This is a genomic window from Micromonospora sp. H61, assembly GCF_018070325.1.
Taxonomy (GTDB): domain Bacteria; phylum Actinomycetota; class Actinomycetes; order Mycobacteriales; family Micromonosporaceae; genus Micromonospora; species Micromonospora salmantinae.
The window spans coordinates 344,816-386,294 of sequence record NZ_JAGPXY010000001.1 but is presented as its reverse complement, the minus strand read 5'-3'; the positions used below and the strand labels follow the sequence as shown (position 1 = coordinate 386,294).

Genomic DNA, 41,479 nt, shown 5'->3' with positions numbered 1-41,479 from the left:
GCGTCGGCGCCGGCGGGGTGGCCCGGGCCGGCGCCGACGACTAGTTCGGCCTTCCTGCTAGCCGATGTCGGGCGATGTCAGTACCAACGGCGGGACAGGTGGGTGTCACAGGTGTACTGGACAGCGGCGGCGTTGTTGGCCGTGCTACCGCCGGCGATGGTCAGGCACTTGCCGCTGTTCACGTTCCGAACCTGAAGCGTGCTGCCGTTGTTGTTGATGACCCGCCAGTAGCGCGCGGCGTGGGTGTCGCAGGTGTACTGGACGACCGGAGCGTTGTTCGCGGTGCTTCCGCCGTCGACGGTCAGGCACCGGCCGCTGTTCAGGTTGACGAGGCGGAAGTTGCCGCCGAGCGAGCCGCTGACGACCCAGGTACGCGATGCGTGGCCGTCGCAGTTGTACTGAACCGCGCGAGCGAGGTTTGCGGTGCTGCCGCCGGCGACAGTGAGGCACTTGCGGCTGTTCGCGTTCGTCAGGGTGATGGCCTCGCCGTCGGCGGCGATCCTGGCACTCACCTCGGCCTTCGCCGGTGCGCCGGTCAGCAGAAAGGCTGTCGCGAAGGCCAGAGCAAATGCTGATTTCACAGAGCGGTTCACGCTTCTCCCCTTGGTGGTGTCGAGTGGATTTCTTACTGTCGGATCGCTGAGCTGTGCGCAGGAAATTGCTGCTCACCAACGTTGATCCGACTCGTGTGGACTGGGCCCAGCCACGTTGTCTTGTATAGTCTGCCGTGGATTGTCCAGCAGCCTTTTCGCGGGCAGGACAAACAAACAAACAAATCTGGGGGCGGCAGGTGGGACGGCCTGAACGGCATCTTGATCCCGGCGGGGGGCACTGCAGCGCTTCGCTCTGGGTCTGCGGGCGATGCGGATGGCGGCGGGGCAGCCGAGCTATCGGGAGATGTCCAGACGCGCGCACCTCGCCGTGACCGCACTGTCCGAGGCGGCGGGCGGCCAGGCGCTTCCCAGTTTGCCGGTGGCTCTTTCCTCCGTGGCGGCCTGTGGCGGAGATGTTCGGGAGTGGAAAAAACGATGGCGATCGCTGCACGGCGAGGTCGGTTCGGGGTCGTGCGAACGACGCTCCACACGTGCCGTGCCTTGGCCTGTCAACCTTCCACTCGGATGATGCCGAATGGTTCTTCGGCCGCGCGAAGCTGGTCGAAGAACTGCGTGCCAGAATTGCTGACAACTACTTCTTCACGGTCTTCGCCGCATCTGGTGCGGGGAAGTCTTCGCTGCTCCGGATCTTGGCCTGTTCTTGGTGTCGACGTCGATAGATGGACCAGGCGATGACGTCGGCGATGCGCCGTGCGGGTTCGATGACCAGGGCGTGGAACAGGCGGCGTAGTTCGTTGACGGTGATGCCGATCAGGCCGTCCGGGCTGGTGGTGCAGCGGGACGAGGTCGGGTGACCAGCAGCGGTAGAACGCCAACTCCCCGGTGGTGCGGTTGCGGCGGATCAGCGGACCGGTGTCCTGCGGGATCGCCCAGACCTCGCAAACATCGCCTTGTCGATGTCGGCCTGGCTTACGGCCGCAGCGGCGGAGGTGCCGCCCTTGCCGTCGCCGCGCGGCCAGCGCGGCACTCAACGACACCGCTCCGGCCGCGGCGAGCAAGGTTCGGCGGCTTACCGGGAACTGTGGGGACAATGTGGCGATAGTGAGTTCCATCAAAAGGGCAGGGGGGACTGGCCGATCATTGTCGAGGTGGGCGTCGGCGGGAATGTCAGCCTGTATCCCGGGATGACGTACGCCAACTTCGTGGTGATCCCGCACTACGTCGACGGCTTCGGCAGGTACGGGGAGGGCCTGATCACCGTGAACGGGCGGCCCGACGGCGAGGGCGAGTACATCTGGCCGGCATGCAACAACAAGCAGGGCTTCGAGTGGTTCGCCTCGGCAACCCTGGCCAAGCGCGGCAAGGGCGCCACCGACCTGCGTCCGTACACGCTGCTGTCCGCCTGGGCCAGCGTCGTGCCCGGCGTGCGGTCCACCGACTTCACCCCGGAGGAGGGCGGCCACCCTATCTACGCCGCCTCCACCAGCGACGGCGCGCAGGTCGTGCAGTGGACCGCCAACAGCGGGACCAACCAGCAATGGCAGTTCGTACCCGCCTGACCAGTGGCAGAGGTGAGTGTCAAGTTCGGCCGCCGGTAACGAGCTGCCGATCGTCGCGCCGACTCGGGGGCACGGTTTGTGCCCCCGAGTCGGTCGCGATCCAATCGGTGACCATCCCGCAGGACGGCCTACGCGAACTCGACCGGGTGTCGGCCCCGGACCTCAACTATCCGTATCCGTGGCTGGCGTCGATCGCCGTCCCGCTGACCCAGTCGGGCACCCGGATCAACGGCGTCGGCTCGCCGACATACCGCCGGCAGGTCTGACGGGTGCGTGGCCCTCGCCTCTACGACTGGGCCTGGCTCGATGAGGTCACTACCGACACCGACCCGGACGACCACGGCAGGAACAGCCTGCTGATCCGCAAGAACTACACCACCGGTGAGCTGGCCTTCTACCGCTGCTGCAGTCCGCAACCAGTCAGCCTCGCCACGCTCGTGCGCGTCGCAGGGATCCGCCGGACCGTCGAAGACGGCTTCCAAGCAGCGAAAAGTCAGGTTGGTCTCGACCGGCACCAAGTCCGGCACTGGAACTCCTGGCACCGCTTCACCGCCCTCGCGCTGGCCGCTCTCGCCGTCCTGACGATCTGCGCCGCAGACGCCTGATCTACACCATCATCATCGAACCGGTCCGCCACCTGTCCCATCGATTGCACTGGTCAGGGTGCTGCCACGGATGACTCCCTTCAGCTGCACCAGAGCATGATCGAAGGCCTCCGAGCTACCGGGGGAACCTCACCGTTAGCGAGACAGCTCCTGTGACGGCGTCGGTCAGCCGATCGGCCGTCCCCAGGGCGTGTCGTCGGCGAGGACGTGCTCAGCCGCCGCGGAAGTCTGCACTCTGACGCCGCTCACCGACACGACGCCCAGCGCGAGGGCGACGGCGAGGACGAGTGCCTGGATGCGGTTCCTGCTCATGGGCTCTCCTGGTGCGGCTAGCAGTGCGTTGCGCCCGTGCCGCCGCTGCACGACGGCCGGGGTCGGACTCATCTGACCGAGGCTCGCCATGGATACCCAATGAAAAGACCTTCGATCCGCTATGCCTCCCCGGTGGCTGCTCGATGGCGGGTGAAAGCCCGATTGATAAGCATTTCGACCAGCCTTCCTGGTGAGACGAGAACCGGTATCCCGCGCAGGAGCCCCGACACCGACGGGAGGGCCGAGGCGCTGGCGGTGGGTATCGCACGAGCTTGAGGAGTTGCCGTGGTCAACGTCATGTCGGGCAGAACATCCAGGCTAGCCCGCACGAGTAGGGTGAGCGGCCGCGACCGGGCCGGCTTCGTCGGCAGGGTGGTCGTTTGTGCGGCACTGGCGACGGGCGGTGGGGCCCTGGCCCTGCTCGCCCCGTGGCCGCTGCGCATCGTCGGATACGTCGTGCTCGCCGCGATGTTCGTGCACGCCGTTGAACTGCAGCACCAGGTGCTGCATCACACGGCCTTCGTCAACCAGCGCCCGCACCGTCCGGTCGGGGTGGTTCTCGGTCTGCCGATGATGGTCAACTACACCCACTACCGGTTGAAGCACCTACAGCATCACAAGTATCTGGGGACCGACCGGGACACCGAGTTCTTCCAGTTCGACACCCGGCAGCCGCTTACCCCGGCCCGGCTCCTGCGCGCGACGTTCCACTACGGACGCTGGCTCCAAGTGCTGAAGAACTGCGTCACGTCGTACACCGGAACATGGAAGCCGGACTTCGCCGGCGTCCCCGAGCGGATGGCCGACCGCATCCGCGCCGAGTACCGGTTGCTCGGCGGGATCATCGTGGTGGTGACCGGGCTGTCCGTGGCGACCGGCTCGCTGGCAGCCGTGCACCTGTGGGTGATCCCGCTGCTCCTGGCCGAGCCACTGCACTTCCTCGTCGAGCTGCCGGAACACGTGTTCTGCGAGAACGACACCCAGGACGTCATGCGGAACACCCGCACCATCGCGGGAAGCCGTTTTTCGACCTGGTTCACCAACAGCAACAACCTGCACGTGGAACACCACTGGCAGATGACCGTACCCATGCAGAATCTGCCCGAGATCCACCCCGAGTTAGCCCCGAAGCAGCAGTACCTTTGCCGTACGTACTGGGACTTCTACCGCTCGCTGCTGACGCAGGTACTGCGGTGACCAGCGCCCCCCGCCTTGTCGCCGAAGCCGACACCGACCAGGCCCAACCGCAGCAACAGCCGCACGGCGGGCCGCTGTCTCCCGCGCAGTTCGGGGTGTGGGCCGCCGCGCAGCTCGGTGGAAGTGCGCTGTACACCATCCCCTTCGCACTGGCCGTCGAGGGCCCGGTGGACGAGGTCGCGCTCGCCGAGGCAGTCCGGCGGGTCGTCGACCGGCACGAGGTGCTGCGGACCACCGTCGGGACCTCCGAGGACGGGCCGGTACAGGTCATCCACCCGGCGGCGGTGGCTCCGCAGTGGCAGGTGGCCGGAGGAGATGGCTCGGACGGGCACATCCGCGAGCTCCTGCGCGCCGCCGTCACGGTGCCCTTCGACCTGACGTCGGAGGAGCCGCTGATCCGCGCACGGGCCGTGCGGCTGAGCACCGACCGGCGGGTACTGCTCTTCACCGTTCATCACCTGTGCTTCGACGGAGCATCCATCGGCCTCTTCGTCGAGGAGTTGCTTCAGCGTTACGCCGAGGTGGTGGCGGGACTGCCGTTTCCGCCGCCGGACGAGATCCAGTACCTGGACTTCGCCGCCTGGCAACTCGACCGGCTGGCCGACGGGTCGTGGGACGGACAGCGCGCCTTCTGGCGGCAACGGCTACGCGACCTGCCCCCGTCCAGCGCCCCACCCGCCGACCGGCAGGCGCCGGCCTCCGACGCGGGCGCGACCTCGGAGGTCTTCCTTCCCCCGGCCGTCGGGTCGGCGCTGGACGATCTGGCGCGAGCCAGCGCCAGCAGTCGATTCATGATCATCATGGCGGCCCTGCACCTGCTGTTGCACCGGGTCACCGGTCAACGGGAGGCCTGCGTCGGTACCCCCTTGACGCAGAGAAGTGCGGCGGAGACCCGGTCGATGATCGGCCTGCTGCTCAACACCGTCCTGGTGCGGGCCGACACCGCCGCGGCCCGTACCTTCCGGGATCTTGTTCTGGCGGTCCGCGACGAGGTCCTTCGGGTCTACGACAACCAGGACCTGCCGTTCGAGATTGTGCAGCGCGAGGCGTGGTCGACCCGGGGAAGCGACCGTCCGGCGCTGATCGACGTGATGCTGAACTACGAGCCGCCGAGCCCCGGCCGCTGGGCGGCCGGCCCCACGACGCTGCGCCTCGTCGACTGTCCGGACCAGGAGGCGAAGTTCCCGCTGACCGTCTACGTCCGCGACGGCGACCCCGTCCGCATCAGGGTCAGCTACCGCACCTCCACCTACACGTCCGCCCGGATGGCGGCCTGGACCAACCAACTGGCGCATTTGCTCGGCGCGGTCACCGCCGACCCCGACCGCCCTCTGGACGAGTACTCTCTCGCCACCGCCACGCCCGACGTGCTACCCGATCCGACCCTGCCGCTCGACCGTCCGGCGATGCCGACCGTGGTGGATATGTTCCGCGCGGAGGCCCACTCGGCCGGCGACCACCTGGCAGTGCAGGACGAGCGGCATCGGCTCTCCTACCGCAACCTCCTCGCCGCCGTCACGCAGGTGGCCACCGACCTGCGGGAACGAGGTGTCGGCCCGGGTGATCGGGTGGCCGTGATCTGCGGCCGGTCCGCAGCGACGGTGAGCGCCCTTCTCGGCACCATGACGGCCGGCGCGGTGTTCATGCCCGTGGACGAGCGCCTGCCCGAGCAGCGCATCCGGGACCTCGTCGCGGCCGCGGCACCGGCGGCGGTCATCCGACTCGGCGCGGATCCGTCGGGCACCGACCATCGGTGGCTCGCCGCTCCCAGCAGGGCCAGCCAGAGCAGCGGGTCAACGCCGGAGCACGACAGCCTGCCGAGGCCCGATTCCCCCGCGTACCTCTACTTCACGTCCGGCACGACCGGACGACCGAAGGCGGTCCTCGGGCGGCACGACAGCCTCGCGCATTTTCTCCGTTGGGAGGCGGCAGCCTTCGGCGTCACCCACCGCGACCGGGTCTCGCAGCTCACGACCGTCTCCTTCGACCCGTTCCTCCGGGACGTGCTGCTGCCGCTGACGACAGGCGCGACGCTCTGCATCCCCGCCGAGGAGACCCTGTCCGAGCCGCAGCGGATCTGGCGGTGGATCCGCGACGAGCGCGTCACCGTCGTGCACGCCGTACCGTCGCTGATGAAGTGGTGGCTGGGTGCCGCCGACACCGGGCGGCCGGCGGACCTGCGTCTCGTCCTGTTCGCCGGAGAACCCCTGCCGCCCATGCTGGTAAGGCAGTTGCGGGACCGGACGAGCCGGGACCTCACGGTGGTCAACCTCTACGGCCCCACCGAGACCACACTCGCCGCGTGCCACTACGTGGTTCCGCCGGCCGCCTCGGAAACCCTGCCGGTCGGCCGCCCCATCCCCGACACACAAGCGCTGGTGCTTTCCCCGGGGAATCGGCTGTGCGGGGTGGGCGAGGTGGGAGAAATTTGCATCCGGACGCGGTTCCACGCCGAGTCCGGCGACCCGACGGCGGGCACCCTGCCGGGCTTCCAACCCAACCCGTACCGGGACGACCCGGACGACGTCATCTACCACACCGGTGATCTTGGTCGGTACCGCGCCGACGGCCAGTTGGAGATACTCGGCCGCCAGGACCACCAGATCAAGATTCGTGGTACGCGGATCGCGCCGAACGAGATCGCCGCGGTACTCGCCCAGCACCCGGACGTCCGGGCCAGCGTCGTCCGCGACTGGCCTGACGCCGACGGCCTGGTACGACTGGTCGGCTACGTCGTGGGCCACCCGGACCGGACGCCCGAGCCGACGGTGCTCCGCAAGTGGGCCGCCGCCCGGCTGCCCCGGGTCATGGTGCCCCATCAGGTGGTGGTCCTGGACGCGTTGCCCCTCACGCCCAACGGCAAAGTCGACCGGGCACGGCTACCACAGCCGGTCGACGCCGATGACGACGAGCGGGAGCCGGAGAGCGAGCTGGAGAAGTGGCTCTGCGCACTCATGGGTGACGTCCTCGGCCGCGGCCCGGTCGGCGTGGACCAGGACTTCTTCGATCTCGGCGGGCACTCCCTGCTGATCACCCAGCTCATTGCCCGAATCGACGAGAAGCTCGGCCAGCGGTTGGGCTTCGCGGTCGTCTTCAACCATCCGACGGCGGCCGAACTCGCTGCCGTCCTGACCACCGCCGACGGGACGCCACGGGTCGTCGCGGCACCGCCGGCCCCTGTCGAGGCGTGCCCCGCGCCGCCGATCGCCGACCTCGCGGACCTCGACGACGACGAGCGCGAACTGCTCGCCGCCCTAATGACCGTCAGAGAGGATGACCAATGACCGTCCCCAGCGCTGTGCGGCGGAAGGACCCGACCGAGGGGCTGGAAAGGGCACGTCCGCTGATCGACACCGAGCGCCTGCTGCCCCTCTCCGCGGGCCAGCGGCGGCTGTGGCTCCTCGACCACCTGAATCCCGACGACGCCGCCTACAGCGTCAACAACGTCCTGGTGCTGACCGGTGACCTGGACACCGAGGCCCTTCGCCGAGCGGTCGAGACGACCGTGCGGCGACACGAGGCGCTGCGCACCTGTTACCCCACCGTCGGGGGAGTGCCGTACCAACTGGTCCGAGACAGCGTCGACGTGCAGTTCGCCACGTACGACGAGCGGTCGGCCGGACCGAACGCCGCCTGGGAGCGGATCCGCGCCGCCGCGCGACTCCCCTTCGACCTGGCCCGGGGCCCCCTCTTCCGGACGGTCCTGGTGCGTTCCGGTGCCGAGAAGCACCTACTGCTGATGAACGTGCACCACTCGGTCGCGGACGGCTGGTCGACCGGGCTGATCATGCGCGACATCCTGGCCTGTTACTCGGCGCAACTCGGCCATGTCGAGCCGCCGCCGCCACCCGCCGCCCAATACCGCGACTTCGTCAGGTGGCAGCGGGACCGGCAGCACAGCCCCGACATCGCCGACCAGCTGGAGTACTGGAAGGACCAGCTCGCCGGGCCCCTCGGCGTCGTCCGGCTGCCCGCCGACGACACCCGGCCGGCGGCCCGCTCCGCCAAGGGCGGGACCAGCGCTTTCGCCGTACCGCCGGAGCTCACCGACACGCTGGCAGACCTGTGCCGGCAGACCCGCACCACGCCGTACATCGTGCTACTGGCGGCCTTCAAGGTGCTGTTGTACCGCTACACCCGGCAGACCGACGTCGTCGTCGGCTCCCCGGTGGCCAATCGGACCCGGCGGGAGTTCGAGGACGTCGTCGGGTACCTCGGCAACACCCTCGCCATGCGGACCGACCTGTCCGGGAACCCGACCTTCCGTGACGTGCTCGACCGGGTGCGCCGCACCGCGCTCGACGCCTTCACCCACCAGGACGTGCCGTTCGACACGGTCGTCGAGGCGGTCGCGCCGACCCGCGAGACCGACGTGTCACCGGTCTTCCAGACGTCGTTCGTGCTCCAGTCCGATCCGGTCACGGTGGCGAGCGAAGAGCTGTCCGTGCAGGCCGTCCCGATCGACAACGGGTCGGCCAAGTTCGACCTGACGCTGAACATGGCCGAGGACGGCGATCAGCTGCTCGGGCGGTTCGAATACAGCCGGGACCTCTTCGGCACGGCATCCATGGACCGCCTGGTGGCCAACCACCTGACCCTGCTCCACGCCTGCCTGACCAGGCCCGACACCCCGATCGATTACCTCCCGCTGCTGGCGTCCGAGGAGGCGGCCACCCTCGCGCGCTGGAACGACACCACCCGCCCGAGCCCGAGCGGGGTGCCGGTGGACGAACTGTTCCGTCGGCAGATCGACCGCCGGCCGGCCGCGACCGCGCTGGTCGAGGGCGACCGCAGGTGGACCTACCGGGAGCTGGGGGAGTGGGTCGACGACCTGGCCGGCGCGTTGCGCGACGGTGGCCTGCGGCGCGGGGACCGGGTGGGGATCGCGGTGGAGCGGTCAGCCGCCACCATCGCGTGGATGCTGGCCGCGGTGCGCGCCGGCGGCGCGTTCGTGCACTTCGATCCCCAGTATCCGGACGAACGGCTCAGGCTGCTGATCGACGATGCCGCGCCGCGCTTCGTCGTCGCCGCGGAGGACGTCCGGGCCAGGATGGGCTTCGACCCGAACCACACCCTCGCCCCCGACCATCGTCCAGGATCGTCGGCCGTCGCCGTCGACCGGGCGTTCGAGCCGACGGACCTCGCCTGCGTCGTCTACACCTCCGGCTCGACCGGTCGACCCAAGGGCGTGGCCCTGTCCCACCAGGGCATCACGGCTCTCGTCTGCGACGTCGACGAACTCCAGGTCCGTCCGGACGACGTGGTGGCCCAGGCGACACCGCTGACCTTCGACGCCTCGCTGTTCGACGTCTTCGGCGCGCTGTTGAACGGCGCCGCGCTCGCCCTTGCGCCACCTGGACCGGAGACCCTGGACGAACTGTGCGCGCTCTTCTCGGCCACCGGCGTCACCGTGCTCCAGTTGACCCCGGGGCTGTTCCGCCGGCTCGAACCACGCCACCTGGCGGACCTCGGCGGTCTGCGGCTGCTGCTGTCCGGTGGGGACATCATGTCGGTCCGGGCGGCGCGCGACTTCCTCACCGAGGTACCCAACTGCACCTTGCTCAACATCTACGGACCCACCGAGAACACCCAGCTGACCAGCGTGCACCGCGTCACGGCCGTCGACACGACCCGCGCCGTGCCGATCGGACGCCCACTGCCGAACACCACTGTCGACATCGTCGACCCGGCCGGCCAACCGGTGCCGATCGGTGTCCCCGGCGAGTTGTACGCCGGCGGCATGGGCGTCGCCAACGGCTATCTCAACCTGGCGGAGATGAACGCCGAACGGTTCGTGGCGGACCCCCGTCGCCCCGGCGCCCGCCGGTACCGGACCGGTGATCGGGCGCGTTGGCGTCACGACGGCACTTTGGAGTTTCTGGGCCGGCTCGACGACCAGGTGAAGATCCGAGGCTTCCGGGTCGAGCCGGCCGAGGTACACGCCGCGCTGGTCACCGACGAGCGGATAGCCGACGCGGCGGTGACCGTGGTCCGCAACGACGATGGCGACCGCCAACTGGTCGCCTATCTGGTGGCCGCGACGGACGACCTGGACGTCCGTCAGATCCGGGCCCGGCTCGAGGAGTCCCTGCCGCGCTACCTGCAGCCGGCGTTCCTGGTGCCCGTTCCCAGCCTCCCGCTGACCCGGCACGGAAAGGTGGATTTCGCCCGGCTGCCGGACCCGCGTGTCGGATTCGAGCCGACCGTCGACGAGTACGTGGCTCCGACGACGGAGCTGGAGCGACAGCTCGCGGCCATCTGGTGCCAGGTCCTCAAGGCCGACCGGGTGGGCATCGACGACGACTTCTTCGAGTTGGGCGGCGACTCGATCATCAGCATCCAGATCGTCGCCCGGGCACGGCGTGCCGGTGTTCGGGTCTCACCACGGGACATCCTCGACGCCCGGACGATCCGCCGGCTGGCCGCGCAGGGAGCCGGCGGACAGCCGGAAGCCGTACCGGAGGTCGCCGCGGTGACCGGCGAGCCCTTCCGGCTCAGCCCGATCCAGCGATGGTTCCTGGAACAACCGCTACCGGCCCGTGAGCACTTCAACATGTCCCAGCTGTTCGAGCTGGACGCACACGTCGACCCGGATCTGCTGCGCCACGCGTTGGCCGCCCTGGTGGAGCACCACGACGCACTGCGGCTGCGACTGGTGGGCCCGCCGGACGCCCCGGCCCAACAGTACGGCGGCGAGACGGCCGTCGACCTGGTCCGCCTCGACCTGTCGGGCTGCCCGGAAGCGGAGCAGTGGGGGCGACTGGAACAGCACGCCGCCCGGCTGCAACGCCAGATCCGACTCGACGGCGGCGGTCTCCTGCGGGCCCTGCACGTCGACCGCGGTGACGAGCCCGCCTGGCTCTTGCTGATCATCCATCACCTGGCGGTCGACGGCATCTCCTGGCGCATCCTGATCGACGACCTCCGTGAGGCGTACCAACAGTTGTCCGACGGCCGTCGGCCCGAGCTGCCGGCGCGGACCGCGTCGTTCCAGCAGTGGGTCGAGGCCCTGCACACCGCAGCGCGGTCGACCACGGCGCAGGCCGCCGCCACCTACTGGATGGAGACGCTGCCGACCGAGACGGCGCCGCTGCCCACCGACCGCGACGGTACGAACAGTCGCGCCTCGACGGCACGGGTCACCGTCAGCCTCGACGAGGCCCAGACCGAGGCCCTGCTCCGCAGAGCGCCCCGGGCCTACCGCTCCGAGATCAACGACATCCTGCTCGGCGCGTTCTCGATCACCATGAGCCGATGGACCGGGCGACGGGAGACCTTCGTCGCCCTCGAATCGCACGGCCGGGAGGACCTCGGCACCGGTCTCGACACCTCCCGCACCGTGGGCTGGTTCACCGGCCTGTACCCGGTGCTGATCACCGCCGAGGACCACTTCGCCGACGACCCGGGGGCCGCGGTGCGGTCGGTCAAGGAGCAGTTGCGCCGGGTCCCCGACCACGGCGTGCCGTACGGCCTTGTCCGGTACCTCACCGGGGACTCCGCGCAGGCGCGATCGCTCACCGCCGCGCCCTGGCCGGAGGTCAGCTTCAACTACCTCGGCCAGTACACCGGCGCCGAGCAGGACGACTCACCCATCGCGCTGAGCCCTCGCCTCGTGTCGAGCGACCGCAGCAACGAGGGGCAACGAAGCTTCCTGATCGAGGTGAACGGCAGCGTCGTCGGCGGGCGACTGCGGCTCATCTGGACCTACAGCACCCAGTGCCACACCACGGAAACCGTCCACCGGCTTGCCGACGACTACCGAGCGACCCTCGTGCGGATCGTGGAACACTGCGCCGAGCGCGCCAGCACCACGTTCACCCCGTCCGACTTCCCGCTGAGCGGACTGGACCAGGCGCAACTGGACCAACTCCTCGCCGACGGTCGTCCGATCGAGGACATCTGGCCGGCCACCCCCCTCCAACAGGGGCTGATGTTCCATTCCCTCTTCGAGCCCGAAGCGGGCATGTACCTCGTCCAGTGGTGCGCCGACTTCGTCGGCGCGTTCGACCCGGAGCACTACGAACAGGCCTGCCGACAGGTCCTCCGACGGCACCCCGCGCTACGGGTGCAGTACGCCTGGGCCGGGGCCAACCGGCTGGTCCAGGTGGTACGGCCGGACCCGGAGCTGACGGTGGCGCACCGGGAGCTCCGGGACGCCCCGGCGCACGACCAGCCGGGCCTGCTCGACAGGTTCCTGACCGAGGATCGGGAGCGAGGGCTGGAGCCGTTCGGCGAGCCACCGATCCGCGTGACGATCCTGCGGCTCGGCGACGACCGGTGCCGGGTGGTGTGGACGTACCACCACGCGCTGCTGGACGGCTGGACCTTCACCCTGGTGATGAACGAGATCGCCGACTCCTACCGGGCCGCGTGCTCCGGCCGGGAGGCGATGCCGCAGGCCCGTCCCTCGTACCGTGGCTATCTCGACTGGCGGTCGGGCCGGGACCCGGAGCGCGCCGCGGCCTACTGGCGCGACCACCTCTCCGGCATCTCCGGGCCCACCGTCCTCGGCATCGAGCGGCCCTCCGACGCGTGCGTCAACGAACGATTCAGCCACTGCCTCACCACGCTCTCTGCGGAGCGGACCGAACGGTTGCGGACGCTCGCGCAGGCCGCCGGGATCACTCTCAACACCCTGTGCCTCGGCGCCTGGGCGTTGACCGCGGCCCGGTACAGCGGCGATCCGTCCGTGGTGGTGGGCGTGACGAGTTCCGGGCGGCCACCCGAGTTGGCCGGTGTCGAGCAGATGGTCGGTCTGTTCATCAACACCCTCCCGCTGCGGCTGCCGGTCGAGCCCTCGGCCCCGGTCAACCGGTGGCTGCGGGAGGTCCAGGCCGCGCAGTGGCGAATGCGTGACTTCGAGGACAGCGCGCTCAGCGCCGTGCAGGAGTGGGTGGGACTCAACGGCCAGGCCTCGCTGTTCGAGCACATCTTCGTCTTCGAGAACTATCCGGTCGAGGATCTGTACGAGCAGGACTGGCACGGGGCGAGGATCGCCTCGCGATACTCCGTCGAACGCACCAACTACCCCCTGGACGTGCTGGTCAGGCCCGGTGCGGAGCTGCAGGTGCAGATTGGCTACGACCGCAACCGCTATCCCGAGCCCGCCGTCGAGCAGTTGTTGAGGCACTACGTGCACGTCCTGGACGCGCTGCTCAGTGAGCCGGAGCGGGAACTCGGCGCCATTTCGATGGCGGACGACGACGAGACGCGGGCGCTCCTGCGGCGGTACGCGCCGCCCTATCAGCTACCGGCGCACGACGACGTGGTGCACCGCCGTTTCGAACGGCAGGTGGAGCTGACTCCGCACGCACCCGCGATCGCCTACGGCACCGACGAACTCACCTACGACGGGTTGAACCAGCGGGCGAACAACCTGGCCGCGCACCTGCTCGCCAACGGTGTCGGCAAGGGCTCCTTCGTGGCCATCAGCAGCACCCGCTGCGTCGAGATGCTGGTCGGGATGCTGGCGATCCTCAAGGCCGGTGCGGCGTACGTGCCGATCTCGCACAAGTACCCACCGGAACGGATCGCCCAGATGATGGACGACGCCGCCGTCACGGCCCTGATCACCCGACGGGATCTCGCTGATCCGCTGCCCGAGCATCCTGCCCGCCAGGTCTACCTCGAGGACTGGTCCTCGGCGCCGGACCGGCGGCTGCCGAACCCCGAGGTCGCGGTATGCGTCGACGACCCGGTCTACGTCTACTTCACCTCCGGATCGACCGGGCGACCCAAGGGCGTCCTGGTCCATCACGGCGGCCTGACGACGACCGTGACCGGCTACTCGACCGCCTACGAACTCGATCGCCGGACCACCGTGCACCTGCAGATGTCGAACATGTCCTTCGACGTCTTCACCGCGGACTGGACCAGGGCCCTGTGCAACGGTAAAAAGCTCGTGCTCTGCCCCGCCGACCTGCTGCTGGATTCGGCCGGGCTGCTCGACCTCATCCGTCGCGAACGCGTCGACTTCGCGGAGTTCATCCCCGTGGTGCTGCGTCGTCTCATCGACCACCTGGAACGCACCGACCAGCGGCTGTCGGCCCTGGAGGTGGCGATCTGCGGCAGCGACGTCTGGTACGGCGACGAGTACATGCGCTTCCGCCGTCTCCTCGGGCCGCAGACCCGGCTGGTGAACAGTTACGGAGTCACCGAGGCGACCGTGGACAACGCGATGTACGAGGACCGCGCCGCCGACCTCGTCCCGGGTCGCCCGGTGCCCGTCGGTGGCCCGTCACCGAATGAGCAGTTGCTGGTCCTCGACGAGAACGGGGCGCTGCAGCCCACCGACGTACCGGGCGAGCTGTGCATCGGCGGCCCGGCCGTGGCCCAGGGATACCTGGGTGCCGAGGAGTTGACCCGGCAGCGCTTCGTTCCCAACCCGTTCGACCCGCGCGGCGGGCGGATGTACCGGACGGGCGACCTGGCCCGCTACTCCTCACAGGGGTACGTGGAGCTTCTCGGCCGAGCCGACGACCAGGTGAAGATCCGCGGATTCCGGATCGAGCTCGGTGAGGTGGAAGTGGCTCTGGAGCAGCATCCAGCCGTCGCCCGTGCCGTCGTCGCGGTGCGTCGCCTCAGCCGCGACGACGCCGGACTGGTCGCCTATCTCGTGCCGGCCGGGACGACGCTACCGACCGTCTCCGCCTTCCGCGGCTTCCTCCGGGGAACCCTGCCCTGGTTCATGATCCCCACGACGTACGAGACGATCGCCGAGGTCCCGACGAACAACAACGGCAAGGTCGACCGGAGCGCGCTGCCGCAACCGTCGACAGAACGGCCCGACGTCGCCGCGGCGTTCGAGGCGCCGTCGACCGACACCGAGCGGAGGGTCGCCACCGCCTGGTCCGAGGTCCTCGGCCTGCCCGAGGTGGGGGTGACCGACGACTTCGTCGAGCTGGGCGGCAGCTCGCTGCGGGCGATGGAGGTCGCGTTCCGGGTACGTCGGGACGTGGGAGCGAACCCCACCATCCGCGACGTCCTGCTCTATCCGACCATCCGCGAGTTCTGCGCGGCCTTGCCGTCCTTCGGCGCCGTCGCCGAGGAGGTTTGCCATGAACGTGTATGAGACCGGGGGGACCCGTCCCACCGCCCTGCTGGCGGGTCCACCGTCGGACGCGCACACCTGGAACCTGCTGTACCTGCAACTGCTGATGACCGAGCTGGGGTGGCAGGTGTCCAACCTGGGCCCGTGCACGCCCGTGCGGTTGCTGGTCGCGGAGTCCGCCCGGTGCGCTCCGGACCTTGTCGTGATCAGCACCGTCAACGGTCACGGTTACCACGAAGGGCTGACCCTGATCCGATCCCTGCGGCGGGAAGCGCACCTCCGCGACACCCCGATCGTCGTCGGCGGCAAGCTCGGGATCGACGGCCCGGACGACGGGAGCCGACTGAAGCGGCTCCGCGACGCCGGTTACGACGACGTCTTCGACGGCGACGGACAGGTGCCCCGGTTCCAGGTCCTGTTGGATTCGTTGCGTCACCACGCCCGCCGGCAGGCGAGCCCGGCACCGGCCGTCCGGTGATGGCTACCGCCACCGGACCCTCGCCGGCTGTCGGGCCCAGCTTCCACACGTTCATCAGTGACGCCCGTCGCGACCGTCGCCTCGTCGTCCAGCCCCGGATGGGCTTCAGCGACACCGGTGCCATGACGGCGGGTCTGCGCGCGACCCGCGCGGCCCGGGCCACCACGGTGGGCACCATCACCGTCGACAGCTACACCCGGACCGGGGAGCTGGGCGCCGTCGAACGCGCGCTGCGCGACGGCGTAGCCCTGAACGGGTACCCGCTGGCGAGCATCGACCCCGGGGTGACCCGGACGATGCTCGGGGAGGTCGGCCACCCGTCCTTCCCGGTACAGGTACGGCACGGCTCGGCGGCGCCGACGAAGATCTTCGAGGCGCTGCTCGAGGCCGGACTCGACGCCACCGAGGGTGGTCCGGTCTCCTACTGCCTGCCGTACAGCCGACGACCGTTGCACCTGGCAGTGGCCGAGTGGGCGCACTGCTGCCGGCGGCTGGCGGCACGACGGGAGGACGGGGCCAACCCGCACCTGGAGAGCTTCGGCGGCTGCATGCTGGGTCAGCTCTGTCCACCGGGTCTGCTCATCGCGATCACCGTCCTGGAGGCGCTCTTCTTCCGCCAGCACGGCATCCGAAGCGTGTCGGTCAGCTTCGCGCAGCAGACCAACCACCGGCAGGATCTCGAGGGGGTGCAGGCCCTCCGCGCGCTCTGCGCGGAGTTGCTGACGGACGTCGACTGGCACGTGGTCGTCTACGCGTACATGGGGGTGTATCCCCGGACTCCGCGAGGCGCGCGGGAGATCCTGCGCGCGGCCGCCCGGCTCGCCCACGGTGGGGGCGCGGCCCGCCTGATCGTGAAGACCACCGCCGAGGCGCACCGCATTCCCACCATCGGGGAGAACGTCGAAGCCCTCGAACTCGCCGCCGCCGCGGCAGCCGACGTGACACCGCAGGCCGTGCCGGACTCCGGGATCCGCGACGAGGCCCGGCAGTTGATCCACGCGGTTCTGTCGATGGACGCGGACGTCGGCCGGGCACTGGTCTCCGCCTTCGCCCGGGGATACCTGGACGTGCCGTACTGCATCCATCCCGACAACCACGCCGCGACCACCACCTCGATGGACGCCGACGGCTGGCTGCGGTGGGCGGACGTGGGGTCGCTGCCCCTCACCCCCGACGCCGTTTCGTCGCCCCCACTGCTGACCTCGGCCGGACTCCTCCGCGCCCTGTCCCACGTACAGCGTAGTTACGACGGCGCCTGACGCCGCCCGCCGCCGCGGGCATCGATGCCCGCGGCCGAGAAAGGGAGATCCATGCTCACCCTGGGAAACCACCAGAAGTCGGACCCGGCGATCGCCGGACCGCCCGCTCCGGGCGACCACCTCGCTGATCCGCGTACCCGTGCCGCTCTGCGCCTTCAGCACCATCTCCTCATCGCCGGCCGGGAGTACCTCACCGAGGCGGGTTTCGTCGAGTTGCTCCCGCCGGTCATCGGTCCGGTGACCGACCCGGGTGTCCGCGGCGCGAAGCAGGTCGACGTGGACTACTACGGCCACCGGTTCAAGTTGGCCACCAGCGGCATCCTCTACAAGCAGGCCTCGCTCACCGCCTTCGACCGCATCTTCAACGTGGCGGCCAACGTCCGGCTGGAACCTCCGGAGGTCTGCTCGACCGCGCGGCACCTGGTCGAGTTCCGCCAACTCGACGTCGAGCTGGCCAACGCCGGACGCGAAGAGGCCATGCACGTCGCCGAGGGACTCGTCAAACACATGGTGCGGCGGATCCTCGACCAGCACTCCGCGCTGCTGGACGAGTTGGGCCGCGATCAGGAGCCGCTTCGCCTGCTGGTGGATCTGCCCTTCCCGGTGCTGCCGCACCCGGTCGCGGTGACCGCGCTGCACCGGCGGAACTATCCCCAGAACCCGGAGGCGGAGATCGAGTGGCCCGCCGAGGTGCTGCTGTCCCGCGAGTACGACCTGCCGTTCTTCGTGACCGACTATCCCCGGGGGTCGCGGGGTTTCTACGATCGGGCAGACGAGGAGAACCCCAACGTGCTGTTGAACTTCGACCTCCTGGCCCCCGAGGGGTTCGGCGAGATCAGCAGCGGCAGTGAGCGCGAGTACGAGTACGCCAAGGTGGTGACCCGGCTGCGAGAGACCGGCGAGAACCCGGCCAAGTACGCCTGGTACCTCGACATGGTGCGTTCCGGTATTCCCGCGAGCGCCGGGTTCGGGATCGGCGTCGAGCGACTGACCCGGTGGATCGCCGGGCTGGAGGCGACCTGGCAGGCCACGGCGTTCCCCAAGCTGCCCGGCGTGGTGGCGCCATGAGTGACCTGCTCAGGGCACCCGGCTTTCCGGAGGAGGAGGTCCGCGCCCGAGCCCGCGACGGTGAGCGGACGGTCTTTCCGGCCGCGGACTCGTACGGCACGACCCTGTACGGGGCCGGCGCTCCCGTGCCCGCTGACGGGCTGGACGCGCTCCGCGTGGCGCCGCCGCTGTTCATGCCCGGCCGGTTGGGCGAACTGGTTCAGCTCGGCCGCGAGCCCCTCTTCAGCGATGTCGATCTCGACACCGACATCGGCGGGTTCCGGTCGCCGGTACCCGTGTTCGTCTGCGCCTTCGGCTCCACCAGGGTCGCCAACGACGGGCTGGCCGCCGCGGCCAGCCGGCAGGCTGCCCGGCTCGGACTGCCGATGCTGGTGGGGGAGAACATCGCTCCTGTGCACGGCTACCGCGACGAGGCCGAGCTGGCCGGCACGTTGATCAAGCGAATTCGGCTCTATCTGGACGAGGTGCCCGACGGCATGGGTGGCGTCGTCGTCCAACAGAGCACCGAGGACGCGGACGCCGAAGTCTGGAACCACCTCTACAGTGACCCGACCGTGGAACCCCTGCTGAAGACCGGCCGGCTCGGCTTCGAGCTGAAGGTCGGCCAAGGGGCGAAGCCGGGGCTCGGGGGCATGACTCTGGTGGACCGGGCCGACGGCTCGCGGCTCGCGGAGCAGTTCCGCCTCAGCACCCTGAACGGGGTCGCCGACGACGACCGGAACGCGTCATTGGTGCGGTCGTCGAGCCCCGGCACCTTCACCGCCGACATCCTCCGGCACCAGATCCGGCTGATGCGCAACAACTATCCGCGCTGCCGGACGTGGGTCAAGCTGTTCCCGGGTCGGGACGTGGCCGAGGCGGTCGCCGTCGCGCACGCGGCGGGTGCGGACGCGGTCACGGTGGACGGTGCGGAGGGCGGCACCGGATGGGCGCCGACATCGTTCCTGCACCACGTCGGGCTGCCGCTGGGGGAGTGTCTCGTCCGGCTGTCCGACACCCCGGCCTGCCTGCTCGCCAGCGGACGGATGTGGGAGGGAGCGCGGGCCGCCAAGGCGATCGCGCTCGGCGCCCGAGCGGTCGGGCTGGGGCGTGCGGCGCTGCTGGCCGTCGACGAGGACGCCGACCAGGGCCTGCTGCGGCTCGTGCGGTGCCTGGCGCTCGAGCTCCAGATGCTGACCAGCGCGGTCGGCAAGTACCGGGTCGGGCTGCTGTCGCCGGACGATCTGTGGCGGCCCGACGTACCGACGTGAGCTTTTCAAGGTTTCTTTTTTAAGATATCTTGAATAGATGGCGGACATTCCCGACCACCTGGATCTGACCGATCCACGCGTCATGCGGGGGCTGGCGCATCCGCTGCGCCTGGCCCTGCTCCGCCTGCTGGCACAGCAGGGCGCCGCCACCGCGACCGAACTCGCCGGGCAGCTCGGAGTCTCCGCACCCTCGGCCAGCTACCACCTGAGCCAGCTCGCCAAGTTCGGCTTCGTCGTCGACGCGCCCCGACCGGGCGGAGGACGCGATCGGCCCTGGCAGGCAGTCGCGCGTGGCTTCCGCTGGGCATCGGGTGCCAATTCCACCCCCGAGACCGCCGCGGCGGCAGCGGCCCTACGGCGCCAACTGACCGCGCACGGTCTGGCCGCGCTCTCCGAATACGAGACAGCGCAGGAGCGGTACCCCGGCTCCTGGCGGGAAGCGGCCTTCGTCATCACGGACACCGTTCTGCTCACCTCCGAGGAATTGACCGAGGTCGCGGAGGAAGTCAGGCAGGTGGTGGCCCGGGCACAGCGACGCCACGGCGGTGAGCGGGCGGGCGCGGCGGTCCGACCGGTGCGACTGTTCGCCTTCGGGGTGCCGGACGAGCCGCCACCCGTCGCCGACGAGGGCCAGCCGACCGTCACGCCCCGAGAGGAACCGTCCGATGACTGACCGCACCCCTCGCACCCGAGTTGGCGGCGACATCGCCGGCCTGCGATGGACGTACTGGACCTGCCATTTCCTCCGCTGGCTGCCCCTCGGTCTGGCCCTGCCCGTGCTGGCCCTGCTGCCGCTGGACCGGGGCCTGGGCCTCGGTCAGATCGGCGTGCTGTTCGGGGTCTACAACGCCACGTCGGCGCTCCTCGAGCTGCCGACCGGCACGCTGGCGGACGTGTTGGGCAACCGGCCGGTGCTGATCATCGCCGCGCTCCTCGAGACGGCCTTCTATCTGGGGTTCGCGCTGGCACCGACGATGGTGGCCCTCACTGTCGCGATGATCCTGGGCGGCATCGGCCGTGCGCTCGCCTCCGGCGCGCTCGAGGCGTGGTACGTCGACCGTGTCTACGCCCGGGAGCCGGCCGCCGACGTCCGTCCCGCCATCGGTGGCGCCATGTTCCTCACCAACGTGGCCGTGCTCATCGGATCCGGTGCGGCCGTCGGCGTGTCCCTCCTGCCGAAGGGGCAACTCCCCGTCGACCTCCCGACCTCGGCGTTGCCGGTCGTCCTGGCGGTGCTCTGCGGTCTGCTCCAGATCGTCGCGCTGCTCGCGCTGGTGCGCGGTGGCGAGGGCAGCAAGAGTGCCCGGGCCGGACTGGCCGAGCTGAGGAGCGTTCCCGGCGTCATCCGCGAGAGCGTGACCTTCTCGGTCCAGCGGGGGAACCTGCGCCTGATCCTCATCACGGGCCTCGCGGTCGGTGTCGGTATCGGTGCGGTGGAAGCGTTCTGGCAGCCAGCCCTTGCTGATCTCCTGGCCGATCCGTCGGCCACCACCACAATGGCCGGGCTGCTCGTCGCCGGCTCCACACTGGTCGGCGCCATCGGCTCGCTCATCGCCGCCCGGCTACCGGCCGCCGCCGCCCGCCGCGCGCGGATCGTCTGCGGGGCGCTCTTCACGCTCCTCGCCGCCGCGATCGTCGCGCTGGCCGTCGCTCCCACCTTCGCCGTCGCCGCGACCGCTTTCCTGTTCGTGTACCTGTTTCTGGAGTTGCGCGCCCCCCTCAACCAGACACTGCTGCATCGCGCCAGTCCCGCCGGCCGGCGGGCCAGCGTCCTGTCGGCGTACTCGATGAGCACCAGCGCCGGTGCGGTCATCGCCTCCTTCGGGTTCGGCGCGATCGTGGACAGCGTCGGCGTCGCCACGGTCTGGCTGTGCGCCGCCGCGGTCGTCGCGCTCGCGAGCGTGGCCTACCTACGGCTGACGCCCACTTCCCGGGTGCCCGACGCCCGGGGCACGACCGTCGCCGAGTCCGCCCTTCCGCACTGACCAGGCGCGTCGGGCGTGCCCGACGAGTGCGGTATCGGCAGCACGATGTCGCCGTGAATGCGCCCCGATAGCGCCCCGGTCGACCGTTGGCGCAACGGCCGGGCTTACGGAAGGAGCCGCACCGTGAACGTGCAGGCCCGTCTCGACATCGACACTCCGACAGCGGGTGACCGGCAGACCGCGCATCATCGCCTGATGCAGCGGTTGCAGATCACGGGCACCCCCTTTCGGCTCATGCGTCACCGGGCCGAAGGATGCACCGAGCTGGTGAGTCGCCTCCGTCAACATGATCTCGCGCAGGCGGCCAAGTGCCTCGTGATTCGCGTCGGCCTGACCAAGCGGTCCCGACGTTACGTCCTCGCCGTGGTGCCCGGAGATCGCCGCGTCGACCTCGACGCGGTCCGGTGTCTGGCCGGCGGCACCAAGGCGCTGTTCGCCCAGCGGGACGTCGCCGAACGCCTCGCGGGCAGTGTCAGCGGATCCATCATCCCGTTCGCCTTCGACCCGGAACTCGATCTGATCGTCGACCGAAATCTGGTCCTGCAGGACGAGCTGTACTTCAACGCCGGGCGGCTCGACCTGTCGATGGCGCTGCGGACGGCGGACTATCTCGCCCTGGCCCGGCCCAGGATCGCACGGATCGCCACCTGAGCGGCCCATCCGCCATCGGACCGAAGGACTCCCATGAACGAGTACGAGCGGGGGCCGCTCAGCCTCCTGCACGCGCACCGACCAGGCGACCCGACGCCGGCCTGGACCGCCACGAACACCGCCCACCCGGGAGCGGCGGCATGACCGACCTGCCCCGCGTCGGTGTGCTCCACGCCCCTCGTAGCGCCGCGGGCCTCGGCGACATCGAACGGGCCGCCGGAAGCCGGTGCCGCCCAGTCATCCTCATCGACGCGCGGGACGCCCGCGAACATCCCGCCAGCGTGCGTGCCGCGGCGACGCGCTTTCCCGTCGCGGTGGCCACCAGCGACAGTCTGCCGCAGATCGTGGCCCGACTGGACCTGCGCGGCGTGACCACGTTCCACGACGCGCGACTGGAACAGGCGGACCGGATCGCGCGGCAGCTCGGCGCGCCCCGGATGACCATCGAGGGATGCTGGGACCGGCTCGCCGTCCGTACCACCCTGGCCCGGCATGGACTCAGCGCTATCGCGAGCCAACCGGTCGACACACCGGACGATCTTCGCCGTATCGTCGCGGCGTCGAGCGGCGTCCGCGTGCTCCGCTCCCGGCAGCACCAGGCCGCCGGGAGGGCGTCGCTGATCGCCGACGCCGCTGACGTCCAGCGTGAGATCGCCCGTCGACGCCGATGGAGCGGCCTGCTGCTCGAGACGCGCCCGTCGCCTCTCGGTCGGCAGGTCGCGGCGGGGTGCGTGGCGTCCATCTCGGTGCTGACCGTCAACGAGCACCGGGCGCACCACCACCTCGGCCTCTGGGACAACATCGCGACGGGTGCCCCCTTCGGGGTCGACAGCCGGCTCGCCGCGACCGTCACCCGTCCCACCCGGCTCCCGGAGCACCAGCGGACCGTGCTGACCCGGTTCGTCAGCCGGTGCCTCGACGTGTTGGGCGTGCGGTGGCGGGTCGCGCACACCGAACTCGCCTTGACGCCCCAGGGCATCGAGGTCCTGGACGTGGACGTGTGCCCCGGCGCGCGACTCACGCGCCACCTCGGCTGCTCCGGCGCGGACCTCGTCGCCGACGCGCTCACCCTGGCGATCGGCGCCTGGCCGGTGGCCAGGGAGGTGGACGGGCGGTACGCCCGGCCCGGATGCCGGCGCGAAAGCCGACCGATGGCGATCCGAATGCACCAGGGCGTGGGCTAGGCCACGCCGCGTCGGCGATCCGATCCGCACGGCGCGGGGCAGCCCCACGAGTCGATGGAAGGACACCGATGGCGATACCGGCCGAAACGCTGAGCCCAGCCGCCGCAGCACGGGACGCCGAACCGTCCCCACGCGACTGGTCCTTCACGAGATGGTTGGCAGCCGGATCCGGGCCGACGGTGCCGGACCAGCCCGCCCACCTGCTGCACGATCTCATCAGCCGCCAGGCGCTGGCGACTCCCGACGCCACCGCCGTCGTGTCCGAGGACCGCAGCCTCAGCTACGCCCACCTGGAGTCCTGGGCCAACTCGTGGGCCGCGCGGCTCCGGGACGAGTACGGCGTCGGGCGCGGTCAGATCGTCGCCGTCTGCGCACCACGGTCCGTCGAGCTCAGCGTGGCGCTCCTGGCCATTCTCAAGAGTGGGGCGGCCTACCTGCCCATCGCCGTGGACTGCCCGGACGAGCGGGCCCGGTACATGCTCGAGGAGTCGCGGGCAGCGGTGGTGCTGGCGCCGGAGCCCTTGGGCCGCCGCTTCGCGGGGACGCTGCCCGTGGTGCCTCTCGATGGCGAGCCCCGGCGGCACGAGCCGGTCGAGTTCGTCCGCCCCGGCGACAGCGATCCCACCGATCCGGCGTACGTCATCTACACCTCCGGTTCGACGGGCCGCCCGAAGGGCGCCGTGCTGAGCCACGCCGGTGTCGTCAACCGGCTGCTCTGGATGCGCCGGGCGTACGACATCCGGGCGACCGACCGGATCCTGCAGAAGACGCCGTACACCTTCGACGTCTCGGTCTGGGAGTTCTTCCTGCCGCTGCTGAGCGGCGCGACCCTCGTCTCCGCCCGTCCGGAGGGTCACCACGACCCAAGGTACCTGTCGGACCTCATCCGGCGGGAGGCGATCACCATCGTGCACTTCGTGCCCGCCATGCTGACGCCGTTCCTCGACGAACCCGGGGTCGGCGGCTGCGGGTCGCTTCGCCACGTCTTCTGCAGCGGCGAGGCGCTGCCCCGGCATACCCAGGACCGCTGTCTCGATCTCCTCGACACCGAGCTGCACAACCTGTACGGCCCGACCGAGGCGTCGATCGACGTCACCGCGTGGACCTGCCAGCGCGACGACAGCCGGCGGTACGTCCCGATCGGCCGACCCATCGACAACATGTTCGCGCTCGTCCTCGACGAGGATCTGCGCCCGGTCCCGGACGGTCAGGTCGGGGAGTTGTACCTCGGCGGCGTGGGCCTCGCGACCGGTTACCTCGCCCGCAGCGAGTTGACCCGGGAAGTCTTCCTGCCCAGTCCGCTCCCCGACGGACCGGACCGGATCTACCGCACGGGGGATCTGGTCCGCCGGCACCCGGACGGCGAGTTGGAGTACTGCGGCCGACGTGACCGGCAGGTCAAGGTGCGGGGTTTCCGCATCGAGCTCGGCGAGGTCGAGAGCCGGCTGTGCGACGTGCCCGAGGTCGTCGAGGCCATCGTCAGCACCGAGAAGACCTCCGGCGGGGCCGACCGGCTGATCGCCTTCCTGCGCCTGCGACCGGGTGCCACGGTCAGCCTCGGCGGCCTGCGCGACGCCCTCGCCGTCCACCTGCCGGAATACATGATCCCGTCGTCGATCCGGCTGGTCGACCGGGTGCCGGTCACCGCCAACGGCAAGGCGGATCTCCCTGCCCTGCATCGGACGGCGGGGCCTCCGCTGGCAGCGGAAGCCCCGTGGACCGCGCCCCGCGACGAGACGGAACAGACGCTGGTCGACCTGTGGGCGACGGTGCTGGACGTTGACCCCGTCGGGGTGCACGACGACTTCTTCGAGCTGGGCGGTGACTCGCTGCTCGGGCTGCGGGTGATCAGTCTTGCCCGGGACGCCGGGCTCCGGCTCACCACCGACGACCTGTTCACCCTGCGGACCGTGGCCCGACTGGCGCCGATCGTCCAGGGTCGCCAGGTCCTCGCCGTCGACCAGGAGCCCGCGTACGGGACGGCGCCGCTGACCCCGATCCAACGGAGATTCCTCGAGTACGACATGGCGGTGCCCGACCACTGGTCGATGCCGTTGGTGCTGGACGCGTCGGACCCGATCGACGTACCGGCGGCCCGGACCGCGTTGCACGCGGTGCTGGCACACCACGACGCGCTCCGTACCCGCCTCGACGCGACCGGAACGCAGACCATCCGCCCGATCGCGCCCGACGCGCCGCTCGACGTGGTCGAGTTCGGGGTCGGGTCCGACCGGCACGCCCAGCTCACCGCCTGGATCACCACCGCCAGCGGGATGCTCGACGTCGGCGCCGGCCGCCTGGTACGCGCCGCGGTGCTGCGCCATTCCGAGGGCGACCGGCTCGTCCTCGCCCTGCACCACGTCGTCATGGACGGGGTCTCCTGGCGGATCCTGGCCGACGACCTCGACGCCGCCTACCGCGCCGCCCGTGCGGGACGCCCGGCCGACCTGCCGGCGCGCACCAACTCGATCCTCGACTGGGCGCGAGCGTTGACGCCGCTCACCGCCGGCCCCGCCCTGGCGGCGGACCGGCGCTACTGGAGCACCCAGTACTTTCCACCGGTCGGCCCGCAATGGCCGGGTCCGGGCACCGGCACGTCGGGATCGGCCCGACGACACACCGCCACCCTCGCCCCGGCCACCACCCAGCACCTGCTGCGGGACACGACCCGCGTCCTGGGCGCACGGATCGACGAGGTGCTCGTCGCCGCCCTCTGGCTGGCCGTCCGCGAGAACCACGGCACGGAGGGCCTGTTCATCGATCTCGAGGGCCACGGCCGCGACCACCTGACCGACGACCTCGACGTGTCACGGACGGTCGGCTGGTTCACCAGCATCTTTCCCGTCCACTTCGAGGCCTCGGCCGACGCCGGTCCACTGGAGGTCCTCCGGGCGGTCCGCGCGCGACTGCGCCGGATCCCACACCGGGGCAGCGGGTACGGCATGCTGCGGTACCAGGCCGCCGACCCCGACCTCCGCGCCGAGCTGGCAGCCCTGCCCACCCCGACCGTCAAGTTCAACTATCTCGGTCGTTTCGACGACCACCGGGGGACCGCGCTGAGCGTCGCGCCCGTGCAGGTGGCACTGGACTCGGCGGAGCGGAACGTGCGTTCCCACCGACTCGACGTCGTCGGTCTCGTGTCGACCGAGGGCCTCCGGACCGAGTGGGAGCACGTGCCCGAGCTGGACGACCCGGTCACCGTGCGGAACCTCGCCAGCGCGTTCAACCGCCACCTGCACGCGTTCTGCGACGCGGCGGACGAGACCCAGCGGGCCAGCGGGGACATCGCGGTCGACCCCGGTCGCCTCGGGCTCGATGCCGGGGACCTGAGCACCATCGCGGCGGCCATCGCCCGGATCGACGGAGGGGACGACGATGCCCACGCTTGAGGCCGTCAACGAGTTGACCCGCACCCAGCACGGCATGTTGGTGCACTGTCTGAGCGAGCCCGACGCCGACCACTACCTGGTGCAGGCCTTCCGCGACCTGACCGGACCGGTCGATCTGCGACTGCTGCGCCGCGCCGTCGAACTCCTGCACGAGCTGCACCCAGCCCTGCGCAGCGCGTTCATGTGGCAGGGCATCAAGCAGCCCGTCCAGGTGGTGACCAGCCGGGTACGCCCCGACTACACCGAACTGGACCTCACCCCCTACGGTGCGGATCCGCAGGACCAGCGGTGGCGGGACCTGCTGGGCGCCGACCGGAGCCGTGGCCTGCGCCTGGACGCGCCGACGCCGTGCCGGTGGACCGTCGTCCGTCTCGGCCCCGAGCGGCTGCGGATCCTCTTCACCCACCACCACCTCCTGCTGGACGGCATCAGTCTCGCCCTCGCATGGCGGGACCTCGCCCAGACGTACGCGCACCTGTGCGATCCGCAGCAACCGATGCCCGGGGCGCGACCACCGGTGCACGCCCTGCTCGCCTGGCGCGACGGCCGGGACCGGTGGTCCGAGGAGCTGTTCTGGCAGGACCAGCTGCGGGACCTCGACACCCGTGAGATCGAGATCGGGCAACTGGAACGCCGCACCGACGAGGGCTGGGGAGAGGAGCGGCACGCCCTGCCCGAGCGGCTGCTCGGTTCGTTGCGGACACTCGCCCGCACGCGTCAGGTGTCCCTGAACTCCGTCCTGCACGCGGCCTGGTGCATCCAGGTGGCCAGGTACACCGACGCGGACGATGTCGTCGTCGGCACCGTCTTCGCCGGTCGACCGGACGCGCTGGCCGATGCGCAGCAGATGGTGGGCACGTTCCTCAACACCCTGCCGCTGCGGCTCCGCGTCCCGGGTGACGCCACCGCCGTGGCTCTCATCCAGGCGGTGCACGACCGGCTCACCGAGCTGCGCGCGTACCAGGACACCTCGCTGTCGGAGGCGCTGCAGTTCGCCGGCCTACCGACCGGGCGGCTGGTCTTCGACTCGATAGTGGTGTCCGAGAGCTATCCGCTGGCGGACCCGGCCGAGTGGGGCACCGCGCGGTCCACCCCCGGCGAGGTGCTGGAGAGCCCGCACTTCCCCCTGACGCTCGTGCTGCGCCCCGAGGCGGGCGAGGTGGTGCTGCGGCACGACGGGCGACGGTTCACCAGCCTCGTGGCGCGGCGGATCCTGGACCACTTCCTGACCCTGCTCGAAACCCTGACGACGGCCGATCCCGACACCCCGGTCCGGGAGCTGGCCATGCTCCCCGAGCACGAGCGGCGCGACCTGGAGAGGCACGCGGGGCGGCCCGCCGCTGGCACCTGGCGGACCCCGATGCCCGAGGCGTTCGCCGCCTCCGTCGGTCGTACCCCTGATGCCGTCGCCGTGCGCGACGGCGACCGTATGATCACCTACCGCCAGTTGGCCGAGCGTGCCGACCGCCTGGCAGCGGGCCTGATCGAACGTGGCGTCCGGCCCGGGTCCGTGGTGGCCGTGAGCCTTGCGCCCAGCATGGCGGCGGTGGTGACTGTGCTGGCGGTCTGGCGAGCCGGGGCGGTCTACCTTCCCCTGGACCCGGGTCAGCCGGAAGAGCGCCTACGGTTCATCGTCCGCGACGCCGGGGCGGTGCTGGTGGTGACGGGTGACCGGCCCGGGTGGGCGGACGACCTGCCCGTGGTCCGACCCGACCTGGTGACGACCACCGGACCGACCACCGGGGACGTGGTGACCGACCCGCAGGACGTCGCCTACATCATCTACACCTCCGGGTCGACCGGTGAGCCCAAGGGCGTGCGGGTCCAGCACGGCCCACTGGCCCACTACGTGTGGTGGGCGGTCGACCGGTACCTCACCGGGGCCGACGGCGGCGTGCCGCTGCACTCGTCGCTGGCCTTCGACCTCGGCCTGACCAGCCTCCTTTGTCCGCTGGCGGCAGGCCGGACGATCGTGGTGGCGCCGCCCGAGGGCCTGGCGGACCTGCTCGCCGGCCACCACCGGTTCGCCTTCGTCAAGGTGACGCCCGCCCACCTGGGCCTGCTCTCCACCTGGCCGGGCGTCGCGCGTGCCGCGGCGACCGCTCGGACCTGGGTCGTCGGTGGGGAGGCCCTGCACCACGAGCAGACGGCGCCCTGGCTGCGGGCCGCGCCGGAAACCGTCATGATCAACGAGTACGGGCCCACCGAGGCCGTCGTCGGTTGCTGCGTGCACACCGTGACCTCGCCCCCGGACAGCGGTCCGGTGCCCATCGGGCGACCCATCGACGGTGCCCGCCTCTACGTCCTCGACCGCTCGGGTCACCCCACGCCGATCGGGATGCCCGGTGAGCTCCACATCGCCGGCCCGGCGCTCGCCGCCGGATACGTCAACCGTCCCGAACTGACCGCCCAGCGCTTCCTGGCCGACTGCACCGGCCAGCCCGGTCGGATGTACCGCACCGGCGACCTGGCCTGCCTGACGCCCGACGGCACGCTGCACTACCTGGGCCGTCGCGACGACCAGGTGAAGATCCGTGGTTATCGCGTGGAACTGGGGGAGATCGAGGCCAGGACGCGGGCCACCGGCCACGTCGGCGAGTGCAAGGTGATGCTGCGGCGGGACCCGGAGGGCCAGGAACGGCTCGTGTCGTACGTCGTGCCGACGGGCGACCGGCTCGACGAGACCGCGCTGCGGGAACTGCTCGCCAGAAACCTGCCCGCCTACATGCTCCCGGAGCGGGTGGTCCGGTTGGCGACGATGCCGCTGACCCGCAACGGGAAGGTCGACGTCGCAGCCCTGCCGTCTCCCGAGTGGACCACCGAACGCGCGGCCACGTCGCCGCCGCGAACAGCGACCGAGCGGCTCGTCGCCGACATCTGGGCGCGGCTGCTCGGCGTGGGATCGGTCGGCTCGGACGACGACTTCTTCTGCCTGGGTGGTCACTCCCTCCTCGCCGCCCGGGTGGTCAACGACGTGCAGGCCGGCAGCGGGGTCTGGCTACCGGTGAGCAAGATCTTTCAGCTGCGTACCGTTGCCGAGCTCGCCGCCTGGATCGACGCGGAAGGTGCCGCCGACCCGGCTCCGCCGGCCATCGTCCGGATCGCGCGACGGGCCAGATGACGGCGCGATCTCCGTACACCTGAGCAGGTTGCGGGCGCCGGGACCGGCGCCTGCTGCCCCGAGGAAGAGAGGCGCATGTTGTGGACGAGACCACGCTGATCTGTCTGCCCTTCGCTGGAGCCGGCGCGGCGTTCTTCCGGCCCTGGCAGCGGCAGGCCCCGCAGGGTCTGCGCATCCTGCCGGTCCAGCTCCCCGGCCGGGAGGAACGCTTCGTGGAGCCGCCGCACACGGACGCGGCGCAAGCCACCGACGAGGCGTGCGCCCTGGTGACCGGTCATCTCGCCGCCGGGGCGCCCGTCGCCGTGTTCGGGCACAGCATGGGCGCCGTGCTCGCGTACGAACTCGCGCATCGGCTGGAGGCCGCCGCCGGCGTGCGCCTGGAACGGCTCTTCGTCAGCGGCTCACCCGGACCGTGGTCGGGGCGTACCGAGTGGGTGGGCGATCTACCCGAGGAACAGTTCCTCGCGAAGGTCCGCGTCATCGCCGGCTACGCCCACGCAGCCCTCGACGACCCCGAGATGAGGGAGCTGCTGCTGCCCACGCTCCGGGCGGACGTACGCCTGCACGAGTCCTACCGTCCCACCTCGGACCGCAGGCTCAGGACGCCGATCAGTGCGCTGCGGGGCCGGCAGGACGGGCTGGTCAGCGCGGCCCAGATCGCCCAGTGGGCGGAGGCCACCGCCGGCGGGCTCCGCACGTCGGAACTCGACGGGGGCCACATGTACCTCACCGAGCAGCCCGGTCAACTGCTCGACCTGATCGCCGCGGAACTTCGTACGGTCGAGGTCGGGTGAGGCGGTGACCATGCGACTTGCCGGCCGGACCGCGCTGATCACCGGGGCCGCCCGCGGACTGGGGCGGGCCGTCGCGGTCGCCTTCGCCCGGGAGGGGGCCGACCTCGCCCTGCTCGACATCGCCGCGGACCTGCCCGGAGTTCCGTACCCGTTGGGCTCGGCCAGTCAGCTCGCCTGTACCGCGGACCTCTGCCGGGAAGCGGGTGCCGGCGTGCTCACCGGCACGGTGGACGTACGTGACCTGGCGCAGGTCGAGCAGGCCGTGGCGGAGGCGGTGGGGCGCTTCGGCGAGCTCGACGTCCTCGTCACCAATGCGGGAATCGCTGCTCCTTCGGGACGTGCCGCACACGAGATCACCGAGCGGGAGTGGCAGTTGATGATCGACGTGGACCTCAGCGGGGCCTGGCGGACCATCCGAGCGGTCGGCGGCCGGATGGCCGAGCGCGGCTCGGGCAGCATCATCAACATCGCCTCCACGGCCGGCCTGGTCGGCTACCGACACTTCGCGGGTTACGTGGCTGCCAAACACGGGATCATCGGGCTCACCAAGGCCGTCGCGTTGGACTACGCGCCGCGCCGGGTCCGGGTCAACGCGCTCTGCCCCGGATCGGTGCGCGATGACCCGCGCGTGGAGGGACGGATGCTCGCCGAGATCGCGCGGTCCCTCGACGTACCGGTCGCCGAGCACGAGGAGACGTTCGTCCAGGCGCAGCCGATGAACACGCTCATCGAGCCCGACGACGTCGCCGGCGCCGCCCTCTGGCTCGCGTCGGACGAATCACGCCAGGTGACCGGCAGTGTCCTGACCGTCGACGGCGGCTTCACCGCCCGCTGACCCGTGGAGCTGAGCAGAGTGACCCCATCGTTCACGCAACCCGGCTTCGCCCGGATCGTCGGGGTGGACACCCCGGAGTCCGCGCTCTGTCACGCGCTTGCGGTGCGGCTCACCGAGGACGTCGACGCCGAAGCGCTACGCCACCGGTTCGACACGGCCGTGCGGCGGTGGTGGCCCGGTCCCGCCGACCGTACGCCCACGCTGTGGAGCGAAGCGGTGCCGTCGGCCCGGGGCACCCCACTCGCCCGGCACCGGCTGCGTACCGAGATGCATCGACCGGTGAGCCGGACCGGACCCGTACTGCGCGCGGTGGTGCTGACCTACGCCGACGCCTCGCGCGACCTCGTACTGACCGGCCATCGCGGCACGCTGGACCCGCCCTCGCTGCGCGTGCTGGCCGAGGTGCTCACCGGGCGGCGCAGTCCGGACCCACTGACCGCGCAACCGCTGCCCGCCGAGGTGACAGCTACCCCACGCCGTACGCCGAGCGGGGGTCGCCGGGTGGAGTGGGGGATGGGCGACGCCCAGGCCGGCGACCGGACGGACGTCTTCCGGCTTCCCCTCGGGGCCGCCGCCGGCGACCCGCTCACGAGCCTGAGCGCGGCGGCGGTCGTGGTTCTCAGCCGGTACGAGGGGCGGGAGGTGGTGCGCACCGGACGGGTGCGGTCCCCGGCTTCCCGGGCGTCGGAGGCACTCGGCGCCTTCGACGAGGTGGCAGTGCTGACGGTCGACCTGTCCCGGGTCCGCTCGAACGAGGACCTGCTCGACTCGCTCTCGACCTCGCCGGACGTGTCCCCGCAGGACACAGCGGAACGGAGGCCGGACGTCGGGGTGCTGGAGGTCGCCGCCGCGGCGGGAGAGGCGGACATCCCCGCCGAACTCCCCTGTCAGAGCGCGCTCTTTCCGCTCACCCTGGTCCTGGCCCCCGGGGCGGACGGCACGACGGACGTGGAGGTCCGGCACCAGGTCCGGCACGTCGGCGCGGCGGCGGCACGCGCCTACGCCGAGTGCGTCGCCCTCGTGCACCGACAGCTCACCGAGCGCCCCGACGGCCTGGTACGCGACCTCGACCTGCTCGACGCCGAAGCGGGGGCACGCCAACTGGCCCTCGGGCTGGCACCCGAGAGCGCGCCGCCGCGCCCGCGTCGGATCGACGCGCTCTTCGACGAGTGGGCGGAGCGCCACCCCGGCGCCGTCGCGCTCCGTCGCGGCGACGCTGCCCTGACGTACGGGCAGCTCCGCGAGCGGGCCGACCTCGTCGCCGCGGGGCTACGCCTGCGGGGAGTGCGGCCCGGCGACCACGTCGGCATCTGCCTCGACCGGTCCCTGGACCTCGTCGTGACTATGTTGGCGGTGCTCAAAGCCGACGCGGTGTACGTCCCGATGGACCCGAGCCACCCCCCGCAACGGCGCGCCCACATCGTGCGGGACGCCGGTCTCCGCGTCGTCGTGTCAGACCTGCCGGACTTCCCCGGCGGCGACGGGTCGGTCCTGGGCGTGGCGGAGCTGGTCCGGGCAGGCGGCGCGGGCGGGCCGGCCGTCCCGCGGCGAGGGCCGGGAGACGCGGCGTACGTCATCTACACCTCCGGATCGACCGGCCGCCCCAAGGGGGTCGAGGTTCCGCACCGCAACGTCACGGGCCTGGTGGCCGCCACCCGGGACGATTTCGCGTTGCATCCCGACGACACGTGGACGCTCTTCCACTCCAGCGCGTTCGACTTCTCCGTCTGGGAGATCTGGGGGGCGCTGCTCACCGGGGCGACACTCGTGGTGGTGCCCTACGACGTCAGCCGATCGCCAACCGAGTTCCACGAGTTGCTGGTGCGCGAGCGGGTGACGGTTCTCAACCAGACGCCGTCGGCGTTCGGCCAGCTCATGGAGGCGGACCGGCGCAGCGCGGCACCCCTGGCGGTGCGCCTCGTCGTGTTCGGCGGCGAGCCGTTGGACACTCGCGTCCTGCTGGGCTGGTTCGACCGGTACCCGGAGGACCGCTGCCGGTTGGTGAACATGTTCGGGATCACCGAAACCACCGTGCACGCGACAGCCCAGACCGTGACCCGGCGGGAGGCGTTGGCCGGGACCCGATCGGTGGGCCGGGCGCTGCCCGGATGGCGGCTGTACGTGCTCGACCCACAGGGTCGGCCGGTGCCCACCGGGGTGACCGGTGAGATCTGGGTGGGTGGCGCGGGAGTCGCGTCCGGATACCTGGGGCTCCCGGAACTCACCGCCGAACGGTTCCAGCCCGATCCGTTTCTCGAAGGCCGCCGGTACCGCAGCGGCGACCTCGGCAGGTTCCGGCCCGATGGCTCCCTGGAGCACCTGGGGCGGCTCGACGATCAGGTCAAGGTGCGGGGGTTCCGCGTCGAGTTGGACGAGATCCGGAACGTGCTGCTGGACGACCGGGCCGTCCGGGCGGCTGCGGTGCTGGTCAGCGGCGATGCGCTGAAGGACGCCGCCACGGTCCGCATCGACGCCTATGTCGTGCTCGATGGCCAGGACACCGAGGCGGTTCGCCGGCGGGCGTCGAGGATCCTGCCGGAATACATGGTGCCGACCACGCTCACCGCACTCGACGCGCTGCCGCTGACCGGCAACGGCAAGCTCGACCCCGACCGGCTTCCCGCGCCGGCCACGCCTGCCTCGCCGCCGAAGGCCACGGCGGGGAAGCCCGCGGGGCTGTCCGGAGACCTCGCCGAGGTGTGGGAGTCGGTGCTGGGCGTGTCGGTGGGGCTCGACGACAACTTCTTCGCGCTCGGCGGCAACTCGCTCTACGCGGTGCGGATCGGGTCGGCGATGCGGGAGCGCGGGCTGCCCGCGCTCTCGATGCGCCAGCTCTACCTGACGCCGACCGTTCGCGCGCTGGCCGCCGATCTCGACCAGCAGCGGTCCTGACCCCCCAACGAGGAGAGAGAGGCACGTCGCCATGTCCCAGAGCGAGCCGACACATCAGGTGGTCCGCAACGACGAGGGGCAGTACTCGGTCTGGCCAACTGAGCACGAGCCCCCGCGCGGATGGCGGGTCGAGGGCTTCTCCGGTAGCCGGGACGACTGTCTGGCACATGTGGAGCAGGTGTGGACCGACCTGCGGCCGGTCAGCCTGCGCGAGCGGATGGGGCCGTCCTGACCGCGGTCACGGTGTCGGCGGCATCCACCGGTGCCGGCGACCTCCGGTAACCGCCTACGCGGACGCGCGGGACGCCGTCTCGGCCTCGCTGAGCAGGGCGTCGACCAGATCGTCCGACGCGGCCCGATCGTCCCGCGCCACCCGCGCGGCCAGGTCATGCAGGCTCTCGGCGTCGAAGAAGGAATCGAGGTCGACGTCCAGGCCGAATCGGTCGCCGATCCTGCCGGCCAGCGCGACAGCGCCCAGGGAGTCCCCGCCGGCCGCGAAGAACGACCGGTCCAGGTCGTCGCCGTCGGCCAGCCCCAGGACTTCGCAGATCATCGCCAGGACCACCTGTTCGCTCGGCCGGCCCGACTCGGGCGTCCGGTCCGTCGGCATGGTGGCGACGTCGCCCAGGCTCCGCCAGCCGAATCGCTCGCCGCGCAGCAGCGTGCCCGGCAGGTTGACCCGGCGGCCCACCGTCGCCGGCCAGTCGACGTCCGCGCCGGAGACCCAGGCGGCGTAGTGGCTGGCCCACCCGGGCAGAGCCGGTGCACGTCCGGCCGCCACCTGCTCCAACGCCGCAACGGCCTCCGCCGGCGTGGACGCGACCACCACCGCCCGGGCGGGCAGCGCGGCCCGGGCAGTCCGCAACGTGTACGCCACGTCGGCCACACACGGGGCACCGGGCCGGCGCAGCGCCTCGGCGAGCCGCTCGGCGGTGGCGGCGAGCTGGGCCGGACCGGTCGCGGACAACGGAAGCACCTCCGCGCGCGGTACCCGTGCGGTCGGGGCCGGCTCGACCGGATCCGCCTGACCCACCACGACGTGCACGTCGGTGCCGCCGATACCCAGACCCGACACCCCGCCGAGGCGGTGTCCGTCCGGCGGCGCCGGCCACTGTTCGGTCTCGGTCACCAGCCGCAGCGGCCCGGGGCCGTTCGGCTCGACGGCCGCCATCGGCCGGTCCACCCCGGCCGTCGGCACCAGCGTGCGGTGTTCCAGCATGAGAATGACCTTGATCAGGCCGGCCACCCCGGCGGCCGCGTCGAGATGCCCGACGTTGCCCTTGACCGAGCCGACGGCACATCGGTTGCCCGACCCGATCGCGTTACCGGCCGCCTCGGCTTCGATCTGGTCGCCCAGCGCTGTTCCGGTCCCGTGCAGCTCCAGGTACTGCGCCCGGGCCGGAACGGTGCCGGCGGCCGCCCACGCCTCGGTGATCGCCCGCGAGTGTCCGTCCACCCCCGGAGCGGAGAACGCGGCCCGCAGCGCGCCGTCATTGGTCATCGCACTGGCGTGGATGACCGCCCGGATCGGGTCACCGTCGGCCACCGCGTCCTCCCAGCGGCGCAGCACGACGAGACCGGCGCCGCACCCACTGACCGTGCCCGCCGCGGCCTCGGCGAACGGTCGGCATCGCCCGTCGGCCGCGAAGATGCCGCCCTCCTGGTAGCGGTAGCCGACCGCGGCCGGGGTGTCCACCGACACCCCACCGGCCAGCGCCACGTCGCACTCGCCGACGAGCAGGGCCCGCGCCGCCAGGTGCACCGCGGTCAGCGAGGTCGAGCACGCGGTCTGCACGGTCACGCTCGGTCCGGTCAGCCCGAACCGGTACGACAGCCAGGGAGCCAGGAACTCGCGATCGGTGAGGATCCGCAGTTGCAGATCGCCGAGCTGAGCGCGCAGCGCCGCGTCGGCCAGCGTGGCGATCATGTGCTCGGACTGACCGCCGCCGACGAACACGCCGGTGGCGGCCGGTGCCCGGGAGGGGTCGTACCCGGCGTCCTCGAACGCGGCCCAGGCCGATTCCAGCAGCAGACGATGCTGCGGGTCCGCGACGGTCGCTTCCGGCGCGGAGAACCCGAACAGCCCGGCCTCGAACCGGTCGGCGTCGTCGAGAAAGCCCTTGGCCGGGACGTAGTCGGGGCGCTGTCGCTCCTCGACCGGCACCCCGGAGGCCGCCAGCGTCTCGGCGTCGAAGCGGCGGATCGAGCATCGCCCCGTCCGCAGGCTCGTCCAGTACTCGCCGACGTCGCTGGCGCCGGGGAACCGAGCACTCATGCCGACAACGGCCACATCAGTCGTCACGTTCACGGAATTCTCCTGTCGCTCGTCCTGTCCTTCGCCGCGCCGCGGGCGGATCCCAGCACCAACGCCCGTCGTTCGCCACGACGCCGCGCATCCCCGAGATCGACCGACGCCGGGCCGATCTCCATCCGCCTGGCCAGCGCCGCCACGGTGGTGTGCCGGAACAGGTCCATCAGGGTGATCTGACTCTCCGGCCAGGACCGGAGCCGCTCCACGACGGCCAGGGCGCGGATCGAATTGCCGCCCAGATCGAAGAAGTTGTCGTTGACGCCGACCCGGTCCACCTCCAGCGCGGCGGCCCACACCTCGGCCAGTCGGCGTTGCATCGGGGTCACCGCGGCCACGTACGCATGTGTCAGCGCGGGCCGGACCGCCTCCACCGCGGGTAGCCGCGAGCGGTCCACCTTCCCGGTCTGACCCTGCGGGAGGTCGGGCAGCGGGACGAACACCTCCGGCACCATGTACTCCGGTAGCCGGTCGGCGAGCCAGGTCCGCAGCGACTCCGGCCCCGGCGCGACTCGGGCGGCGACCACGTAGGCCGCGAGCCTGCGGTGCTGGCCGTCGCCCCGGACCGCGACGGCCGCCCGGGCCACCTGCGGGTGGCCGGACAGCACCGACTCGACCTCCTCCAACTCGATCCGGAAGCCGTGCAGTTTGACCTGGTGATCGGTCCGGCCGAGGTACGTCAGCATGCCGGCACTGTCGTACCGGGCGAGGTCGCCGGTGCGGTACATCCGGGATCCCGGCGGCCCGAACGGGTCGGGCACGAAACGCGCGGCGGTCTCCCGCGCCCGCACGGCGTACCCGTCGGCGAGCCCTCGTCCCGCGAGGTAGAGCTCACCGGGCACGCCGACCGGCACCGGGCGCAGTCGGCCGTCCAACAGGTAGGCCCGGTGGTTGGGCAGCGGACGGCCGATCACCACGGGCCGGTCGACCGTCAGGTCCGCGCTGGTGGTGAACACGGCGGCCTCGGTGGGGCCGTACGCGTTGATGATCCGGCGACCGGGCCGAGACCACCGGGCGACCAGTTCCGCCGGGCACTGCTCGCCGCAGAAGGCGAACGCTCTCAGCGCGGGGAGCGCCTCCTCGTCGTACGGAAGCGACATCCCCGCCGACGGTGGCAGGAAGCACCAGGTGATCCGGGCGTCCCGGAGCCGGGCGAGCAGTGGCCGGCCGAGCCGTTCACAGTCGGCGGCGACGTGCAGTTCGGCGCCGGCCACCCAGGTCATGAAGTAGTCGGCCACCGCGACGTCGAACGTGACGGAGACGAACTGCAGGACGCGGTCCTCGGCGTCGAGTCCGAGACGACGGGCGACGGCGGTCGCCAGATTGGTCAGCGCGGGGTGGCCGACCCGGACGCCCTTGGGCTGTCCCGTCGATCCGGACGTGTAGATCAGGTAGGCGAGGTCACTGTCCGGGCGGCGTCCGCGGTGCGCGGTCGCTCGCGACACCTCGCCGGCGGTGCGCGCCGCCGCGTCGAGCAACAGCACAGGAAGATCGCAGGCTGCTGCCTCGACGGCGGTGTCGGCCCGGGCGATGACCACCTCCGCGCCCGCGTCGGCCAGGATGAACCGTATGCGTTGCGCGGGTTGCCAGGGATCCACCGGCAGATAGGCGCAGCCAGCGCGCAACACCCCCAGGGCAGCCACCCCGAACTCCGCGCCGCGCGGCAGGAGGAGGGCGACGACCGAGCCGGGACCGGTGCCGGCCGCACGCAGCCGGTCGGCGATCCTGTCGGCCCGGCTGACCAGGTCCCGATAGCTCACCACGTGTCCGTCGGCGACCAGCGCGGTCTGCTCGGGGTGGGCGGTGGCCCGCTGAGCGATCAGTTCCGGTACCCGGGCGTTCGGCACCACCTCGTCGGTGTGGTTCCAGTCCCGCAGCATCATGCGGCGGGACTCGTCGTCGAGCAGTTCGGCGGTCTCCACCGGCTGGTCGGGCGCGGCGAGCAGTCCATCGATCAGGGTGGCGAAGGCACGTGCCCAGTGCCGCATGGTCGACGGCTCGAACAGGTCGGTCCGGTAGATCAGGCGTAGCGAGAGACCGTCGCGGGTGTTCTCCAGGTAGCCCAGCAGATCGGACTTGGCCGCCGTCACGCCGGCGTCGACCCGCCGGACCCGGGCGTCGGGCAGCGCCAACTCGCCGGCCGCGTCGTCGTACGAGAACATGGCCTGGACCACCGGGTCGTGGCTGAGCCGTCGCTCGGGCGCCAGAGCGGCCACGACCTCGGTCCACGGCGCCGCCTGTCGCGCCCTCGACCAGGCCAGCCGGTCGCGGACACGACGCACCATCGCGACGAACGACGGGTCACCGGACAGGTCGACGCGTACCGCCACGGTGTTGGTCAGCAGCCCGACCACGTCCTGCAGGTCCGGGTGGTCCCGACCCGCGACCGGCACGCCGACCAGCAGGTCGGTGGCACCGGACACCCGACCGAGGAACACCCCGAACGTGGCCAGCAGGACCGCGAAGTCGGTGCTGCCGGTCCGGGCCGCGACGGCCCGGACGCGCTCGGCCACGTCGTCGCCGAGGGGCACGGCGACGCTGTCGCCCGCGGCCGACTGGATCTGCGGCCGGGTCCGGTCGGCCGGCAGCGCCAGAACGTCCGGCACGCCGGCCAGCTCAGCCCGCCAGTCGGCGATGGCCTCGCCGTAGCCACCGGAGCTGAGCAGGTCGTGCTGCCACACCGCCACGTCCGGGTACTGCAACGGCGGCGGCTCCAGGCCACCACCGGCGTACGCGGTGGCCAGATCCCGCAGGAGGATGGCGACCGACCAACCGTCGCAGACCAGATGGTGTACCACCAGCAGCAGACGGTGGCTGCCGTCGGTGAGGCCGTAGATCCGGCAGCGCAGCAGGGGGCCGTCGGCCAGATCGAACGGTTCACGCGCCGCGTCCGCCATGACGGCCGGAACCTCAGCCGGCGACCAACCGTCGGTCACCCGCACGTCCACGGTCGGCTCGGCGGCGACCGCCTGGACGAAACGTCCGTTGCGGACCGGGAAGCTGGTCCGCAACGCCTCGTGTCGGCGGATCACGGCGGTCAGCGCCCGGCCGAACGCCGCCGGGTCGAAGGAACCGTCCACCGCGAACGCGATGGGCACGTGATACTGGGCGCTCCCCGGCTGCAACTGTTCGAGCACCAGCAGCCGCAGTTGTCCGGGCGAGACCGGAAATTCCGCCTCGCCGGGGCCGCCCCCGGGTGCGCCGGTCACGACCCCTCCTCGCCGCCGGCCGAGGCGATCCGGTCGAGGGCGGCGGACCACCGCCGCGCGAACTCGGTCACCTCGCTCTCGGACAGCGTGTCCGCGGGGTAGGCCAGCGTGGTCAGCAACCGCAGGCCCCGGTCGTCCATCGCCGCGACCACGCCCACCTCGAGCGCGTGCTGGATCGGGATGGCGTCCACGTCGACCAGACCGAGCATCTCGGTGTCGTCCTCCCCGGTGGCCCGGAACCTGCCGTAGTAGTTGAGCGCGACGTCCGCCGCAGGCTCGGCGGCGAGCGCGGCGGCGGTATCCGCGTTGGCGTACCGCAGGAGCCCGAAGTCCAGGCCGTTGAGCGGAATGTCGTGCAGTTGGGCGGTCACCGCACGCACCATCGGCGCGATCCCCCCGGGGGCCGTCCAGAATGCCTCGACGGCCGCCGGTCCCGGATCGATGAGGGCCGGGAAGACGGTGGTGAACCAGCCGAGGGTCCGTGAGACGTCGACGCCCGGGATCGGCGCCTCCCGGCCGTGTCCCTCCAGATCCACCAGCAGTCCGCTACCCGCGCCACGCCAACTGACGGCAGCGGCCACCAGCGCGGTCATCAGGATGTCGTACGGACCGCACCCGTAGCGCGCGAGCACCGGGCCGAGCAACGAGCCGGTCGGTCCGGCCGGAAGTTGCACGTTCACCATCCGCCGTGGCCCGCTGGCCGGACGGTCGGACAGCCGGGTGCCGGGGGCCCGCAGCACCGACCGCCAGCGTTCCACCTCCGCGCCGATCGTGCCGCTGCGGCGCCGTAGCATCAGCGCCCACTCCCGGTACGACGTCTGACCCTGGGAGTCCGGTGGCGCCTGCCCGCGCAGCCGGTCGAGCAGGTCGTCCCGCAGCAGTTGTACCGAGGCGCCGTCCACGGCCAAGTGATGGGCCACGAGGACCAGGACGTCGGTGTCGCCGCCGGTGACGATCCGGGTCGCCGCGAGCATCCGACCGGCGGTCGGGTCGAGCCGGGTGCCGGTCGCGATCCGGTGCACGGCCTGGTCGATCAGTTCCGGCGGCTGGTCGGTGCCGTCCCATTCGTCCACCGTCGGCGGCGGGGTCTCCGCGACGGGAAGGATCCGAAGGTGCCAGTCCGGGCCGGCGGTCTCGACCAGGCGAAGCCGGGCGGCCGGGTGTGCCTCGACGAGGGCGTTCACCGCCGCCAGCAGGTCGTCATGGGCCACCCCGGCCTCGATGGACAGCCGCAGCGACACGGTGAAGGCGGAGATGTCACCGCCGATCTCGTGCCACCACTGGACGATCGGGGGCGGTGGTAGCGCGCCCTCGGGGGCATCGGTGGCTACCGGGAGGGAGTCGTCCAGTTCGGTCGCCACCTGGCTGAGCGCCACCGGGGTCTGCCAGGTGTAGAGCTGCCGGACGGTGATCCGGCGCCCCGCGGCGCGGGCCCTGCCGACCAGCAGGATCGCGCGGATGCTGTCGCCGCCGGAGGCGAAGAAGTTGTCCTCCGGTCCGACCTCGGCGCAGTCGAGAAGCTCGGCGAACAGCCGGCGGAACAGTTCCACGTCCGGGGTGTCGACGGCCGGTGGACGGGAAGACGCCAGGTCGGGCGCGGGCAGCGCGGCGCGGTCCACCTTGCCGCTCGGGGTGAGCGGGAGGGCGTCCAGGACCGTTACGGCGCCGGGCACCAGATGTCGGGGTAGCGCCGCCTGGCAGGCGGCGATCAGCCGATCCGGTTCGACGGTGGCACCAGCCTGCGGCAGGACGTAGGCCACCAGGGCGGGCCGTTGCGGG

At 71.2% G+C, this 41,479-nt stretch carries 26 protein-coding genes and 1 pseudogene (1 of these 27 only partly in view); 21 read left to right on the top strand and 6 right to left on the bottom strand.

Annotated elements, in window-relative coordinates; translation table 11 throughout:
• Nucleotides 1-77: 77 nt before the first annotated feature.
• A complete protein-coding gene (locus tag KBX08_RS01500) occupies nucleotides 78-593 on the bottom strand; it encodes an RICIN domain-containing protein (protein ID WP_210780691.1) in 516 nt (171 codons plus the stop codon).
• 413 nt (nucleotides 594-1,006) lie between these two features.
• Here KBX08_RS01500 and KBX08_RS34840 point away from each other — a divergent pair, with 413 nt between their 5' ends.
• Nucleotides 1,007-1,273, top strand: coding sequence for a hypothetical protein (locus KBX08_RS34840; RefSeq protein ID WP_372494705.1), 267 nt, complete (start codon nucleotides 1,007-1,009; stop codon nucleotides 1,271-1,273).
• Here KBX08_RS34840 and KBX08_RS34565 read toward each other — a convergent pair.
• Nucleotides 1,186-1,459, bottom strand: a pseudogene (locus KBX08_RS34565) (hypothetical protein); the annotation flags it as partial. The gene KBX08_RS34840 and the pseudogene KBX08_RS34565 overlap by 88 nt on opposite strands.
• Before the next feature lie 279 nt (nucleotides 1,460-1,738).
• Between KBX08_RS34565 and KBX08_RS01495 the strand changes: the two are divergent.
• From KBX08_RS01495 to KBX08_RS01485, 3 genes are all read left to right on the top strand, one after another.
• Nucleotides 1,739-2,113, top strand: a complete 375-nt coding sequence (locus tag KBX08_RS01495) for an RICIN domain-containing protein (RefSeq protein WP_210780690.1) — start codon at nucleotides 1,739-1,741, stop codon at nucleotides 2,111-2,113.
• A gap of 107 nt (nucleotides 2,114-2,220) precedes the next feature.
• Nucleotides 2,221-2,379 (top strand): hypothetical protein, encoded by a 159-nt coding sequence (locus KBX08_RS01490; protein ID WP_210780689.1) that lies wholly within the window; start codon nucleotides 2,221-2,223, stop codon nucleotides 2,377-2,379.
• Nucleotides 2,380-2,382: 3 nt separating this feature from the next.
• Nucleotides 2,383-2,718: a hypothetical protein gene (locus KBX08_RS01485; RefSeq protein ID WP_210780688.1), complete on the top strand. Its 336-nt coding sequence runs from the start codon at nucleotides 2,383-2,385 to the stop codon at nucleotides 2,716-2,718.
• Between the two features lie 165 nt (nucleotides 2,719-2,883).
• Here the strand turns inward: KBX08_RS01485 and KBX08_RS01480 are convergent, their stop codons facing one another.
• Nucleotides 2,884-3,030 carry a hypothetical protein gene (locus KBX08_RS01480; protein ID WP_210780687.1) on the bottom strand — a complete coding sequence of 49 codons (147 nt, stop codon included), beginning with the start codon at nucleotides 3,028-3,030 and terminating at the stop codon, nucleotides 2,884-2,886.
• A 336-nt stretch (nucleotides 3,031-3,366) separates the two neighbouring features.
• On the opposite strand from KBX08_RS01480, the gene KBX08_RS01475 reads away from it, so the two are divergent.
• The 17 genes from KBX08_RS01475 to KBX08_RS01395 all read left to right on the top strand — a co-directional run bounded on the left by KBX08_RS01475 (nucleotide 3,367) and on the right by KBX08_RS01395 (nucleotide 34,415).
• A complete protein-coding gene (locus tag KBX08_RS01475; protein WP_210780686.1) occupies nucleotides 3,367-4,227 on the top strand; it encodes a fatty acid desaturase in 861 nt (286 codons plus the stop codon).
• Nucleotides 4,224-7,511 carry a non-ribosomal peptide synthetase gene (locus tag KBX08_RS01470; protein ID WP_210780685.1) on the top strand — a complete coding sequence of 1,096 codons (3,288 nt, stop codon included), beginning with the start codon at nucleotides 4,224-4,226 and terminating at the stop codon, nucleotides 7,509-7,511. The genes KBX08_RS01475 and KBX08_RS01470 overlap by 4 nt, the downstream gene beginning before the upstream one ends.
• Complete coding sequence (locus tag KBX08_RS01465) at nucleotides 7,508-15,298, top strand: non-ribosomal peptide synthetase (RefSeq protein ID WP_210780684.1); 7,791 nt, start codon at nucleotides 7,508-7,510, stop codon at nucleotides 15,296-15,298. The genes KBX08_RS01470 and KBX08_RS01465 overlap by 4 nt, the downstream gene beginning before the upstream one ends.
• Nucleotides 15,285-15,755, top strand: coding sequence for a cobalamin B12-binding domain-containing protein (locus KBX08_RS01460; RefSeq protein ID WP_210780683.1), 471 nt, complete (start codon nucleotides 15,285-15,287; stop codon nucleotides 15,753-15,755). Before KBX08_RS01465 ends, KBX08_RS01460 begins: the two co-directional genes overlap by 14 nt.
• On the top strand, nucleotides 15,755-17,014 hold the full coding sequence (locus KBX08_RS01455; RefSeq protein WP_210780682.1) for a methylaspartate mutase: 1,260 nt from the start codon (nucleotides 15,755-15,757) through the stop codon (nucleotides 17,012-17,014). The genes KBX08_RS01460 and KBX08_RS01455 overlap by 1 nt, the downstream gene beginning before the upstream one ends.
• 51 nt (nucleotides 17,015-17,065) lie before the next feature.
• Nucleotides 17,066-18,082 (top strand): asparagine synthetase A, encoded by a 1,017-nt coding sequence (locus KBX08_RS01450; protein WP_210780681.1) that lies wholly within the window; start codon nucleotides 17,066-17,068, stop codon nucleotides 18,080-18,082.
• Complete coding sequence (locus KBX08_RS01445; protein WP_210780680.1) at nucleotides 18,079-19,332, top strand: glutamate synthase-related protein; 1,254 nt, start codon at nucleotides 18,079-18,081, stop codon at nucleotides 19,330-19,332. Before KBX08_RS01450 ends, KBX08_RS01445 begins: the two co-directional genes overlap by 4 nt.
• A 37-nt stretch (nucleotides 19,333-19,369) precedes the next feature.
• Nucleotides 19,370-20,005, top strand: coding sequence for a winged helix-turn-helix domain-containing protein (locus KBX08_RS01440; protein ID WP_210780679.1), 636 nt, complete (start codon nucleotides 19,370-19,372; stop codon nucleotides 20,003-20,005).
• The gene (locus tag KBX08_RS01435; RefSeq protein WP_210780678.1) at nucleotides 19,998-21,317 is read left to right on the top strand and encodes an MFS transporter; all 1,320 of its coding nucleotides are present in this window, start codon (nucleotides 19,998-20,000) and stop codon (nucleotides 21,315-21,317) included. The genes KBX08_RS01440 and KBX08_RS01435 overlap by 8 nt, the downstream gene beginning before the upstream one ends.
• 123 nt (nucleotides 21,318-21,440) lie before the next feature.
• The gene (locus tag KBX08_RS01430) at nucleotides 21,441-21,968 is read left to right on the top strand and encodes a YbaK/EbsC family protein (protein ID WP_238688340.1); all 528 of its coding nucleotides are present in this window, start codon (nucleotides 21,441-21,443) and stop codon (nucleotides 21,966-21,968) included.
• Nucleotides 21,969-22,108: 140 nt separating this feature from the next.
• Nucleotides 22,109-23,152, top strand: a complete 1,044-nt coding sequence (locus KBX08_RS01425) for a hypothetical protein (protein ID WP_210780677.1) — start codon at nucleotides 22,109-22,111, stop codon at nucleotides 23,150-23,152.
• Between the two features lie 155 nt (nucleotides 23,153-23,307).
• A complete protein-coding gene (locus KBX08_RS01420) occupies nucleotides 23,308-26,541 on the top strand; it encodes a non-ribosomal peptide synthetase (RefSeq protein WP_210780676.1) in 3,234 nt (1,077 codons plus the stop codon).
• Entirely contained in the window at nucleotides 26,528-29,662 is a 3,135-nt protein-coding gene (locus KBX08_RS01415) for a non-ribosomal peptide synthetase (protein WP_210780675.1), read from the top strand. The genes KBX08_RS01420 and KBX08_RS01415 overlap by 14 nt, the downstream gene beginning before the upstream one ends.
• Nucleotides 29,663-29,742: 80 nt before the next feature.
• Complete coding sequence (locus KBX08_RS01410; protein ID WP_210780674.1) at nucleotides 29,743-30,456, top strand: thioesterase II family protein; 714 nt, start codon at nucleotides 29,743-29,745, stop codon at nucleotides 30,454-30,456.
• A gap of 10 nt (nucleotides 30,457-30,466) precedes the next feature.
• Nucleotides 30,467-31,291, top strand: a complete 825-nt coding sequence (locus KBX08_RS01405; protein ID WP_210780719.1) for a mycofactocin-coupled SDR family oxidoreductase — start codon at nucleotides 30,467-30,469, stop codon at nucleotides 31,289-31,291.
• 18 nt (nucleotides 31,292-31,309) lie between these two features.
• A complete protein-coding gene (locus tag KBX08_RS01400; protein ID WP_307850423.1) occupies nucleotides 31,310-34,183 on the top strand; it encodes an amino acid adenylation domain-containing protein in 2,874 nt (957 codons plus the stop codon).
• A gap of 31 nt (nucleotides 34,184-34,214) precedes the next feature.
• On the top strand, nucleotides 34,215-34,415 hold the full coding sequence (locus KBX08_RS01395) for an MbtH family NRPS accessory protein (protein ID WP_210780673.1): 201 nt from the start codon (nucleotides 34,215-34,217) through the stop codon (nucleotides 34,413-34,415).
• A gap of 54 nt (nucleotides 34,416-34,469) precedes the next feature.
• On the opposite strand, the gene KBX08_RS01390 is transcribed toward KBX08_RS01395, so the two are convergent.
• The 3 genes in view from KBX08_RS01390 to KBX08_RS01380 are tightly spaced (each overlapping or abutting the next) and all read right to left on the bottom strand, a layout consistent with a single transcriptional unit that may run on beyond the window.
• The gene (locus tag KBX08_RS01390; RefSeq protein WP_210780672.1) at nucleotides 34,470-36,491 is read right to left on the bottom strand and encodes a beta-ketoacyl synthase N-terminal-like domain-containing protein; all 2,022 of its coding nucleotides are present in this window, start codon (nucleotides 36,489-36,491) and stop codon (nucleotides 34,470-34,472) included.
• Nucleotides 36,488-39,700, bottom strand: a complete 3,213-nt coding sequence (locus tag KBX08_RS01385; protein WP_210780671.1) for a non-ribosomal peptide synthetase — start codon at nucleotides 39,698-39,700, stop codon at nucleotides 36,488-36,490. The genes KBX08_RS01390 and KBX08_RS01385 overlap by 4 nt, the downstream gene beginning before the upstream one ends.
• Nucleotides 39,697-41,479, bottom strand: the end of a protein-coding gene (locus KBX08_RS01380) for a condensation domain-containing protein (RefSeq protein WP_210780670.1). The gene runs 2,720 nt beyond the window's last position; 1,783 of the gene's 4,503 nt are visible here — the last part of the coding sequence; its start codon lies off the right edge, out of view; the stop codon is at nucleotides 39,697-39,699. Before KBX08_RS01380 ends, KBX08_RS01385 begins: the two co-directional genes overlap by 4 nt.

What these genes read in the sequence shown, in the direction of transcription:
- KBX08_RS34840 (WP_372494705.1), top strand. Translation starts at nt 1,007, where the DNA reads ATGTTCGGGAGTGGAAAAAACGATGGCGATCGCTGCACGGCGAGGTCG.
- KBX08_RS01495 (WP_210780690.1), top strand. Translation starts at nt 1,739, where the DNA reads ATGACGTACGCCAACTTCGTGGTGATCCCGCACTACGTCGACGGCTTC.
- KBX08_RS01480 (WP_210780687.1), bottom strand. Translation starts at nt 3,030, where the DNA reads ATGAGCAGGAACCGCATCCAGGCACTCGTCCTCGCCGTCGCCCTCGCG.
- KBX08_RS01465 (WP_210780684.1), top strand. Translation starts at nt 7,508, where the DNA reads ATGACCGTCCCCAGCGCTGTGCGGCGGAAGGACCCGACCGAGGGGCTG.
- KBX08_RS01460 (WP_210780683.1), top strand. Translation starts at nt 15,285, where the DNA reads ATGAACGTGTATGAGACCGGGGGGACCCGTCCCACCGCCCTGCTGGCG.
- KBX08_RS01455 (WP_210780682.1), top strand. Translation starts at nt 15,755, where the DNA reads ATGGCTACCGCCACCGGACCCTCGCCGGCTGTCGGGCCCAGCTTCCAC.
- KBX08_RS01450 (WP_210780681.1), top strand. Translation starts at nt 17,066, where the DNA reads ATGCTCACCCTGGGAAACCACCAGAAGTCGGACCCGGCGATCGCCGGA.
- KBX08_RS01445 (WP_210780680.1), top strand. Translation starts at nt 18,079, where the DNA reads ATGAGTGACCTGCTCAGGGCACCCGGCTTTCCGGAGGAGGAGGTCCGC.
- KBX08_RS01440 (WP_210780679.1), top strand. Translation starts at nt 19,370, where the DNA reads ATGGCGGACATTCCCGACCACCTGGATCTGACCGATCCACGCGTCATG.
- KBX08_RS01435 (WP_210780678.1), top strand. Translation starts at nt 19,998, where the DNA reads ATGACTGACCGCACCCCTCGCACCCGAGTTGGCGGCGACATCGCCGGC.
- KBX08_RS01425 (WP_210780677.1), top strand. Translation starts at nt 22,109, where the DNA reads ATGACCGACCTGCCCCGCGTCGGTGTGCTCCACGCCCCTCGTAGCGCC.
- KBX08_RS01415 (WP_210780675.1), top strand. Translation starts at nt 26,528, where the DNA reads ATGCCCACGCTTGAGGCCGTCAACGAGTTGACCCGCACCCAGCACGGC.
- KBX08_RS01405 (WP_210780719.1), top strand. Translation starts at nt 30,467, where the DNA reads ATGCGACTTGCCGGCCGGACCGCGCTGATCACCGGGGCCGCCCGCGGA.
- KBX08_RS01395 (WP_210780673.1), top strand. Translation starts at nt 34,215, where the DNA reads ATGTCCCAGAGCGAGCCGACACATCAGGTGGTCCGCAACGACGAGGGG.